The organism is Vicinamibacterales bacterium, assembly GCA_035699745.1.
Taxonomy (GTDB): Bacteria; Acidobacteriota; Vicinamibacteria; order Vicinamibacterales; family 2-12-FULL-66-21; genus JAICSD01.
Map to the genome: position 1 here is coordinate 173015 of DASSPH010000069.1, position 57671 is coordinate 230685.

General features: G+C 69.2%; 41 protein-coding genes (2 of these 41 running past the window's edge). 19 read left to right on the plus strand and 22 right to left on the minus strand.

Features of this window, described 5'->3' with window-relative positions; all coding sequences use genetic code 11:
* Window positions 1-9689 carry the 5' portion of a PKD domain-containing protein gene (locus tag VFK57_16125; GenBank protein HET7697241.1) on the minus strand. The gene continues 6124 nt to the left of window position 1, outside the view, so the window shows 9689 of its 15813 coding nt (coding positions 1-9689); it begins with the start codon at window positions 9687-9689; the stop codon falls past the left edge of the window.
* A 21-nt stretch (window positions 9690-9710) separates the two neighbouring features.
* The gene (locus VFK57_16130) at window positions 9711-9854 is read right to left on the minus strand and encodes a hypothetical protein (GenBank protein ID HET7697242.1); all 144 of its coding nucleotides are present in this window, start codon (window positions 9852-9854) and stop codon (window positions 9711-9713) included.
* Between the two features lie 427 nt (window positions 9855-10281).
* Between VFK57_16130 and VFK57_16135 the strand changes: the two genes are divergently transcribed.
* From VFK57_16135 to VFK57_16150, 4 genes are all read left to right on the plus strand, one after another.
* On the plus strand, window positions 10282-11772 hold the full coding sequence (locus tag VFK57_16135; GenBank protein HET7697243.1) for a hypothetical protein: 1491 nt from the start codon (window positions 10282-10284) through the stop codon (window positions 11770-11772).
* Between the two features lie 79 nt (window positions 11773-11851).
* The gene (locus VFK57_16140) at window positions 11852-12745 is read left to right on the plus strand and encodes a hypothetical protein (GenBank protein HET7697244.1); all 894 of its coding nucleotides are present in this window, start codon (window positions 11852-11854) and stop codon (window positions 12743-12745) included.
* Window positions 12738-13298 (plus strand): RNA polymerase sigma factor, encoded by a 561-nt coding sequence (locus VFK57_16145; GenBank protein HET7697245.1) that lies wholly within the window; start codon window positions 12738-12740, stop codon window positions 13296-13298. Before VFK57_16140 ends, VFK57_16145 begins: the two co-directional genes overlap by 8 nt.
* Window positions 13295-13708, plus strand: coding sequence for a hypothetical protein (locus VFK57_16150; protein HET7697246.1), 414 nt, complete (start codon window positions 13295-13297; stop codon window positions 13706-13708). The genes VFK57_16145 and VFK57_16150 overlap by 4 nt, the downstream gene beginning before the upstream one ends.
* Before the next feature lie 306 nt (window positions 13709-14014).
* Here VFK57_16150 and VFK57_16155 read toward each other — a convergent pair whose 3' ends face one another.
* Together VFK57_16155 and VFK57_16160 are read right to left on the minus strand one after the other, a co-directional pair.
* Entirely contained in the window at window positions 14015-15619 is a 1605-nt protein-coding gene (locus tag VFK57_16155) for a D-aminoacylase (protein HET7697247.1), read from the minus strand.
* A gap of 33 nt (window positions 15620-15652) precedes the next feature.
* Complete coding sequence (locus VFK57_16160) at window positions 15653-16087, minus strand: carboxypeptidase-like regulatory domain-containing protein (protein HET7697248.1); 435 nt, start codon at window positions 16085-16087, stop codon at window positions 15653-15655.
* A 137-nt stretch (window positions 16088-16224) separates the two neighbouring features.
* Between VFK57_16160 and VFK57_16165 the strand changes: the two genes are divergently transcribed.
* Genes VFK57_16165 through VFK57_16185 form a run of 5 tightly spaced genes read left to right on the plus strand, consistent with a single transcriptional unit; the run spans window position 16225 to window position 21133 of the window.
* Window positions 16225-17268 carry a glycosyltransferase family 2 protein gene (locus VFK57_16165; GenBank protein HET7697249.1) on the plus strand — a complete coding sequence of 348 codons (1044 nt, stop codon included), beginning with the start codon at window positions 16225-16227 and terminating at the stop codon, window positions 17266-17268.
* Between the two features lie 23 nt (window positions 17269-17291).
* The gene (locus VFK57_16170; GenBank protein ID HET7697250.1) at window positions 17292-18119 is read left to right on the plus strand and encodes an ABC transporter permease; all 828 of its coding nucleotides are present in this window, start codon (window positions 17292-17294) and stop codon (window positions 18117-18119) included.
* A 2-nt stretch (window positions 18120-18121) separates the two neighbouring features.
* Window positions 18122-19306: an ABC transporter ATP-binding protein gene (locus tag VFK57_16175; GenBank protein HET7697251.1), complete on the plus strand. Its 1185-nt coding sequence runs from the start codon at window positions 18122-18124 to the stop codon at window positions 19304-19306.
* Window positions 19266-20189: a glycosyltransferase gene (locus VFK57_16180; protein ID HET7697252.1), complete on the plus strand. Its 924-nt coding sequence runs from the start codon at window positions 19266-19268 to the stop codon at window positions 20187-20189. Before VFK57_16175 ends, VFK57_16180 begins: the two co-directional genes overlap by 41 nt.
* Window positions 20168-21133 (plus strand): glycosyltransferase, encoded by a 966-nt coding sequence (locus VFK57_16185; protein HET7697253.1) that lies wholly within the window; start codon window positions 20168-20170, stop codon window positions 21131-21133. Before VFK57_16180 ends, VFK57_16185 begins: the two co-directional genes overlap by 22 nt.
* Here the strand turns inward: VFK57_16185 and VFK57_16190 are convergent.
* The 7 genes from VFK57_16190 to VFK57_16220 are packed head-to-tail and all read right to left on the minus strand — an operon-like array spanning window position 21070 to window position 28826.
* Window positions 21070-21882 carry a class I SAM-dependent methyltransferase gene (locus VFK57_16190; protein ID HET7697254.1) on the minus strand — a complete coding sequence of 271 codons (813 nt, stop codon included), beginning with the start codon at window positions 21880-21882 and terminating at the stop codon, window positions 21070-21072. The two genes, VFK57_16185 and VFK57_16190, sit on opposite strands and share 64 nt — an antisense overlap.
* A complete protein-coding gene (locus VFK57_16195; protein ID HET7697255.1) occupies window positions 21836-23080 on the minus strand; it encodes a glycosyltransferase in 1245 nt (414 codons plus the stop codon). The genes VFK57_16190 and VFK57_16195 overlap by 47 nt, the downstream gene beginning before the upstream one ends.
* Window positions 23081-23121: 41 nt before the next feature.
* Window positions 23122-24375, minus strand: coding sequence for a glycosyltransferase (locus VFK57_16200; GenBank protein ID HET7697256.1), 1254 nt, complete (start codon window positions 24373-24375; stop codon window positions 23122-23124).
* Window positions 24376-24401: 26 nt separating this feature from the next.
* Window positions 24402-24575, minus strand: a complete 174-nt coding sequence (locus VFK57_16205) for a hypothetical protein (GenBank protein HET7697257.1) — start codon at window positions 24573-24575, stop codon at window positions 24402-24404.
* A gap of 47 nt (window positions 24576-24622) precedes the next feature.
* The gene (locus tag VFK57_16210; GenBank protein ID HET7697258.1) at window positions 24623-26236 is read right to left on the minus strand and encodes a hypothetical protein; all 1614 of its coding nucleotides are present in this window, start codon (window positions 26234-26236) and stop codon (window positions 24623-24625) included.
* Window positions 26236-28053 (minus strand): hypothetical protein, encoded by a 1818-nt coding sequence (locus VFK57_16215; GenBank protein HET7697259.1) that lies wholly within the window; start codon window positions 28051-28053, stop codon window positions 26236-26238. The genes VFK57_16210 and VFK57_16215 overlap by 1 nt, the downstream gene beginning before the upstream one ends.
* Entirely contained in the window at window positions 28050-28826 is a 777-nt protein-coding gene (locus VFK57_16220; GenBank protein HET7697260.1) for a methyltransferase domain-containing protein, read from the minus strand. The genes VFK57_16215 and VFK57_16220 overlap by 4 nt, the downstream gene beginning before the upstream one ends.
* 101 nt (window positions 28827-28927) lie before the next feature.
* On the opposite strand from VFK57_16220, the gene VFK57_16225 reads away from it, so the two are divergent.
* The 4 genes from VFK57_16225 (at window position 28928) to VFK57_16240 (ending at window position 34996) form a co-directional block, all read left to right on the plus strand.
* Window positions 28928-30343, plus strand: a complete 1416-nt coding sequence (locus tag VFK57_16225; GenBank protein HET7697261.1) for a creatininase family protein — start codon at window positions 28928-28930, stop codon at window positions 30341-30343.
* A gap of 3 nt (window positions 30344-30346) precedes the next feature.
* Window positions 30347-32647, plus strand: coding sequence for a cbb3-type cytochrome c oxidase subunit I (locus VFK57_16230; GenBank protein HET7697262.1), 2301 nt, complete (start codon window positions 30347-30349; stop codon window positions 32645-32647).
* Window positions 32648-32812: 165 nt separating this feature from the next.
* Entirely contained in the window at window positions 32813-33532 is a 720-nt protein-coding gene (locus VFK57_16235) for a hypothetical protein (GenBank protein ID HET7697263.1), read from the plus strand.
* A 9-nt stretch (window positions 33533-33541) separates the two neighbouring features.
* Window positions 33542-34996, plus strand: coding sequence for an FAD-binding oxidoreductase (locus tag VFK57_16240; protein HET7697264.1), 1455 nt, complete (start codon window positions 33542-33544; stop codon window positions 34994-34996).
* A gap of 40 nt (window positions 34997-35036) precedes the next feature.
* Here the strand turns inward: VFK57_16240 and VFK57_16245 are convergent, their stop codons facing one another.
* The 5 genes from VFK57_16245 to VFK57_16265 all read right to left on the minus strand — a co-directional run bounded on the left by VFK57_16245 (window position 35037) and on the right by VFK57_16265 (window position 42306).
* A complete protein-coding gene (locus tag VFK57_16245) occupies window positions 35037-35744 on the minus strand; it encodes a transposase (GenBank protein HET7697265.1) in 708 nt (235 codons plus the stop codon).
* 140 nt (window positions 35745-35884) lie between these two features.
* Complete coding sequence (locus VFK57_16250; protein HET7697266.1) at window positions 35885-37564, minus strand: formate--tetrahydrofolate ligase; 1680 nt, start codon at window positions 37562-37564, stop codon at window positions 35885-35887.
* 15 nt (window positions 37565-37579) lie between these two features.
* Entirely contained in the window at window positions 37580-38482 is a 903-nt protein-coding gene (locus tag VFK57_16255; GenBank protein HET7697267.1) for a 2Fe-2S iron-sulfur cluster-binding protein, read from the minus strand.
* Window positions 38479-40362 (minus strand): NAD(P)H-dependent oxidoreductase subunit E, encoded by a 1884-nt coding sequence (locus VFK57_16260; GenBank protein HET7697268.1) that lies wholly within the window; start codon window positions 40360-40362, stop codon window positions 38479-38481. Before VFK57_16260 ends, VFK57_16255 begins: the two co-directional genes overlap by 4 nt.
* Window positions 40363-42306: a molybdopterin-dependent oxidoreductase gene (locus tag VFK57_16265; protein HET7697269.1), complete on the minus strand. Its 1944-nt coding sequence runs from the start codon at window positions 42304-42306 to the stop codon at window positions 40363-40365.
* 35 nt (window positions 42307-42341) lie between these two features.
* Between VFK57_16265 and VFK57_16270 the strand changes: the two genes are divergently transcribed.
* A complete protein-coding gene (locus VFK57_16270; protein ID HET7697270.1) occupies window positions 42342-43583 on the plus strand; it encodes a metallophosphoesterase in 1242 nt (413 codons plus the stop codon).
* On the opposite strand, the gene VFK57_16275 is transcribed toward VFK57_16270, so the two are convergent.
* From VFK57_16275 to VFK57_16300, 6 genes are all read right to left on the minus strand, one after another.
* On the minus strand, window positions 43567-45006 hold the full coding sequence (locus tag VFK57_16275; GenBank protein HET7697271.1) for a PLP-dependent aminotransferase family protein: 1440 nt from the start codon (window positions 45004-45006) through the stop codon (window positions 43567-43569). The genes VFK57_16270 and VFK57_16275 overlap by 17 nt on opposite strands.
* Before the next feature lie 90 nt (window positions 45007-45096).
* On the minus strand, window positions 45097-45990 hold the full coding sequence (locus VFK57_16280) for an NAD(P)/FAD-dependent oxidoreductase (protein ID HET7697272.1): 894 nt from the start codon (window positions 45988-45990) through the stop codon (window positions 45097-45099).
* Window positions 45991-46055: 65 nt separating this feature from the next.
* Window positions 46056-47909: a PDZ domain-containing protein gene (locus VFK57_16285; GenBank protein HET7697273.1), complete on the minus strand. Its 1854-nt coding sequence runs from the start codon at window positions 47907-47909 to the stop codon at window positions 46056-46058.
* Window positions 47910-47954: 45 nt separating this feature from the next.
* Window positions 47955-48905, minus strand: a complete 951-nt coding sequence (gene speB / locus VFK57_16290; GenBank protein HET7697274.1) for an agmatinase — start codon at window positions 48903-48905, stop codon at window positions 47955-47957.
* Window positions 48905-50200 (minus strand): ABC transporter permease, encoded by a 1296-nt coding sequence (locus VFK57_16295; protein ID HET7697275.1) that lies wholly within the window; start codon window positions 50198-50200, stop codon window positions 48905-48907. Before VFK57_16295 ends, speB begins: the two co-directional genes overlap by 1 nt.
* Complete coding sequence (locus VFK57_16300; protein ID HET7697276.1) at window positions 50197-51156, minus strand: ATP-binding cassette domain-containing protein; 960 nt, start codon at window positions 51154-51156, stop codon at window positions 50197-50199. Before VFK57_16300 ends, VFK57_16295 begins: the two co-directional genes overlap by 4 nt.
* Before the next feature lie 156 nt (window positions 51157-51312).
* Between VFK57_16300 and VFK57_16305 the strand changes: the two genes are divergently transcribed.
* The 5 genes from VFK57_16305 to VFK57_16325 all read left to right on the plus strand — a co-directional run.
* On the plus strand, window positions 51313-51972 hold the full coding sequence (locus VFK57_16305) for a cytochrome c3 family protein (protein HET7697277.1): 660 nt from the start codon (window positions 51313-51315) through the stop codon (window positions 51970-51972).
* Between the two features lie 85 nt (window positions 51973-52057).
* On the plus strand, window positions 52058-55204 hold the full coding sequence (locus tag VFK57_16310) for a TAT-variant-translocated molybdopterin oxidoreductase (GenBank protein HET7697278.1): 3147 nt from the start codon (window positions 52058-52060) through the stop codon (window positions 55202-55204).
* Between the two features lie 32 nt (window positions 55205-55236).
* Entirely contained in the window at window positions 55237-56619 is a 1383-nt protein-coding gene (gene nrfD, locus VFK57_16315) for an NrfD/PsrC family molybdoenzyme membrane anchor subunit (GenBank protein ID HET7697279.1), read from the plus strand.
* The gene (locus VFK57_16320) at window positions 56619-57170 is read left to right on the plus strand and encodes a DUF3341 domain-containing protein (GenBank protein HET7697280.1); all 552 of its coding nucleotides are present in this window, start codon (window positions 56619-56621) and stop codon (window positions 57168-57170) included. Before nrfD ends, VFK57_16320 begins: the two co-directional genes overlap by 1 nt.
* Window positions 57154-57671, plus strand: partial view of a cytochrome c gene (locus tag VFK57_16325; protein ID HET7697281.1) — the 5' portion only. It continues 130 nt past the right edge of the window; only the first 518 of its 648 coding nucleotides appear in the window; its start codon is at window positions 57154-57156; its stop codon lies off the right edge, out of view. The genes VFK57_16320 and VFK57_16325 overlap by 17 nt, the downstream gene beginning before the upstream one ends.

The following is a 57671-nucleotide window of genomic DNA, read 5'->3' on the forward strand; positions in this document are numbered from 1 at the left end:
TGAGCGGACAACGACAGTGCCGCGTTGGTCACCGTCGCCTGCATGGTGCGGTTACCGTTCGACGCAGAGAACCCGGGCGGGGTCACGACTTCAATCAATGTCGTCCCGGCGGCTGCAGGATCGAACTCGATCCCGACCACTCCCGCACTGAACGCAGTGCCTCCCGTCACCGTGACGGGCGTCGGGACGATGGTGCCGACACCCGTGGGTGTGGTGCTGACCGTCACGTCGACGGTCAGTCCGCCGCGGACGTTCTGCGCCTCGATGGGATTGCCGGTGGCGGGATCCAGGCGCATCGACGCGAGGTAGAACCCGGTGTTCGACGCTCCCGCGGTCGTCTGGATCTCCTGGCTGCCGCACCACAGGCACCAGTAGATGTGAGCGATCACGAACCCGCTCGGCGTCAGCGTCATCGCCGCCGTTCCCGAACCGTATCCCGGCGCCGACGCCGTGATGTCGAACGCGCCCGTGTAGGCGAGCGCCTGCACGTAGAACGACGCCGACGACGTCTGTCCCGCCGGCACCGTCACCGTAATGCTGGGGGATCCCGCGCCTCCGCTCGCCGACAGCAGCACCTTCGATGGATCGGCGCTGCTGATCGTCACGTCGAGATTCCCGGCCGGGGCCGGAGCGCCCAGGTTGACGCTGACCGGGACCTGCAGGTTCTGTCCGATGGTTCGCGGCGAGATCGTCAGCGGCGGCGGCGTCACCGTGGCCACGAGACTCGCCTGGCTGCTCGGCTGAGAGAAGCCGGCGGGCGCGACGACCGTCAGCGTGGTAGCGCCGGCGCTCGCCGGATCGAAGACGGCGCTCAGGCCGCTCGCGACCGTGTGATCGAAGGTGAGAGGACTGTTCGTGATCGTCCCGACCGCGGTGTTGGAGCTGGTCACCGCGACGCTGGCCGTGATTCCCGGCCGGACCTGCTGACAGATGTTGTAGCAGAGGGAGAACGCCCACGGCGGCAGGTTCAGCGTGCCGGGCTCGAGACGGACCGGCTGAATCGCCAGCAGCGTGTCTGCCGACGAGGAGGTCGTCGTGAAGTCCTGGGTATCGTTGCCTGTGACCCCGATCGTCATGAACGCGAAGCCGGACGGCGCCAGCGTGAGCGTGAACGGATTCCCGACGTAGCCGGGCGCCGTCGCCGTCAGCGCGACGGTCCCGGCGGCGTCCAGTCCCTGCGCGTAGATCGTCGGCACCGTCGAGGAGCCGGCGGGAACGCTCACGATCACGCTGCCGGCTCCCGGCAGATTTGGAGAGGCCGACAGCAGGACCTTCGATGGATCCGCGCTGGCGATGGTGATCTCGAGGTTGCCTGCCGGCGCCGGCTGGCCGAGCGAGCCGGTCACCGGCGTCTGCAGGTTCTTGCCGAGCAACGCAGTGGGCGCGCCGGTGACGCCGGCAAACGCCACGTAGGAGTTGGTCACCGTTGCCTGGATTGACTGGAGGTTGCTCGGTGTCTCGAACCCTGCCACGGCCGACAGCGAGATCGCCACGGTTCCCGCGGCCACACCGTCGAAGCCGGTCGATTTGACGCCGTCGTTGCCCGTGAAACTCAGCGGACTCACCGTAATCGTCCCGACGCCGTCGTCCGCGCTGGCGACCGGCACGTCCGCCGTGAACCCGGCGCGGAGGTTCTGACACGACGAGCAGCTCTGATCCCACGAGAAGTTGTGGAAGGTGGGATCGATTCGCACCGGCCGAACCTGGATCTCGGTTGGCACGGCGGTCGGCGAGGTCGTGAAGTCCGAGGTCAGGATCACGAAGCCGGACGGCCACAGCGTCACGAGCGAGTTGCCGGTCATGAAGCCGGCCGCGCTGGCGGTCAGTTGCACCGTGCCGGTGTCACTCAGCGCCTGCGCGTAGAACGCCGGCAGCGTCGACGACCCGGCAGGAACGGTGACGATGATGCTGCTGGCGCCCACCGTCGTGGGTGATGCCGCCAAGAGCACCTTGTCCGGATCGGCGCTGGTGATGGTGACCTCGAGGTTGCCGGCGGGCGCCGGCGCGCCGAGCGAGCCGCTCAGCGATGTCTGCAGGTTCTTGCCGAGAGTCACCGCCTGGACCGTGATCGACGGCGGCGGCACGGCCACCGTGACTTCGATCGACTGGAGGTTGCTCGGCGTCGAGAACGGCGCCGGCGGCGGCGTAGCGAGCGCCACTGTCGTGGTTCCGACGGTGTGGGGATCGAACTGGACGGCCTGCGAACCGACGCCGGCGGTGAACTGCGCGGTGCCGACGATGGAACCGACGGCCGGGTTCGAGCTGGTCACGTCCACGGTGACGTCGATGCCCGGCCGCACCGCCTGGCAGGCGCTGCACGACGGGTCGGTGATGTAGTTGAAGAAATCCGGATCGAGCCGTACCGATCGGATCAGCAGAGACGCGTTGGGCGCATCCGGCGCGATCGTGAAGTCGGCCGCCTCGAGCGCGAATCCGGACGGCGCGAACGTCATCACGGCCTGGCCGTCGCTGTGCCCGGGCGCGCTCGCGAGCACCTGCGCGGACCCGGTGCCGGTCAACGCCTGCACGAAATAGCCGAAGGAGCCGGATCCGGCCGGAATGGACACGACGATCGACGGCTGCCCGGCCGCGGTGGGACTCGTCGCGAGGAGCAGCTTCGACGGGTCGCTCGACTGCAGGGTGACGAGCAGATTCCCCACGGGAGCCGGAACGGTGACGAACCCGCCGGCAGCGGCCTGGAGATCCCGGCCGACGATCGCGGAGCCGAGGTTCAACGCCGGCTGCACGGTGGCAACGATCGACGAGTAGTTGCCGGAGGCGCTGAAGCCGTCCGGCGCCACGATGCTCAACGACGTCGTGCCGTTCGCCTGCGGATCGAACACGGCGGTCGCCGTCGCGTCACCGCCGGAGAAGATCGCGCCGGTCACCGTGCCGACCGACGGATCGGAACTGGTGATCGTCACCGGCAGCGCCGCGATCCCGCCGCGCACCGCCTGACACGCGCTGCACTGGGGATCGGGCGTCCAGGTCAGCGACAGCGCATCGAGCCACACCGAGCGCACTGTGACGGCCGTGTTCGGCGAGAGCGCGCCCGTCACGAAGTCGCTCGACACGAAGACGATCCCTGAGGGCCGGAACGACACCGTCGCGGAGGCCGGCGAGAAGCCGCTGGCGGTCGCGCCAATCTGCGCCGCACCGCTGGCGGTGAGCGCGTGCACGTAGAAGGCGGGAGACTGCGTCGCACCGGCGGCTGCGTTCAGGACGATGCTCGACGATCCGGCCGCGGTCGGAGTGGTCGACAGCAGCACGTTCGGATCGAGCGTCGAGACGGTGATCGCGGCGCCGCCCGCCTCGGCGGGCGCGCCGAGGTTCACGACGGAAACCGCCTGCAGATCCTTACCCACCGTCATGTCCGCGATCGAGAGCGGCGGATTGCCGACAGAGGCCGTAATCTCGCGGAACGTGGACGGAGTGAAGAATCCGGACGGCGTGCCGAGCGACAGCGTCGCCGTGCCGCCGCTGAGGGGGTGGAACGCCGTCGTACCCGTGCCGGTGGCCGGAGCGATGGTCACCGGACTGGTCGTTATCGTTCCGACCGTCGTCGGTAAACTCGTGACGCTGACCTCCGCCGTCACGCCGGTCGCCAGCGCCTGGCAGCGCGTGCAGAACGGATCCGCCGGGTACTCGAGTGTTCCCTCGTCGAGCCAGACCGCGCGGATCTCCAGCGGCGTATCGGGCGAGAGCGTGCTGGTCGAGAAGCTTCCGGTGCGGAAGATGAAGCCGGACGGCTTCAGCGTCACGTCGAACGAGCCGCTCACATAGCCCGGCGCGGTGAGATTCACCGTGACGGTGCCGGTCTCGGCGAGGCCGTGGACGTAGAAGGGCGGCGCGCTGGACTGCCCCGCCGGCGCGGTGACGGTGATCGTGTCCATCGCCGGCGACGTCGGCGTGGTGGAGAGCAGCACCTTGGATGGATCGCTGCTCTGGATCGTGACGAGCAGGTTGCCGGCCGGCGCCGGCTCGCCAAGGCTGACCGCGTTCGACGATTGCAGGTTCTTGCCGATCAGCAATGCGCTCGCGGCGAGCGTCGCCGTCGCCGGCGTGATGCTCGCCTGGATCGCCGCGCCGTTGGCGGGCGTGGAGAAGCCCGCGGGCGCCACCGGGGTCACGACCGACAGCGTCACGCTCCCGGTGGCATGCGGATCGAATTCCGTCGTCGCGGTCGCGCTGCCCGCGTTGAACGTTGCGGGATTCGGCACCGACCCGATCGGATTGTCCGAGCTCACCACCGTCACCTGGAAGGAGGCGAGACCGCCGCGCACGGCCTGACAGCGATCGCAGCCGAACGCGCCCGGCACGTACTCGAGCGTTCCGGGTTCCAGGTACGCCGTACCGAGGGTCAGCGTCGTGTTCGGCGACGCTGGATGGGTCGTGAAGCTCTGCGTCACGAACACCACGCCGGACGGCGCGAGCGTGACGGCCAGCGATCCGGGTTCGAAGTTGGCGGCCGCCGCGTTCACCGCGACGGTGCCGCTCTCATCGAGCGCCTGCACGAAGAACTGCGGCGTGTTCGTCGAGCCGGCGGGGACGATGAGGCTGATCGAGGCGGAGCCTGCACCCGCGGCCGTCTTCGACAGCAGCACCTTCGAGGGGTCGGCGCTGGTGATCGTGACCGGGAGGTTGCCTGCCGGCGCCGGCGACCCGAGATTCACCGAAGCAGGAGCCTGCAGGTTGCGGCCGACGGTCAGCGTCGGAGCCGAGAACGTCATGGGCGCGGCGACGGTGATGGTGATCTGGGTACCCGTGGCCGGGGCGGGATCCTGGGGAAGGCTCAGCTGCGTCGTCCCTGCGGCGAGCGCATCGAAGGACACACTCCAGAACCTCTGGGCAAAATCGAATGACGGCGTACCGAGCACGCCCACGGCCGGGTTCGAATTCTGAATCGCAAGGCCAGCGACCTTTATCCCGCCCGCCAGAAGCTGGCGTTCGATCGGTATCAAGCTCACCGGGTCGAGCCGAGCGTGATGAACCGTGACGACGGTGTTCGGCGAAAACAGACCGGTGACGAAATTCCCGGTTCCAAACACCAGGCCAGAAGGCGCCAGCGTCACCGTGCTGGTCCCATCGGGCAGCCCCGGTGACGACGCGGTCAACACGACGGAACCGGACTCGTCGTCGCCGCGCACCAGAAAGCTCGGAATCTGCGTTGTGCCAGCGGGCACGAAGAGTTGAATACTTGCCGCGTTGGCGGAACCGTCGGCCGTCGCGAGCCAGACCAGATTCGTGTTGCCACTCGTGATGGTGACGGTACGACCGCCTGCCGGCGCCGGTGCGCCCAGGGACCCCGAGACCCAGGTTTGCAGCTGGAATCCAACGGCAACGCTCTGCAGATTGATCGGCTGCGCCGGGGTGACGTTCACCGCTGCGGACGCACTGCTCGTATCCGACGCGTCGGCCGGCGTCACGGTGACCACCGTAGAGCCGAGCGTCTGGCCCGTGACCGCGATCGGCGCGGTCAGCTGATTCTCCGGAATCGTGACAACGCTCGGCAAAGCAAGCACGCCGCCGGTATCGACGTTGACATTGAAGCCAAGCCCCCCCGCCGGCGCCGGCGCCGAAGCCTGCAGCAGCAGGTTGCCGGTGCCGCCCACCACGACGTTCGACGTGGAGGGAGACAGATAGATCGAGCGCGCGACGGCGACGACTTCCGCGTCACCGGCGAAATCCGTCGCGGACGCGGTGATCTCCGTCATCCCGTACGCGAGACCAACGACCTGCGGATTGGTCATCGGCACGTCGGCCCCTTCGGGCACGAAGATGCTGGGCGTTACCGTCGCGACGGCCGGATTGCTGCTCGTCAACGTGATGAGCACGCCGCCTGGGGGCGCGGGTTCCGACAATGTCAGCGACAGATCGCGGATCTGCTGCGGCGCCACCACGAGCCCGGCGCCGAGCGTGATCGTGATGCCGCTGACACTCACGTTCACGTGCGCGAGGTCGCCCGCAAAGCCCGGCGCGGTCGCCGTGATCGTGACGGTGCCGTCCGATGCGCCGGAGGTCACGTTGAAGGCCGCGGACGTCTGACCCGCGAGCACCGTTACGCTCGTCGGGACTACGACCGGAATCTCGCCGTTCGCGACCAGCGACACCTCGAGACCCGACGGTCCGGCCGGCTGATTCAGCGTCACCGTCATCGACGCCGACTCGTTCAGCGCCAGGCTCACCACCGACGGCGACAGCGTCAGCGCCGGCGCCGCCGTGACGGCGACCGTCTCGCAGTCCGCCGCCGACGCCACCGCGCCATTGCTGACGACGAGGCACACGACGTAGGTGCCGGCGAGATCGGCCGTGAACGCGGTGATCGGGGCGAGCGGATTCTCGATCGACGCGACGCTGCCTGCCGGCCGCGAGCCGAAGCTCCACAGATAGGTCAGCGGCAGCAGTTGCGGATCGCTCGAGGCGCTGCCGTCGAGCGGCACGGACGTGCCTGTGTATGCGGCGGCGGGTGCAACCGCCACGGCGACGGGGGGCGCGACGGTCGTGACCACGGCCGTGTCCGGCGCGCTGCGCAGCGTGCCGTCCGACGTGATGAGCTGCACGACATAAGTCCCGGGCAGATCGGCAACGAAGCCCGGTTCGGCATCGGCCGGGTTGGACAACGTCGCCGTGCTGCCTGACGGCCGATACAGGATCGACCACGCATACGCGAGCGGCGCGCCGTTGGCGTCGCTGGAGTTCGTGCCGTCGAGGGACACCAGTCCGCCCGCGGCCACGTTCCGATCGCCGCCCGCATTCGCCACCGGGGCGGCGTTGCCGGTCGTGACGAGCATCGTGTCGACGTCGCCGTAGCGATCCGCGTCGGCCACGCGCAGTTGCGCAACGTAGTCGCCGGCGACGTCGACGGAGAACGAGGGAAGAGCGGTGGCCGCGCCGCTGAGCACGGCCGCGCTGCCGGCCGGCTTCCGCGTCAACAGCCAGCGGAAGGTCAGCGGATCGAAGTTCGCATCGGTGGACGCGTTGGCGTCGAGCGACACCGCCGACGGATTCGGCACTGCCTGGTCCGCTCCGGCGCGGCCGATCGGCGCCACGTTCGCCGTCGTGATCAGCACCGTCGCGGGATCGAGGAAGCCGCCGTCGCTCACGAGAACCTGCGCGACGTACACGCCCGGCACGTCGGCGATGAAGCTCGCGCGCGGCAGCGAGTCGCCGCTGATGGCGGCGGCGCTGCCGGCAGGCGTCGTCACGAACGTCCAGCGATACGACAGCGGATCCCCGTTGACGTCGGACGAGCGTGTGGCATCGAGCGTCACGGTGCTGCCCGCGGCCACCGTTTGCGCCGGACCGGCGTCCGCAACCGGCCGGCTGTTGCCGGTGGTGATGCGGATCTCCCGCGGCGCGCTCGACAGCGCGCCGGAGGTGACGACCAGGCGGACGACGTAATCGCCGGCGGCGTCGGCGACGAACGTCGGACGCGTCGACGTCGGCGCGGCGAGCGCCGCGGCGCTGCCCGCCGGGCGCGACACCAGCGTCCACTGGTAAGTGAGCGCGGCGTCGAGCTGGAAGTTCGGGTCGAACGACGCCGTGCCGTCCAGGTGCACCGTCTGGCCGACCCCGGCAGTGATCACCGGACGATCGTCCGCGAGCGCACCGCTGGTGGGCGTGCCGCCGGGCACCCCGCGCGCCGGACCGGGATCCGCAACCGGCGGAAGATCGCCGGTGGAGATCGTCATCGTGTCGGGCTCGCTCGGATCGATGCCGTCGTGGACGATCAGGCGGACCACGTAATTGCCGGGCAGGTCCAGCGAGAGCGACGGGCGCACCGCGGTCGTGCTCGTCAGCGCGGCGTTGCTTCCCGCGGGGAGCGACACGAGCGTCCACTGATACGTGAGCCGCTGGCCGTCTTCGTCCGTCGATCCGGCGCCGGAGAGTTGCGCGGTCGAGCCGACGGTGCGTTCCTGGTCTTCGCCGGCGCGCGCAACCGGCTGATGGTTGGTCGCCACGACCACTCGATCCGCCGCGCTCAACGTCGCGCCGTCGAACACCACCAGCTCGAACTCGTAACGCCCCTCGAGATCGAGGTAGAAGCTCGGGGTGGCGGAGGTCGGATTCGACAGCTCCGCCGTCGTTCCCGCCGGCGCGGAGCGCCTGATCCAGCGGTAGGTCAGCGGCGCCGGCAGCCCGTCAGGATCGAACGAGCCCGTGCCCGACAACGTGACCGGCTGCTGCGCGGTCAGGAACTGGTCCGGACCGGCCTGCGCGATCGGGGCGGCGTTCACGTAGGTGGCCGTGGAAAGTACGTAGACGCGGTCCGCGGGACTGCTGAGCGATCCGTCGCTGACGACGAGATCGAACGCGTAGATCGCCTCGGGCACGGCGGCCACGAACGTCGGCCGCGCGCTGTTGGTGTTGGACAGCGTCGCCGGGGTGAACGGCGCGGTCGCGACGTTGGTCCACGTATAGGTCAGCGGCGCCCCTTCCAGATCGGCCGACGCGGTGCCGTCGAGTTGCACGGTCGCGCCGGGTGTGACGACCTGAACCTGGCCCGCTTCCGCGAGCGGCGTCGCGTTCGCGGCCGCGCAGTCGACGCACTGGAACAGTGGAATGAGCGTCGCGCTGGAAGCGGACGTCGCGTTGCCGCGATACGCCGCCGTCAGGAGCGCCATGCCCTTCGGCAGGTTCGACACGGTGAGCGTCGCCTGCGCGCCGCCGGCGCTCGCCGCGAGCGCCTGGCTGCCGAGCAGCGCGCCGTGGGCGTAGAAATCCACCGTCCCGGTGGCTGTGCCTCCCGCGGCACGCGCGACCGTGGCGGTCAACGTCACCGGCGCGCCGACGAGCGAAGACGTCGGACTGGCCGCCAGCGTCGTCGTGGTGGCCGACGGCGCCGCGCCGTTGTAGACCGTGTGAATCGCCGGCGGCGACACACTCCCCGCGAACGTCGCGTCACCGTTGTAATGCGCCGTCAGCGTGCGCGGGCCGGCCGTGCCCGGCGTGATGCTGGTGAAGGCGACCTGGAGGCCGCTGAACGTCGCGAGCGCGCTCGTGCCGATCGGCGTCCCGCCGTCGCGAAACTCCACGAGCCCGGTGGGCGCGCCCGCGCCCAGCGGGATGACGATCGCCACGACCGTCACCGGCGCACCGGCGGCAGACGACGACGGCGAGGTCAGGATCGCGGTGATCGTCGATGCCGCTGCAGTGTTGGTCACGTGCGGAACCGGATCGGACGTGCTCGGCGCGAACGAAGTGTCGCCGGCGTAGCTGGCACTCAGGCTGGTGGCGCCGGGCGTCACCAGACCGGTGCTGAACACCGCCAGTCCGCTCGGCGCCAGCGGCGCCGATCCGATGACCACCCCGTTCGATCGGAAGCGCACCAGGCCGGTGGGCGTGCCGCTCGCCGGAGGCACAACCGACACCGCCGCCGTCAGCGTGACCGGGGCCGCGACGCCAGCCGGGTTCGGCGTCACGCTCAGCGCCGTGGCCGTCGCGCCGCGTCCGACCGGCGCCTGCATCGGCGCCGCCGGCGCGGCCATCGCCATCGCCCTCGCCGCCGGCGGACGCGGCACCACCATGCGCGGCATGGAGGGCGCCTGCGACCGGATGCGGGCAGCCTCCGCGCGCCGGGCCGCCGCCGCGCTGTCAGGCGTGCGCGGGTTGGGCACGAACGCCGCGTCGGGACGGGACCCGAGCACGATCAGCGCGAAGAGGAACCCGACGATGGCGGTCCGGCGCATGGAAGCTCCTGCTGACTGACGCTACGGATTGACGGGGGCGGTGATCGGCTGCTGCGCGGACGGCAGGGTGAACGCGGCCGGAATGCCGGCGGCCGCCACGGCGCCGGGCCGGGACGAGAGCGGCAGCGCAGCGACGAAGAGACAGACGTACCCGGACCGGCGCATATCAGTTTCCCTCCGACTGATGAGCGGCTCGAGCGAGACAGATGGCCGCAGGCCACCGGCAGCACGGCGGCATGCAGCGTATGAGACTGACGCGGATTTAAATTTCGCGGGAGTATATGGAACTGCCGTGATCGCCGTCGTCACCCGAACGGGTTAAAACGCGCGGCTGTTTTCCGGCGATCGAGACGCTTGTCTGCCTCGCAGCGGACATCGATCGCGGACCGCGTCCGGCGTGCCGAGCGGCGCGCTCTGACTTTTGTCCGACGCGGGGCAGACTATTCGACGGCCGTCCCGCACACCTGTGCGCCGCCCGGCGCTGCCAAGTTCAACTCTGACAGCGAGGTGCGGCCAAATGTCCGCGCGCCGAGGCCGTGGGGCTGGGGCTTGCACAACGGCGGCGATTCGTCGGCAATCTTGAAGGAGTCGTATGTACGGTAAGGCCGTCTGGTCGAGATCTCTCGTCGTCGTCGTCGCTCTCATCGCATGGTCAGCCGCGCCCGCCCAGGCGCAGCCGAAGTTCCACTCGAGCACCCAGAAGTACCGCGAGCGGAACGCCACAGGGGCGAAGGGTCGAGCAGGCGGAGCGTCGTTGACGGCCCGCATGCTGTACGCGAAGAACGGAACCACCGAGCTCGAGGCGACCACGGGCGAGTTCGGATCGGCGACACCGCCGCCCGGAACGATCTGGAAGCTGCAGCTCTCGGCGCTCGACGCGCTCGGGGCGGTGATGTCGACCGTCCAGTACAAGGACCTGGACGGCGGCGGATACTTCAAGCAGTCCTACACCAACCTGTGGCCGGGACAGCCCTTCCAGGTGCAGGCGCACATCCGGACCAGCACCAAGCGCAACGACACCGTGACGGTGACGACGAGCGTGCAGAAGCGGCCGGACGTCGCCGTCAGCGGACTGATCTCGCCGCCCCGCGCGCCGGTGAACATGCCGGTGAAGATGATCGCGGTGGTCAGCGAGCTGAACGGCAACATCGGCGCCCGCACCGACTGCGTGCTCTACGTCAACGACGTCGAAGCCGACCGCGCCGCCGCGATCTGGGTCGACAGCGGCGACTCCGTGTCGTGCGCGTTCTCGCCGACGCTGACCACGCTGGGCAACAACCGTCTGAAGGTGCGCGCCGAGGGCGTCGACCCGGGTGACTGGGATGACGCGAACAACGTGTTCGAGAAGGACGTCCTGGTTTCGACCCTGACGCCCGACTTCGACGCGGCGCACGCGGAAGCGCTCATCTACGACGTGCACAACACGTCGTTCGTGCAGCAGGGCCGGTACATCAACAGCACGTTCACCGGCGGCTTCGACTGGCTGTACGAGGAGAAGGCCGACACCGACGGCGACATCTGGACCTACACCGGCGCATCGGTCATCGCGCCGCTCGCGCCGCCCGCCAGCGTGAGCGCGTCGTTGACCGACGGCATCGTGTCGTGGTCGGCCGAGCGCGATCTGTCCGGCTGCGAAGACTTCGCCATCGGCCAGGTGAACGGGCGCGCCTTCTGGACGGCGGTCACCGGCTGCGGCGGGCTGTTCGTGCAGGCGGGCGGGTACTCGGGGACGGTGACCTACACCAGCCGCTGGCTGCAGCGGTCGTTCACGATCAGGAACGGCGTCGGCGCCTACGACGGGCCGGCACAATACCTGTTCAACAACGTCGAGACCGAGAACGTCAACGGCGACAAGATCTTCAACGGCAACAACTGGACGATCGACGTCAAGGTCGTGGTGCCGGCGGCGTCGGGCGGGATCTTCACGTTCAGCAAGCCGCTGTCGTTCACGCTCGGCCAGACGCTCACCGACGGCGTCACCAACCCCCCCCAGTGCACGAGCGGGGCGGGCGTGAACTACTGCGAAACCACGTCCTGGAAGAAGGTCGCGCGCTACGGCGAGACGACCTTCATCCAGCAGTAACACCCAGCCGGAGCCGGGGGCCGCGGGCAGACCTGCGGTCCCCGGTTAACCTCCCCGTCCCCGGTGCGTAATAGGGGACATGAGCCGATCCACCGCCGTCCTTCTCATCACGTTCCTCGCCGTCACTACCCCCGGGTTCGCCCAGCAGGCGCCCACCACGAGGCGGCAGCCGGCTCCGGCCGAGCTCGGTGCCGTCCCGAGGGACCCCACAGCGCTGACGACCGTGGGCACGTCGGCGGAGGAAACGAGGCGGGACCTCGAGGAAGTGCTGAAGCAGTATCCGCCGTCCTTGCCGCGCATCCTGCGGCTGGATCCCAGCCTGCTCTCGAGCCCCGATTACCTGCGCCCCTACCCCGCCCTGGCGGCGTTCCTCGCGCAGCGCCCCGAGGTGCCCCATAATCCCGGCTACTTCCTGGCGGCATACGACGGCTCGTCGGGGGTGCGCGAGACCGTGCAGGAACGCGCCGTCACGATGTGGCGTAATGCTATCGAGGGGTTCATGATCGGCCTCCTGATGCTCGGCATCGCGGGGGCGGTGATGTGGCTGATCAGGACGTTCATCGAACACCGCCGCTGGTCGCGGCTGTCGAAGATCCAGACGGAAGTGCACAACAAGCTGCTCGATCGGTTCACCGCGAACGACGACCTGCTCGCCTACATCCAGACGCCGGCGGGCCGCCGGTTCCTGGAATCGGCGCCGATCCCGATCGACACGCCGCGCGCCATCGGCGCGCCGCTCGGCCGGATCCTCTGGTCGGCGCAGGCCGGGGCCGTCTTCACGGTACTGGGCATCGGCCTGTATCTGGTCTCGCAGAACACGTTCGAGGAAGTGGGCGCGCCGCTCGGCGCCTTCGGCGTGGTCGTGATCGCACTGGGACTCGGCTTCATCGCCTCCGCATTCCTGGCATACGTCCTCACGCGCCGCTTCGGGCTGATGGCGGATCCGAATGCGTCCCAGGAGAACCGTGGCTGACGCCGCCTTCGTCGACATTGCCCGGCTGCAGGCTGACGCCGACACTGCCGACGTCGCGCTCGCGATGGACGAAGAGGCTTTCCGCGCCTTCTACGACCGCACCTCCGGCGCGCTGTGGGGCTACCTCTCGCGCATCAGCGGCGATCGTCAGATCGCCGACGACCTGCTGCAGGAGTCGTACTACCGCCTGTTGAAGAGCGCCACCGTCTTCGAGAGCGAGAATCACCGGCGCAATTACCTGTATCGCATCGCCACGAACCTGGTCCGCGACAGCAGGCGCAGCGCCCGGCCGATCTTCGAGGAAGGGATCGAGGTCGCGAACGTCGCCGCCCCCGCGTCCGCCGCAGACGCCGAGTCGCGCGCGGACGTCCGGCGCGCTCTCGGCAGGCTGAAACCGCGCGAGCGGGCGATGCTCTGGCTCGCCTACGCCAACGGCTCGTCGCACGCGGAGATCGCGGACGTCCTCGGGCTGAAGACCGCCAGCATCAAGCTGCTGCTCTTCCGCGCCCGCCGCAAGCTCGCGGTCACGCTGCGGCGTCAGGAGGCCCGGTGAACCCCGTGCATCGCCACACCACCCGCGATCTCACCGACGAGCAGATCGAGATCATCGTCAGCGAGGCCATCGCGGCGGAAGCGGCGAGCGCCCGCCGCGAAGCCGCGCCGCCCTCGTCCGCCATCGTGTGGTGGCGGGCGCAGATGCGCGCCCGGCAGGAGGCGGCCCGGGCGGTGGAGCGTCCGCTGACGATCGTGCACGCGGTGGCAATCGCGTGCGGCGTCGGCCTGCTCGTGAGCATCGCCGGATTCGCCGCGGCGCTCGTCAAGGGAACGATGGCCACGGTGTCGCTCGTGTCGCTCGGCACCATCGACCTCACGAGCCGCTGGATTACGCTCCCGGCGACCGCGATGCTGGTCTCGGCGGTGGCCGCGTCGATCGCCGCGCTCTTCATCCTCGCCGACGAATAGTCGTATCCGAACGACAGTTTTGAAATAACCGCGGGTGTGCGCACACACCTGTCGCACCCCCTCCCGTCACGCCAAATACAAGACAGCCAAGCAGATCACGGTTTCGGCTGTGACGAGGCATCCGGCTTGCGAGATCGCACCCCCCAAAGGAGGCCACTCAGATGCTCTGGATTCTCGCCATTCTCATGGGCGGGCTCGGATTCGGCTACGTGACGATCCGCCGCAAGCGCAAGGCCGAGCAGAAGGGCTCGTAGAGGCGGTGTCTGCCCGCCCGAGCTCGCGCGGCGAGCGACGGCGGGACCCGTCTTACTGCTTCTCGATCAGGCTGTTCGCCAGCACCTGGCCCGGGCGGGCCGGGGTCTGCGAACCGTTCTTCACGACGATCTCTCCGTTGACGACGACGTAGGGGATGCCGGCGGCGTAGCCGTGCGGTGACTCGAACGTCGCGGTGTCGGCGATCTGCGCCGGGTCGAAGACCACGAGGTCGGCGGCATAGCCGGCGCGGATGGCGCCGCGGTTCGCGAACCGGAAGTGCCCCGCCGGAAGCGAGGTCATTTTGCGGATGGCCTCTTCCAGTGAGATGAGGCGCCGGCCGCGCACGTACGCGCCGAGCACGCGCGCGGTGTTGCCGTAGCCGCGCGGGTGCGGGACTCCTTCGCCGAACTCGATCACCCCGGCATCCGACGCAAACCCCACCTGCGGATGCCGCATGATGCGATCCACGTCGCCGTCGCTCATGAAGTGATAGACCATCGACGCCCCGCCGGCGAGCATGATGGCGCGCGCCGCTTCGAACTGCGCATCCGCGGAGTCGCTGCCCAGCCGCCGCGCCGCGATCTGCTTCATCGACAGCCCGTTCACGGCGGGATCGGCCCGATGCGCCGCCACCACCGCGAAGGACAGATCGCGAAGCCCGCGCTCCGCCAGCAGCGCCGCCATCTCGGTCTTGATTCTCGTCCACGCGGCCGGATCGTTCAGCCGTTCGGCGATCCTCGCCGGCCCGCCTTCGAGCGCCCAGGACGGAAACCGGATGCTGAGCGACGAGCTCGCCGCGGTATACGCGTACTGATCGGCGCGGACGTCGATCCCCTTGCGCCGCGCGGCGTCGATCAGCGCGAGCGCCTGCTCGCTCGCGCCCCAGCGGTTCGGGCTATCCACTTTGAGATGCGAGATCTGGACGCGGGCGCCGCTCAGTTCGCCGACACGGATGGTCTCGGCGACGGCATCCTCGAGCGCCGTCCCCTCGTTGCGCATGTGCGACGCGTAGATCCCGCCGGCGCTCGCCGCGGCGCGCGCCAGCTCCACGATCTCCACCGCCTGCGCGTAGGCGCCCGGCACGTACTGCAGGCCGGTGGAGAAGCCGACGGCGCCGTCCGCCATCCCCTTCCAGACGAGTGATTTCATCCGCGCCAGTTCCGCCGCGCCGGGCGCCCGGTTCTCGGAACCCATCACCGCGCTGCGAACGGTGTTGTGCCCGATCAACGTCGCAAAGTTCACCGCCGCGGGACGATCGCGCAACGCCGACAGCGCGGCGGCGACGTCGAGCGCGGAACTGCCGCAGTTCCCCGCCACGATCGTCGTCACCCCCATGCGCACGAAGTTCGCGGCGTCAGGACGGCTCACCAGATTGTCGGCGTGGGTGTGAACGTCGATGAACCCGGGGGCGACGACCAGCCCCTTCGCGTCGATCACTTCCGATGCGGCGGCCGCAGCGACGCGACCGAGCGCGGCGATCCGGCCGTCCTTGACCGCGATGTCCTGACGCACACCCGGGCGGCCGGTGCCGTCGACGACGATGCCGTTGACGATCGCCAGGTCGTAGCGGCGGGTTTGAGCGGATGGGGCCGGGACGCCGGCAGTGAGAATGGTGAGCGCGGCGGCGAATCCGGCTGCGCGCCAGTGGCGGCCCATGCCGCGCAGTATAGCGGGGCCGCTGCGGGCGTATCAGGTAATCGGCGATCCCAGACCGTTGTCCAGGCGGTACGCCGGCCCCCGCGGCCGCGACACGCGGACGTTGGCCAGCACGAACTCGATGCGGGAATCGACGTCGCTCTTGTTCAAGTCGATGAGGCCGGGCCGCTTCACGAGCGTTTCGCCGTCGCGCAGCGGCAGCTCGAGCCGGTACTTGCCGGCGGGCACCTGGATGGTGAACCCCCCGGTCTCGCTCGTCCTGGTCGTGTAGCGCGCACCGGTATCCGTGTTGATCACGTGGACGTCGCGGCCGGCGATCGGCGAGGTCCCTTCGGGACCACGGACCACGCCGGACAACGTGCCGCGCGCTTCCGGCGGCTTCGGCCCGAGGTCGACGACCGGGACGCCACGGCGGCAGCCGCCCGCCAGGAGCAAGGCGAGGAGCCCCAGCGAGAGCCACACGCCCATGACCCAGGGCGGACAATAGTGGCAGCCGTTTGCACGTCCCATATGCACGATCCCTGGTTGTGCAAGGGAAACGCCATGTCAGCCCGACGGTATCGGGGTTGCACACGCGGCCGCACGCCATGGCCCAACGGTCGCGGATGGACGTTCTGGTCCCGACACACAACCGGGCCGCCCTGCTGGAACGGTGCGTCCGGTCGCTGATCGACGCCGATCCGTCCCCGTACCTCGACGTCCACATCACCGTCGTCTGCAACGCCTGCACCGACGGATCGGCGGACATCGTCCGCGACCTTCAGGCGCAGTTTCCCGGACGCATTTCGCTGGTTGTCGAGCGCCGGCAGGGGAAATCGAAGGCCCTGAACGCCGGGATTGCGTCCACCTCCGGCGACCTCGTTGGGATGGTCGACGACGACGAGCAGGTCGATCGGCGATGGCTGCAGGTTGCCGGCGAGGCGTTTCGCGATCCGGCCGTCGAATTCATCGGCGGTCCGTACATCCCGGTCTGGGGCGCCCCGCCGCCCGAGTGGATTCCCGCGGAGTACATGGCGGCGCTCGGCGCGGTGGACAACGGACCGCACCGGCGCAGGTTCGATCGCGACTTCCCGGGTCAATTGATGGGAGGGAACGCGATCATCCGGCGATCGACGCTCGAACAGGTCGGACCCTATGCCGAACACCTCGGCCCGGGGGCCCATGCCCGGCTGTTCTCCTGCGAAGACGAAGACATGTACCTGCGGCTGATCGAGCGCGGCGCGCGCGGTGAATATTTGCCGGGACTCGTCATCTATCACTACATCCCCGCCGTCCGGTTGAGCCGCGAGTACTACCGGCGCTGGTGCTTCTGGCGCGGCGTCTCGCTCGGACTGATGGACCGCCGGCATCCGCTGCGGGTCACGTACCTGGCCGGCGTGCCGCGGTTTCTCTGGGGCCGTGCCGCGCGCGCCGCGCTGCGGCTGATGGCCGCGCGTGGACGGCCGGCGCGCGAAGCCTTCGGCGACGAGCTGCAAATCTGGGACGTTGCCGGGTATTTTTACGGCCGGCAGGTGTACCCGCTGGCCCGCTTCTCGCCGGTGAAGAGCCGGCGGCGGAACAAGGGATCCGCGGCACGCGCGTCGAACACCCGAGCTGGCGGCGCGGGAACTGAAGAGCTTGCCGGCTGCTCGACCGGCTCGCGGCAGTAGGCTTGCTACCGGAAAGCGGTACCATGAGCGTCACCGTCATCAGGCCGGCTGCCTCTGCCTGGCTGCACGTCGGCGAGCATCTCGCGCGCCTGCGTGAATACGGCGACCTCCTCTATACCCTCAGCCTTCACCGCATCGCGGTCCGCTACAAGCAGACCTCGCTGGGCCTCGCCTGGGCGCTGCTGCAGCCGGTGATGATGATGATCATCTTCACGGCAGTGTTCTCGATGCTGGCGAAGATGCCCAGCGACGGCGCGCCGTACGCCCTGTTTGCGTTCACCGCGCTGCTGCCCTGGTCGTTCTTCAACACCGCCGTGAGCGGCGGCACGAACTCGCTCGTCGCCCACACGTCGCTCATCACCAAGGTCTACTTCCCGCGCGAGATCCTGCCCATCACCTACGCCGCGGCGGCGCTCTTCGATTTCGCGATCGGGTGCCTCGTGCTCCTCGGGCTGATGTACTGGTACGCGGTGCCGCTCACGGCGCACGCGCTGATCCTCGTGCCGATCGTCGTGGTCCTGGCGCTGTGGATCCTCACCGTCACACTCGTGCTCGCGGCGGTGCAGGTGCGCTTCCGCGACATCGGCGTCGCCCTGCCGGTGCTGATGCAGATCCTGATGTTCGCGTCGCCGATCATCTATCCGCTCAGCGTCGTGCCGGCGTCGTGGCGGCCGTGGTACCTGCTCAATCCGCTGGCCGGCATCGTCTCGTCCTTCCGTGACGTGCTGCTGCGGCAGGCGGCGCCGGATCCCTACCCGCTCGGCGTCGCCTGCCTCGTGACGGCGATCCTGCTGCCCGCGGCCTACATGTTCTTCAAGCACGCCGAGGCCACCATGGCCGACCTGATCTAGCCATGGTCGCCGTCCGCTTCGACACCGTCTCCAAGAAGTACCGGCTGCGCCAGGCGGCCGCGGCGCGGCACGAGGACTTCTGGGCGCTCCGCGACGTCAGCTTCGACGTCGCGCGCGGCGAGACGCTCGGCGTCATCGGCCACAACGGCGCGGGCAAGAGCACCATCCTCAAGCTGCTGTCGCGCATCACCGCGCCGACGGCAGGGACGATCACGCTCGACGGCCGGGTCGCGGCGCTGATCGAGGTCGGATCCGGCTTCCATCCCGAACTCTCCGGCCGCGAAAACGTCTTCCTCAGCGGATCGGTGCTCGGCATGCGGCGCCGCGAGATCGCCGCCAAGCTCGATCGCATCATCGACTTCGCCGGCGTCGGCCCGTTCATCGACATGCCGGTGAAGTGGTACTCGTCCGGCATGTACGTCCGCCTCGGGTTCGCGGTCGCGGCCCACCTCGAAGCCGACATCCTCTTGATCGACGAGGTGCTCGGCGTCGGCGACGCCGCCTTCCAGGTGCGCTCGTACGAGCGGATCGATCAGCTGCGCCGCGACGGCGCCACTCTGATCTTCATCTCGCACGACCTGACGGCGATCGCCCGGCAGAGCGATCGCGTCATGCTGATGCATCGCGGCCGCGTCGCCGCGTCCGGCGCGCCGCTCGAGATGATCGCGCAGTACCAGACGATGGTCAGCGATTCGTACGCGGCGGCCACCGCCGACGCCGCGTCGCTCGCCGGCGGCGGCGCGCGCGTCGTCGACGTGACGTTCCGCGATCCTGCCGGCCGCGAGGTTCCCGCCGCCGCCACCGGCGGCCCGCTCGTCGCCGCCGTGGATCTCGAGGTCACGTCGCAGGTCGACGACGCGGTGGTCGAGCTGTTCTATTACTCGCGCGACGGCCGGACGCTGCACTGCCAGCAGAGCACCGCGGTGTCGGACGCCTCGGTCACGCTGCGGCCGGGCCCGCGGCGAATCGAATTCCTGTGCGGGTCGGTCGGCCTGCAGCCGGGCGTCTACGCCATCGGCGCGTCGATCCGCCAGCGGCGGGGCGCCGCGGCGATCGACTGGTGGTACGGCACGCGGCTGTTGTTCGTCGAGCCGGGCAAGTCGATGCGCGGATACTTCTTCGCGCCGCATGAATGGAGGTGGGCCGATGCCCCAGCTGAAGCTGAGCGTCATCCTGCCGACGTTTGACCGCGCGCCTTCGCTCGAACGGGCGATCGCGGCGCTGCTGCGGCAGAGCGCACCGCCGGAGACCTACGAAGTGATCGTGGTCGACAACAACTCCACGGACCGCACGGCCGAGGTCGTGACGGCGTTCGCCGATCGCAGGGTCCGGTTGATCCGCGAGCCGCGCCAGGGATTGTCCTTCGCCCGCAACGCCGGGCTGGCGGCTTCCGGCGCGCCGGTCGTCGCGTTCACGGACGACGACGTCGAAGTCGCGCCCGACTGGGTGGAGACGATCGTCAGCACGCTGGCGCGGCATCCCGGCGTAGACGGGATCGGCGGACGGGTGCTTCCGGCGTGGGAGAACGGCCGGCCGCGCTGGCTGACGCGGGAGCACTGGGCGCCGCTCGCCCTGCAGGATCACGGCGACTCGCGGCGCGTGTTCGATCGCGCGACGCCGATCGGCTTGATCGGCGCCAATGTCGCCTTCCGCCGTACGGTCTTCGACCGTGTCGGCACGTTCTCGCCGTCCGTTCAGCGCGTCAAGGACGGAATCGGCTCCACCGAAGATCACGAGCTGCTCGCACGTGTGTACGACTCGGGCGGACGCATGCTGTATCAGCCGAAGCTGCTGGTCATGACGCGCGTCCCCGGCGATCGCTGCAATCGCCGCTACCACCGCCGCTGGCACGAAGGCCACGGGCGGTTCTATGCGCTGATGCGTCTCCCGGAGATGGAGCGCGCGCGCGTCACGCCGTTCGGTGTTCCCGGCCATCTCCTCCGCGACGCGGCGCAGACCCTGGCGGCCTGGACGCGTTCGGCTCTCGTCGCCGACTGGGATCGGGCCTTCCTCGCCGAGCTCCGCCTGCGATTCCTCAAGGGGTTCGTGTGGACACGACTCGCACGGTGATCTCGGTCGTCATTCCCTGCTACAACCAGGGGCACTATCTCGCACAGGCGGTGTCGAGCGCCGCGTCGACGGCGCATCGCGTCGAAACCATCGTCGTCGACGACGGGTCGACCGACGACACGCCGGATGTCGCCTCGCGGTATCCGGACGTCAAGTACGTGCGCCAGCAGAATCGCGGGCTCGCCGCGGCGCGCAATCGGGGACTCGAGGAGGCGGCCGGCGACCTGGTCGTCTTTCTCGACGCCGACGATCGGCTGCTGCCCGACGGCATCGACATCGGCGCCCGCGCGCTCGCCGCCAATCCGGGCTGCGCGATGGCCTACGGCCGCTGCGTGATGATCGGCCCGGACGGGACCGAATGGCCGACGCCGCTGCAGCGCCGCGTGATCGCCGGTCACCATGCCGTGCTGCTGCGCACCAATCCCGTGTGGACGCCGGCGATGGCGATCTTCCGGCGCACCGTCCTCACCGACGTCGGCGGCTTCGCGCCGGGCTTCGACGCCTCCGCCGACTACGATCTCTATCTGCGCATCGCGCGCGCCTATCCCATTCACGACCACGGCCACCTCGTCGCCGCCTACCGCCGCCACGAGGCGTCGATGAGCGGCAGCGCCAGCCGCATGCTTCGCGACACGCTGGCAGTGATGGAACGGCACCGCCCCGATCCGGGGAACGCCGCGCAGCTCGACATCTGGCGCGAAGGATGCCTGGGCTGGCGTGATTTCTACGGCACGCAGCTGACGGAGGAGATCCGCGACCATGTCAGCCGGCGGGAGCTCGTGCACGCGTTCGAGAAGGCGTGGACGCTGGCGCGCTACGCGCCGGAGATCCTGCGGCGCGAGGCCGGGCGCAAGCTGCGGGCGACGCTGTCGCGGCTGCCTTACGCGGGGCGCGCGATCCCCGCAGCGGAGATGTCCGCGCCGAGACGCCGCGCGGACGTCTGATCCGGCAGCTGGTGGGCCAGCGGCGGCGCCACCGCCGCGCACACGACCGTCTGCGCGAACGCTTCCGTCGCGCGGAAGTCGACGCGGAAGCCGGCCGTCTTCAGCAGCGACTCGAGGCAGCTCGGCGTCAGCCCCCAGAACCAGTTGCCATAACCCTCCGCAGGCTGGAACGGTTTGCTGATGCCGGCCTGGTGCAGCACGCCGAGCCGTTTCAGGTTCCACAGTTCGCGTCCGTCTTCGTCGAGCATTGGAAAATACACGGCGGCATTCGGCAGCCCGCGCACTTCAGGAATCGTGGAAGTGCGGAGGATCAGCGTCTCACGGCAGATGCGGCGGAGCGCCGCCAGCAGCTCGAACGGACTGGGGTGGTGATAGAGGACGCCGGCGCAGAACACGACGTCGGCCGGGCCGACCGCGTCCAGCGTCTGGACGCGCGTGATGTCGCCGAGGATGAACTCGACGCGCGAGTCGAGCGCCGTGCGCTTCTGCTCGAACTCCGGCGTCGGCCCGAAGACGTCCACCGCCTTCACCGCGGCCGCGCCCGCCTGCTCCGCGATGAACGCGAACTCGCCGTTGACGCCCCACATGCAGCCGACGTCGACGAACGATCGGCCGGGCGCGTGCCGGCGGATCAACTCGGGCAGCTGGCCGTAGCTGCCGGTGGCCTCTCCCCGTCTGGCGCGCCAGCGGCGCCACCACAGGTTAAGCCGCGGGTGTTTGAGTAATCGGACTTTCCAGCGATACAGCATGGCGCCCTTTGAGACGCGCGCCGGGACCGAGCCGCCGCGCCCGGCGCCGCGCCCGCCATAGCGCGAACGGCCCGGCGAGCGTGCCCGCGATCTCGACCAGGACCAGCGACAGCGGGTATTCGCTCCAGCCGCGCAGTCGCACGTAGCTGCGGACCGCGTACACCTTCGGCAGCGAGTAGCCGAGGCGGATGAGCGCGCGCCAGTCGCGATCGCGCAGCAGCGTGGTCAGGTGATAGGCCACGTGCCCTTTGCTGTAGGCGTAGATCTGCTGACGGAGCGACGCCGCATCCCGGCGATGGCGGTGCCACACCCACGCGGCGGGCTCGTAGACGATCGTGTGGCCGGCCTTGAGGATGCGATAGAAGAGATACGTGTCCTCGCTGCAGCCGGTCGGGGTGCCCGCGCCGAGCGCCTCGTCCATCACACCGATCGCGGGATCGGCGAGAACCGACGCCCGGAACGCCGCGTTCGCCGTCGCGCCCAGCTTCCACGTCGGCACCGGTCCGCGCAGCCCGCGGAACCATTCGCCGTTCCGCTCGAAACGCTCGAACCCCTTGCCCAGCCCGCCGTACGCCTCGAACAGCGCCTGCGCTTCGGTGTCCAGTTCGACCGGCAGCACGTTGCCGGTGACGACCGCAACCTCGGGGCGGTGGAACGGCGCGACGAGGCGCTCCAGCCATCCCGCCGGCACCGTTACGTCATCGTCAATCGCAACCAGGATCCCGCCGGTCGCCGCGGCGAAGCCCGCGTTCCGCGCATAGGAGAGTCCGGGGCGGGGTTCTTCGACGAAGACGATCCCCTCGAACCCGCCGATGACTGCGCGTGTCGGACTCGAGGAGCCGGGACGGTTGTCGACGACGACGATCTCCACGTCCCGCGAACGCCGTTCCGTGTGCAGCGCGGCGAGACAGCGGCGCAGGTCCTCGGGACGATTGCAGGTCGGAATGACGACCGACACGCGGACGTCGGCGGACAGCGGCGCCGGGTTCGCGGCCGCGCCGGTGCATCGCGCAACGGAGCGCTGCATCAGGGTGTACGTGAGCCTCCTGGCGATCTCGTCGCGAAGCCGTGTGACCGACAGCGGCCCGTACGCGTTCCGGACATCGACCGCGCCGATCAATTCGCCGCCGTCGAACACGAACAGTCGCGTGCGGCAGTAGCCGGCCACGTCCAGCATCGGCTGCAGGGGCTCCTGCACGTCCAGTCGCCTGATCGCGACCGCTGCCGGCGGCATCCGAGTCACGACATGTTCCCCGCGGCCCGCAGCACGTCTGCCGCATGCCGGCGCGCGACGGCGTAGCGCCGCAATCCGGTGAACGATCCCTTCAACTCGGCGACGACGAGATCCAGCGGAAACGCTCGCGGACGCACGACCGACCGAACGAGCCGGCGCAGATTCCACCACCAGAGCCACCACACCCCGAGCCGCAGCATCGCCAGGCGCTCCCCGGGATACGCCTGCGCGGTGCGGACGAGATACGAGTAGAACCCCGTCCCGTTGTTCGCCAGTTGCGTCTTCAACGCCGCGTAGTCACGCCGGTGACGATGGCGGACCGTCGCGGCCGGCTCGTAGACCAGCGCGTGGCCCGTCTTCAGCACGCGGAAGAACATCTCCAGATCGCCGCCGCCGTGGGTCGGCGTCCCGACGTCCAGCGCGGGATCGAACAGACCTTCCCGCTCGAAGAACGACCGCCGGAACGCCATGTTGGCACCGGTGCCGAACCGGCCGGCACCGCCGTACTCGAGGCCGGCGCTCTCCCCTGGTGCGACGCGGTATACGGCGCGGTCGAAACCGCGTCCGAAGCCGCCGTAGGTCTCGAACAGCGCCTGGGCCGGCGTGTCGATCTCGTCGGGGACGACGAGTCCGGTCACGCACATCGCGTGCGGCTCGTCTTCGAACGCCGCCGCGACCGCCGCAATCCATCCGGCGTCGACGCTGACGTCGTCGTCGGTGAAGGCGACGATCTCGCCGCGCGCCTCGCGCACGGCACGGTTGCGCGCCCAATTCAGCCCGGGGCGCGGCTCCATGACGTAACGCAGGCGCGGATACCCGGCGGCGAGATCGCGCGTGGACGAATCGGACGGCGCGTTGTCGACGATCAGCAGGTCGAGACGGTCATGCGGGTACTCGAGGGCCGTCAACGCGTCGAGGCACTGACCGAGCTGCGCGGCGCGGTCGCGCGTGCACACCGCCACCGTCACGACGCTCGAAGGACTGCGCCCGCGGCGCGGACACGACGCCGGGATCGCCGCGCGCGCGTCGGGGATGGGGCCGGTGCCGCCGATCGAATCGGACGCCAGGTGCGCCGCGACTTCGGATCCCAGCTGCGTCAGCGCCAGCGCGCGCAGCTCCGCGGGAGAACATCCCGCCGGCGGCGGGACCACGTAGCCGAGCGGCGCGCCGTGCAGGCGGACGAGCACCCACTGCGCGCCGACCGCCAGGGGTGGAACGGCCGGCAGCGCGCCATCGAGGTCCGCGCAGATGAGCTTCACGGCGGAAGGCCCGTGACGTTGCGGGATTAAATGATGCCTTCGGCGCCCGACGCCACGGGCGTGTTGTCGAAGATAACCGTGCCGCGCTCGGGCGCGGTGGTCTGCAGACCCGCCCGGCGGGACCGCCGCTGAGTCAGCCACCACGCTCCGACGGCAGAGCCGAATACCGTCGCCAGAATTCCCAGGGTTCGTGTCGTCATGCGAGCCTCCCGATCAACTGGCTCAACCGGAGCAACACCGGTGCCAGCTAGCGCATCCGGTAGAGGAAGGCGGGACCGTCCGGCGCCTCGAAGGATCCGACCTCGAGCAACTGACCGCCGTTCTGGAGGCGTGCACGGATTTCGTTCAGGTCCGTTGGCTTGTACTGCGCGGCGTGAACGATCACATATTGGACGGTGTCGAGCTTGAGCTGGCGCAGCGCCCGTTCCGACGGGAAATCCGCGAGCCGTTCGATCCGCTCGAGATAGCTCGGCGGGTAGTAGCCGCTGTATCCATTGACGATGGGGAACCAGTGGAAAGTGGACAGGTAGGCGTACTCCGCGTCCGCTCCCGGCAAGCTTCGAAGGCCCGGCACCGGGAACTCCGCGACGACGCCCCGAGGCTGGCGCGACAGAATCCGGTAAATCGGCGGCGCCTCGTTGGGAAACTCCGCGAGCACCAGGCTGGTTCGATACTCGGCAAGCACCGCGGCCGTCAGCAGTGCGAACAGCGCAATCCTCTGTGCGCGCGAGCGGTTTGCCGCGAGCGCGGCATAGCCGTACCCGGCGAGCACGCCGAGGAACAGGAGGACGAACAGCGCCAGCCGGGCCGACGCGCGCAGCCCTCGGAACGGCGGGCCGTACTCGTAGAGGAACGAGTAGAGGTAACCGCGGAGGCCGAAGGACATTTCGAACGCCGCCACCAGCAGCAGGAGATAGACGATGGCGCGGCGTCCCGGCGGCTGCAGGAGCAGGCCGATCATCGCGAGAAAGAGCGGCGTGAGGCCCGGAAAGAGATGCCGCTCCGGACCGCCGCGGTACGCGGTCGAGCCGTAGAGCCAGTTCCCCGACGTCGCCGACGTATAGCTCGCGGCGGTGGCGCGGAACATGGAGACTTCGGCGATCGGCCGATCGCCGACCTTCTCGTGGTTGCGCACGTACGGCCGCGCGTACAGGCCGCTCGCGATCGCGGCCACAATGGCGCCGGCGATCATCACGCGGGTCACCGCCCGCGCGGGGGCGCGGCGATCGCGCGGGAACAGCAGCACCGCGGCGATTCCGAGGAGCACCGCCAGGAACATGCCGTAGTAGATGCTCGACAGCATCTGGAGCGCCACGCACGCCCCCGCCGCCAGCCCATGACGCCACCGGCCGGTGTCGTACGCGCGATGCAGGGCCAGGAACGCGAGCGGCGCCCACATCGCCCACTGCAGCTCCATGTGCATGTAGTGTTCGAAGCGGTACGGCGCGAAGCAGAAGACGAGACCGGCGATCACGCCGGCGCCGCGGCTGCCGGTCAGATACCTGACCAGCGCGAAGATCGCCGCGCCCGACAGCGTGATCGCGCCGAGCAGCGCGAGGTTGTGCACGAGCACCGGGTTCAGCCCGAGCCAGGTCAGCGGCGCCATCAGCAGCCCTTCGACGAACATCGCGTCCGACAGCGCCAGGGTGCGCCGCTCGGGGAAGAAGATGTTGGCGTCGAACAACCGCGCCTCGGTCGCCAGCGCGTGCGCGAACCAGCGCAGGCGCCACATGTTGAAGTAGACGTCCTGGTGCGGCGTGGCGCGCGAGGCGAGGTGCAGCACCTGCGGCCACGTCATGACCGCGGTCAGCGCGGCGAACACGCCGGCCACGCGCACGAATCGCCACAACCCGCGCGCCATTACCGCGGCGTGATGCCGATCAGCTGCATCAGCCGGAGCGCATTGGTCGACGTCGCGAGCCCCGGCCGGAGACGGTAGTCGAACGTCATCGTTCCATCCGCATGCACCTGCTCGGTGAAGTGCGCGAGCGTCGCCGCGGAGGCCAGCGGCTGCTCCCCGGCGAGCGCGAGATCGTGCGTGGTGATGGCGCCGATCGCGCCGGCGTCGAGCAGGTGCCGCACCACCGCGCGTACGGCGAGGCCGCGTTCCACGCTGTTGGTGCCCTGCAGCACCTCGTCGAGCAGGTACAGCAGCACGCGGGAGCTCGACGGCCGCTCGGCTGCGTCGACGATCTGCTTCAGCCGCGCCAGCGCAGCCATGAAGTACGACAGCCCGAGCTCGAGCGAGTCCTGCACGCGGATGCTCGTATGAACGTCGGCCGGCGGCATGACGAACGATTGGGCACACACCGGCGCGCCCGCCTGCGCGAGCACGGTATTCAGGCCAATCGCCCGAAGCAGCGTACTCTTCCCCGACATGTTGGACCCGGTGATGAGCAGGATCGTGCCTGGCGGTCCGGCCTGCACATCGTTTGCCACCCGGCGCTCGGCGGCGATGAGCGGATGCCCCAGGGAGGCCGACGTCAGCGCCGGTGCGCCGGCGTCCACCCGCGGCAGGGTCCAGCCGGGCTCGTCGCCGCGCACGCGCGCGAGGGCGGCAAGCGCGTCGATCGATTCCAGCGCGTCGATCCAGCCGCGGACGTGATGCCCGGATCGGGCGCGCCAGCGCTCCATGGCGAAACAGACGTGGAAGTCCCACAACGTCAGCGCCTGCACGGGGAAGTGGAGCAGCGCCGCGCCGGTGCGCAGCTCCGACCATCCGCCCAGGCGCGCGAGCTTCGCGACCAGCCGCGGCGCCGCGCCGCCGATGCACATCTGCCCCTTCAGCCCGGCGAGCGGCGGCGACGTCCATCGCGCCTCGCACGCCAGCGACAGCATCCGCGCGTAACCTTCCAGTGCACGCTGGCCCACGGTTACACGATCGAACACCGCATAGACCCGGCGCGCGAAGGCGAACGACAGCACGATGCCGGCGGTCATCGGGATCAGCCACCAGGCGGCGTCCGTGGCGCCGGTGAAGAAGAGCGCGCCGAGCAGCACGATGGCGATCGGCAGCGCGATCGCGGCCGGCTTCATGATGCGAGGCACGGCGCGCTCGCGCCCTTCCGCCCACTCCAGGAACCGGCCCAGTTCGTCGGGCGTCACCGACGTGCGAACCCCTTCCACGTCGAGCTGCTCGCGCCATTCGCGCGCGCCGGCGAGCTCCTCGATCGCGGCGTGCCGATCGGCGATCGCGGCCGGCGCGGCCGGCGCGAGCAGCCAGCCCCACAGCCGGCCGGCCCCTCCGCTGGTAGCGGGGCGTCCGATCCATTTGGAGAGCGAGGCGTGGCCGAAGAGATCCAGATCGCGCGCGTACGGATGGCGGTCCTGGTCGAGATCCGCCGGCGGCGCGATTTCCGGCAGCCCATTCCAGTCGCGCGCGAGCCGCGCGACTCCCTGCGCGCTCAGCGCAATCGCCGCGTCCGCGCGCTCCGTGTCATCGATGATCCGCGCATGGCGAACGACGAGCATGGCGAACGCCGCCAGCGCCGCCGCGGCAGCCGCGAGCGCCGGTGTGCGCAGCGCGCCGCCGGACGAGACCGCCCACCACGCGAGCAGGACCGCGCCGAGAAACGAGACGAGGCGCAGGCGGGAGACGATGGTTCCGCGCCGGTTCGCCGCGTCACGCAGGGCGGTCCAGTGGGCGATCCGCGCGCGATACCACGCGTCCGGCGTCATGCCGGCCGCTTTCCGGCGAGATTGAGCCGCCAGTAGTCGAGCGTGAACGGCGGCGTGTCGGCGGCGGCGGCGACCGTGAGGTCGCGCAGGAACGCCTGCCACTCGGCCCGCGGCAGCCGCGCACCCTGGTGGCGCAGACAGACGTTGGCGATGAAGTCGCGGAATTGATCCGGCGCGTCGAAGGTCGTCGGCGCCGGTTCGAGCGAGACCTCGACGTCGACGAAGCCAGCCTCGCTCAGCCGGCGCCGCGTCGTCTCGACGTCCGCGAAGTAGGTCGGCTCGTCCCAGTCCTCGAAATAACGCGCGAACCGCGGCTCCTGCATCAACCGCTGCGCGCGGGCGTAGAGGAGCGCCAGGTTCGGACCGCCGCCGCACTGCGCCACCAGCCGCCCGCCCGGGCGCAGCGCGGTGACGATCGATCGGAACAACGCCGCGTGATCGTGGATCCAGTGGAAGGTCGCGCCGCTGAACGCGGCGTCGAACGCGCGGCGGAACGGCAGCGCCCCGGCGTCCGCCAGCACGACCGCCGCCTGCGGCGCCCGCTGGCGCAGCCACGCCGCCGCCTGCTGCACCATCGCGGACGAACGATCGACGCCGACGACGCGGCCGGCGGGCACGCGGCCGGCGATTTCCGCCGTCAAGTGCCCCGTTCCGCAGCCGATGTCGAGCACCACTTCGCTGCCTTCGAGCGGCAGACGCTCCAGCACGCGGCGGCCCCAGGTCTGTTGCGGCGTGGAGATTTCGTGGTATCTGGCGGCGTTCCAGTCGGTCATCGACCGTTAAGTGTACAGTCTGCCGGACACCAGGATGTCGCCGTTCGGGTCGCGCGAAGCCGTGGCCGAGCGACATGCGTCTGAACCCGAGGAGGTCGAAGATGCGGCAGGCGATTGCCAGGTTCGGCGTGGCATGCGTGGTCGCGATCGCGATGGCGGCGGCGCAGGGGCAGCAGCCGCAGCCGGCGAGGCAGCCGGCGCGGCCGCCCGGTGCAGCGCTCGCCGACGTGACATGGCCGGAGGCGGAGAAGCTCTTGACGCCTGCAGCCGTCGTGGTCCTGCCGGTGGGCGCCGGGGCGGTGCAGCAGGGACCGCATCTGCGGCTGAACAGCGAGGAGCGTCTGGTGCGCCATCTCGCCGGCAGAGTTCAAGCGGCAGCCTCGGTTGTGATCGCCCCGCCGCTCACGTATCATTTTTATCCCGCGTTCCTCGAGTACCCCGGGTCCACTTCCCTGTCGCAGAACACCTCGCGCGACATGACGGTCGAGATCGTGCGCACCCTGGCGAAGTACGGACCGAGACGGTTCTACGTGCTCAATACCGGTGCGTCGACGATGTTCCCCTTGAAGGACGCGGCGGACACGCTGGCGGCGGACGGCATCCTGCTGGGCTATACGGATATGCGCTACCACCTTGGCGCCGCGCGCGTGCTCCGCCGGCAGGCGCGGGCACGCGGCGGATTCCACGCCGACGAGGCGATGACGTCGATGATGCTCGCCGTCGACGCACCGTCCGTCGACATGGCAAGAGCCGTCCGCGAGTATGGCGCGGGAAGCGGAGCGCTCACCCGCCAGAAGGACGGAGCCGGGCTCTATTCCACCTCCGGCGTCGTCGGCGATCCGACGCTCGCCTCGAGCGAGCAGGGACAGCTGTATCTGGACGCGCTGGTCGCCGGCGCGATCGAAGACATCGAATCCATCCGCACCGCGCGGCTGCCGATCGCAAGACCGGCCGCGACCGCGGCGCCGCTCGCGGCGCGGCCGCAGCCGCAGCGCCCGGTCGAAGAGAGAATGCCGAACGGCTGCACGGCAGGCGAGGAACGGACGATTCGCGGCGTCGGCGAGCGATTCAGCTATCTCTGGCGGCAGCTCGACGCCGAAGCGATTTCGCGGCTCTTCACCGCGGACGGCGACATGCGGCATCCCGACGGCACCATCGAGCGCGGCCAGCAGGTGCTGTTCCAGAACCGGCTCGAGCTGTTCAGGAATCGCGACTACCGCGGCTCGAATCATCCGGTGCAGCTCACCGATGTCCGCTGCCTGCCGGGGGGCGCCGCGATCGCCGACGGCAAGTGGGAGCTGCGGTTCGATCAGACGCCGTCGGCGGCGTCGCAGCGGCGCGGACTCGGGCCCAACCGGCTTCACGCCGGCTGGTGCACGCTCGTGCTCGTGCGCGCCGACTCGACCTGGCAGATCCAGGCGTGGCGCTACACCATCAATCCCCCGGACGGGGAGCCGGCGCCGACCACTCTGACGCAGCCGGGGTTCCTGCCCCGCCGCGGAGGCGGAGGCCACTAGCGCGTGCGCTGGTTCTCACTCGATCACAAGATCATCGGCCTGCAGTATGCCGTCACGAGCATGGTGTTCCTGCTCGTGGGCTTCGCGCTGATGATGCTGCTCCGCTGGCAGCTCGCGTATCCGATGCAGCCGATACCGCTCATCGGCGGTCTGCTCGGCGCGCAGAACACGGCGAACGGCATCATGCTGCCCGAGTTCTACAACCAGCTCGGCGCGATGCACGGCACGATCATGATCTTCCTCGGCGTCGTGCCGCTCGCCGTCGGCGGGTTCGGCAACTACCTCGTGCCGCTGCAGGTCGGCGCGTCGGACATGGCGTTCCCGCGGCTGAACATGCTCAGCTACTGGACCTATCTCGCCGGCGGCATCGTCATGATGGCGAGCTTCTTCGTCCCCGGCGGCGCGCCGAACAGCGGCTGGACGTCGTATCCGCCGCTGGCAGACTTCGCCACGATGGGCCAGACCTGGTGGCTCGGCGGCATGCTGCTGCTGATCACCTCGTCGCTCTTCGGCTCGATCAACATCATCGTGACCATCGTCCAGATGCGCGCGCCCGGACTGACGTTCATGCGCCTGCCGTTCCTGGTCTGGGCGCAGCTGGTGACCGCCTTTCTGCTGCTGCTCGCCTTCCCGCCGCTGGAAGCGGCCGGACTGATGCAGCTGATGGATCGCGTCGGCGGATCGAGCTTCTTCCTGCCGAGCGGCCTGGTCGTCGGGCAGAAGCCGCTCGCCGCCGCGGGCGGCGGCAACCCGCTGCTGTGGCAGCACCTGTTCTGGTTCCTCGCGCATCCGGAGGTGTACGTCCTGATCCTGCCGGCGATGGGCATCGTCGCCGAAGTGATCGCCAACAACATCCGCAAGCCGCTGTGGGGCTACCGCCTGATGGTCTGGGCGGCGATCTTCCTCGGCTTCATGTCGATGCTGGTGTGGGCCCACCACATGTTCCTCACCGGGATGGGAACGGCGATGAGCGCGTTCTTCCAGACGACGACGATGATCGTGTCGATCCCGTCGGTGGTGATCCTGACCTCGCTGCTGATGTCGCTGTGGGGCGGGTCGATCCGGTTCAACACGCCGATGCTCTTCGCGCTCGCCTTCCTGCCGATGTTCGGCCTCGGCGGGCTGACCGGTCTGCCGCTGGGACTGGCCGCGAGCGACGTCCACCTGCACGACACCTACTACGTCGTCGGCCACTTCCACTACATCGTCGCGCCGGGGACGATCTTCGCGCTGTTCGCCGGCGTGTATTACTGGTTTCCGAAAGTGACCGGGAAGATGCTCGACGAGCGTCTCGGCCGGCTTCATTTCGCCGGATCGTTCATCTGCATGAACGCGATCTTCATGCCGATGTTCATCCAGGGACTCGCCGGCGTGAACCGCCGCTTGTACGACGGGGGCATCGGCTACGCGCACGCCGCGGGACTGCAGAAGTGGAACGTGATGCAGGGCTGGGCGGCGTGGGCGCTGGGCCTGGTGCAGCTGCTGTTCCTGTTCAATCTCGCGTGGACGCTCTGGCGCGGACGGCGCGCCGCCGAGAATCCGTGGCAGGCGACGACGCTCGAGTGGTCCGCGGCGACGCCGCCGCCGCACGGCAACTTCGCCGCCGTCCCGATCGTCCGCCGCGGCGCCTACGAGTACAGCGTGCCGGGCGCAGCGGCCGACTTCGTCCTGCAGCACGAGGCGAGTGAAGACCCGCCGCGCCGCCTGCCTCATGCCGCCCCTCCGGACTACACGGTCGCGCGCCGCGAGGACACCGGTTCGAACAACGTTCAGCTCGGGGTATGGCTGTTCCTGGCGTCGGAGGCGATGCTCTTCGGCGGCCTGTTCTCTGCGTATTTCATGCTGCGCGCGGGGTCGCTCCAGCCGTGGCTCCCGCTGGCGGGCCACTCCCGGGCAGCGGCGGTCATCACGCTGCTGCTCTTCGGCGGGACCGCCGCGTTCGCGGCGGCGCTGCGGATGGCGCGAGAGCGGCGGATCGCGGCGTTCCGCCGCTGGATGGTTGCGGCGGTGCTGCTGCCGCTGCTGTTCGTGCCGTACACGCTGCTCGAGTATCTGGATCTCGGCGAGTTCGGCTTCCGTCCCTCGAGCAGCACGCAGGCGGCGACATTCTTTCTGCTGACCGGCGTGCATGCGCTCCACGTGGCGGCGGGCGTGCTGGCCAACGTGCGCCTCCTCGTCACCGCGACCGACACGTGGGTCGGCGATGCCGCGCGCGTCGTCAACCGCGTCGAAGCGACGCGCCTGTATTGGTACTTCGTGGACGCCGTCTGGGTGATCCTGCTGGTGCTGTTCTATGTGGCCTGATCCGGTTCTCGCGTGTGCCGTGTGCTTCGGCGCTGCCGACGCTCCGATGCTGGACGCCGCGCGTATCGGCGTGATCGTGATGGCCGGCGTCACCTGCGGGATGCTCGCCGCGTTCGGCGCGTTCTTCGTCCGTCTGTCGCGGCGCGCCCGAAAGGGGGCACGCTAATGTTCGGGCTGCCGGTTCAGGCGTCGGCGCAGGCGGCGCAGCTCGATCGCATCACCACGCTGGTGCACATCCTCATGGCGGTGGTGTTCGTCGGATGGAGCATCTATTTCGTCTACGTGCTGGTTCGGTTCCGGCGCTCGCGGCAGCCCAGCGCCGTGCACGGCGGCGCGCGCGGGCGCTGGTCCACCTGGAGCGAGGCAGGCGTGGCGGCCGCAGAAGTGCTGTTGCTCGCCGCGTTCTCGATTCCCGCCTGGGCGGCGCTGGTGAACCCACCGGCCGGGAATGCCGTGGTCGTGCGGGTCGTCGCGCAGCAGTTCTCGTGGCTCATCCACTATCCCGGCGCGGACGGCGAGTTCGGCCGCATCGAGCCGTCGCTGATCGGCGCCGAGAATCCGTCCGGGCTGGATCGCGCGTCGATGCACGCCGCGGACGACGTCGTGACGATCAACGAGATGCACCTGCCGCTCGGGCGCAGCGTCGTCGTGCAGCTGTCCGCGCGCGACGTGATCCACAGCTTCGGTGTGCCGGCCATGCGGGTGAAGCAGGACGCGATACCGGGCATGATGGTCCCGGTCTGGTTCACGCCGACGCTCGAGGGGAAGTTCGACATCGCGTGCTCGCAGTTGTGCGGCCTCGGGCATTACCGGATGCGCGGAGCGATTGTCGTCGAAGCGCCGGAGGCATTCGACCGATGGCTGGCGTCGGGCGCCGGCGGGTGAGCGCGCGGCATGGACGCGAAGTACCTGTCGGATGCCGCGCATTTTCCCGGCGGTCATGCCGCCGCGATCGCGATTCCGCGCTCGCCCGTCGAGGTCCCTGCGATCGTGCGCGGCGCGCGGACGCTGCTCGCGGTCGGGGCGCAGTCATCGCTCACCGGCGGCGCGACGCCGATGGGCGAGGTCCTGCTCTCCACTGAAAAGCTGAACCGCATCCTGGAGATCGGTCCGGGCCGCATTCGCGTCGAGGCGGGCGTGTCCGTCGCCGCGATGCAGGAAGCGCTGGCCCGCGAAGGAGCGTGGTTCCCCCCGGCGCCGACGTTCACCGGCGCGTTTGCCGGCGGAATCGTCGCGACCAATGCGGCGGGCGCCGCAACGTTCCGCCATGGGCCGGTGCGGCCGTGGGTGCAGGCGCTCACGGTCGTTCTGGCAGACGGCACGCAGCTCGACGTTCGCCGCGGCGGCGCGCGCGCCGCGGCGCTGGTGCCGCTGCCCACGTACCGGATGCCGGACGTGGTGAAGGTGTCGGCGGGCTACTTTTCTGCGCCCGACATGGATCTGATCGATCTCTTCATCGGCTCGGAAGGAACGCTCGGCGTCATCACCACGGTGACGTTTCGCACGCTGTCGCCGATGCCCACGTCCGCGCTCGCGTTCGTGCCGTGCCCTTCGGAGCGGGAGGCGCTGGCGCTCGTCGCGGATCTCCGCCGTGAGCCGGCGGTCGCCGCGATCGAGCACGTCGATCGACGCTGCCTGGAGATCCTGCACGAGGACGGCGCGGATCGCCGCTGTGACGTCCGCGTGCCGTCCGGGACGGATCTGGCGCTGCTGGTCCAGCTCGAGCTGCCGCCGGGCACCACGGCAGCGGAGGCGTTCTCGCAGATCGAAGATTCGCTCGGCGGCGGCGACACGGCGCTCGGCCGCGTCTGCCGGCTGCTCCACGCGCACGGAGTGTTCGACGCGACCGAGATGGCGCTGCCGGGCCAGGTCCGGCGCGCCGAACAGCTGATCGCGCTCCGCGAGGCGGTGCCCGCCGGGGTCAATCAGCGCGTCGGCCGCGCGCAGCAGACGATCGACCCGCGGATCGCCAAGACCGCGGCCGACATGATCGTGCCGTTCGAGCGGTTCGGCGAGATGATGCGGATCTACCGCGACGGGTTCGGATCGCGCGGACTCGACTTCGCCGTGTGGGGGCACATCTCCGACGGCAACGTCCATCCCAACGTCCTGCCGCGGTCGTATGAAGACGTCGAGCGGGGCAAGGACGCCATCCTGTTCTTCGGGCGCGAAGCGGCGCGGCTTGGCGGCTGTCCGCTCGCCGAGCACGGCGTCGGGCGCAATCCGGTCAAGCAGGCGCTGTTGCGCGGCCTGTATGGGGAGGACGGCATCGACCAGATGCGCGCCATCAAGCGCGCGCTGGATCCCGACTGGAAGCTCGCGCCCGGCGTGATCTTCCCCCGCGCCTGAGAAACGGGGACAGTCCCCTTTTTTTGTGAACGCCAGTTGACTATTGGACGACGGGGTCGGTGGCGGAGACGATCGGCTCTGGCGCGCAACCGGTTGGCCTGCCAGGTTTTCGCAGGGTATGGGTCAGGTCGAATCGATCGGCAATTCGCGTTACCCACTTCGGCGCGCCGTAGGGTGCGCCCCGGCTTGCCGACTCCCGAATCGCGCTCGTTTCCTTGGCCGTTTGCCGCGCGTTCACGTAGGTCAACCAGTCGGCCGGCTTGGGTACCGGTCCATCTGACAACTCCGGGCGACCAGGATCGCGGGCATGCGGTGATGCGCTGGACCACATGTAGTCCTCGGCTCGACGCACCAGGCCCGCGGATCGTGCGTTGGCCTCGACGTACCGCAGCACGCGCAAGAGATGATGGTCGGCCTGGACGATCGCATTCGTATACCGCCCCTGGTAGATGTGGCCCGGGCTGGCGGGCCTGTAATGCCGCAGGTAATGGTTAATGTGCAGATTCATCAGCAGTTGCATGAAAACGGGGAGGTCCTCGCCCGCGTGCGGCCAGACGACCAGGTGAAAGTGGTTGCGCATGATGCAATACCCGAGGATGCGCATGCCGACTCTCCGCTGCGCGTCGGCGACGAGCCTGAGAAACGCCCGAAAGTCTCCGGACTTGAAGAAGAGCGTCTCGCGATGATCCCCGCGATTCAGGACGTGTTGAGCGTACCCGTCCGGCGAAACGCGAGGATGCCGAGGCATGCCGCGCCCGATCTCAACAACTGTGCCGACTCGGCGAGGCGGCTGAAACGCCGCGCACGAAAGGGGACTGTCCCCTTTTCCCGCGGGCGGCTGAAACGGCGCGAAAAACGGCGGCGGAAGAATGGGGACTGTCCCCTTTTTCAGGACAGGCCGACGATGTGGCCTTCGGGGGTCACCGACATGCCCTCGGCGGCGGGGACCTTCGGCAGGCCGGGCATCGTCATGATGTCGCCGGTCTTCGCCACCACGAAGCCGGCTCCCGCGGAGCCGTAGACTTCACTCACCGTGATGCGGAAGCCGCGGGGGCGGCCGAGGCGGGACGGATCGTCGGTCAGCGAATACTGCGTCTTGGCCATACACACCGGCGTGTCGTGCAGACCGATGCTCTCGAGATGGTCGATCGCGCGCTCGGCGCCGGGCGTGTAGTCCACGCCGTCGCCGCCGTAGACCCGGCGGACGATGGTGTCGATCTTCTCCCTCACCGGCTGCGTCACGTCGTAGATGGGCGCGTACTTCGCGGTGCGCCCGTCGAGCAGCGCGAGCACCTCCCGCGCCAGCGCCTCGCCGCCGGCGCCCCCCTTCTCCCACACCTCGCAGAGCACGACCGTCGCGCCGAGCCGCGCCGCGTGATCGTGCACCATCTGCAGCTCCGCCTCGGTGTCGGCGATGAACCGGTTGATCGCCACCACCACCGGGACGCCGAACTGCCGGACGTTGGCGATGTGATGATCGAGATGCGGCAGCCCGCGCTCGAGCGCCACGAGATCGCCGACGGTCAACGCGCGCTTGTCCGCGCCGCCCTGCATCTTCAGCGACCGCACGGTCGCAACCAGCACCGCCGCCTCCGGATTGAGGCCGCCGACACGGCACTTGATGTCGAAGAACTTCTCCGCACCGAGATCGGACCCGAACCCGGCTTCGGTGATGACGACGTCGCCGAGCGCCAGACCGGCGCGGGTGGCGAGGATGCTGTTGCACCCGTGCGCGATGTTGCCGAACGGGCCGGCGTGGAGAATCGCCGGACCGCCTTCGAGCGTCTGCACCAGATTGGGCGCCAGCGCGTCCTTCAACAGCATCGCCATCGCCCCGGATGCCTTGAGATCCTGCGCGCGCACGGGCGAGCGCAGCGGTCCCTGGCTCGCACCCACGATGATCCGGCCGAGACGGTGTTCGAGATCCTCGCGGCTCGTCGCCAGCGCGAGGATCGCCATCACCTCGCTCGCCGGAATGATCACCCACCGCTCTTCGCGGACGACGCCGTTGGCGGCGCCGCCGAGGCCGATGATCGCGTGCCGCAAAGCACGGTCGTTCATGTCGATGGTGCGCGGCCAGCTGATGCGGCGGGTGTCGATGCCGAGCGGGTTCCCCTGCTGCAGATGGTTGTCGAGCATCGCCGACAACAGCCCGTGCGCACTCGCGATGGCGTGGAAATCACCGGTGAAGTGCAGGTTGATGTCCGCCATGGGAATCACCTGCGAGTAGCCGCCGCCGGCGGCGCCCCCCTTGACGCCGAATACCGGCCCGAGACTCGGCTCGCGCATGCAGAGGACGGCGTTGACGCCGAGGCGCCGCAGGGCCTGCGACAGCCCGACCGACACCGTGCTCTTGCCCTCGCCCGCCGGCGTGGGACTGATCGCCGTGACCAGCACCAGCCGGCCTCTCGCCGGCTGCGCGGCGACGTCGAGCGGCAGCTTGGCCTTGTGCCTGCCGTACTGCTCGATGTCGTCCGGGCCGAGCCCGAGATCGCGCGCCACGTCCACGATCGGACGGGGCGTGACGTTGTTGGCGATTTCAATGTCGGAGGGAACGCTCAGCGGCATGTGTCTCCGGATGTCTCACTCGGCGCCGGTCGATCGCGCGGGGGGCGAGACGAAGCTCCAGCCAAACCGCCCCTTGATGCAGAGATTACCGGCGGTAATCGAGTTGTCGAGCGGCGACGTGGCCTTGACGATCTCCCCGTCCTGCACGTGCAGCGTCAGCGTGCAGCCGACGCCGCAGTATGGACAGATGGTATCGGTCGTCGTCTGGCGCGACGGCTCCCACTCGCCGCTGCGGCGCAGATCGAACTCGCGGCTGGCCATCAACGCGCCGGTGGGACACACGGCGATGCAGTTGCCGCAGTAGACACAGGCCGAGTCGGGCAGCGGGGCGTCGAACTCGGTCGCAATCCCGGCGCCGAATCCACGGCCCGCGACGGCGATCGCGAAGGTGTTCTGGTGATCCGGCCCGCACGCCTCGACGCACTTGTAGCAGAGCACGCACTTGCTGTAGTCGCGGACGTAGAGATCGTTGTCGATCTTCACCGGCTGCGCGACGGTCGCCGCCGCCGCGCCGAAGCGCTCCGGACGGCACTCGTACTCCGACAGCAGCTCGGCGAGCCCAGGTGCGGTCGACAGATCGACAGAGGACGCGAGCAGTTCGAGCACGACACGCCGCGCCAGGACGACGCGCGGGGAGCGCGTCTTCACCACCATGCCGGCCTCGACGGCGCGGGAGCAGCTGGGTGCGAGCACGCGCGCCCCCTCCACTTCCACGACGCACAGGCGGCAGACGTTCACCGGCTTCAGCGTTTCGAGAAAACAGAGCGTCGGAATGGCGATGCCGCTGGCCTGACAGGCGGCCAGGATGGTGGACCCGGCCGGCACCGTCACGTGACGGCCGTCGATCGTGAGCGTCACGGCCGGCGGCTGCGGACGCGGCGGCGGACCGATGGGCCGGAGCGTGATCGGTTCGCTCATCGCGGCGCTCCCGATCCATCGAAGAGATGGAGACGCTTGATCGCCGACTCGATCGCCGAGTACGCGGTCTGTCCCAGCCCGCAGATCGACGCATCGCGCATGGCGGCGCCGACGTCGTCGAGCAGCACCAACTCCTCCGCCGGGAGGCGGCCTCCAGGCGCCGCGCTCAGCCGGTGCAGCGCCTCTTCCTGCCGGATCGTGCCGACACGGCACGGCACGCACTGGCCGCACGATTCATCGCGGAAGAACGACGCGATGCGGAGCACGAGGGCGCGCAGATCGACGCTGTCGTCCAGCACCATCACCACTCCCGATCCGAGCGTGGTCCCCGCCGCGCGCGTGTCTTCGTGCGTCAGGCGGAGATCGACGTCCTCGGGCCGCACGAAGGAGCCCGCCGCGCCGCCGAGCAGCACCGCGCGCAGCGTTCGTCCGGGCGCAAGTCCGCCGGCCAGATCGATCAGCGCGCGCAGCGTGACGCCGTACGGCGCTTCGTACACGCCGGGATGCTCGACGTTCCCGGAGAGACAGAACAGACGCGTGCCCGCCGAGGCAGCGGTGCCGACCGCGGCAAAGGCGGCGGCGCCGCCGAGCAGGATGTGCGGCACGTTGGCCAGCGTCTCGACGTTGTTGACGACGGTCGGCTTGCCGAACAGGCCGGCCTGCACCGGAAACGGCGGCTTGTTGCGCGGCTCGCCGCGCCGGCCTTCGATCGACTCGAAGATCGCGGTCTCTTCGCCGCAGATGTAAGCGCCGGCGCCGCGGCGGATCTCGATGTCGAGCGTGCCGAGCAGCCCGGCGACACGCGCCGCGTCGATGGCGTGCTGCAGACGCGCGGCGGCGAGCGGGTACTCGCCGCGGACGTAGACGTAGCCGCGCTCGCAGCCCGTCGCGAACGCGGCGATGGCCATCGCTTCGACGATCGCGAACGGATCTTCCTCCATGAGGACGCGATCCTTGAACGTGCCCGGCTCCGATTCGTCGGCATTGCAGATCAGATAGTGAGGCGTCGCCGGCTCGCTGCGGACCGCTTCCCATTTGCGTCCGGTCGGAAACGCCGCGCCGCCGCGGCCGAGCAGGCCCGCCGCAGTGACTTCGGCGATCACGGCGGCGGCGCCGATGCCACGCGCCTTCTCGAGCGCCGCAAATCCGCCATCGGCGCGGTACGCGTCGATGCTCGCCGGGTCGACGCGCCCGACGCGGCGCAGCAGACGCAACTGCTCGACCGGTTGTCTCACCACGGTTCCCTGGGGGAAGCCGGCGTCCGCGCCGTTCAGCAACGCCTGCACACGATCCGCGGTGGCGTCCCCGATCAGCGCTTCGTAGGGACGCTCGCCGGCCGCGGCGACGAACGCCGCCGGCGCGCGGTCGCACCTGCCGAGGCACGGCGACCGCATCCAGCCGGACGCTCGGGGAGCGAGGGCCGCCGCATCATGCGGCGCGGTGCGTGCGGAATGCGAGGCATGTCCAAGCGGAGGCCCGACCGCACGTTCGAGCGCTGAGGTCACCGCGTCGGCGCCGCGGGCCTTGCACGCGATGTCGTCGCAGACGTGGACGATGCGCCGCGGGGTGGGCGCGGTGAACAGCAGCGCGTAAAACGTCGCCACGCCCCACGCGTCGGCGGGCGGGACGTTGAGCCGATCGCAGACGTACCCGAGGCCGCCCTCGCTGATCCAGCCGACGCGCGATTGCAACGCGCGGAGCGCCGGCAGCAGCAGGTGCCGGCGCGCGCGCGTATCGCGGCCGCCCACGGCCGCCACGTGCGCGTCGCGCGGGTTGCCGCGAGGGCCGCCGTCCCAGGCCGACTGCGGCGGGCCGAGCAGCGCGTTCACCGCCGCGCGCTCGTCCGTCGTGGCCGTCGCGTCGACAGGACGGATATCCATCTAGATCACACCTCGGGCCGCCAGATCGTGCGCCGGCGCCGGCTCGACGCGCACGGCGCAGGCCTTGAACTCCGCGGTGCCCGACTTCGGATCCGACACGTCGATGGTCAGCCGATTCGTCGCCACGTCGTCGGGGAAGTGCAGCGTCATGAACACCATCCCCGCGCGCAGGCCGCCGTCGATCCGGGCCGGCGCGGTGACGCGGCCGCGGCGGGAGATCACCGCCACCGGCATGCCGTCGCCAATGCCGAGCCGCGCCGCGTCCTCGGGTGAGATGTCGAGCGTCTCGCCGAAGTGCAGCGGCGAATCGTATCCGCTCGTCTGCACGCCGGTGTTGTACGACTCGAGGCGGCGGCCGGTCGTGAGCAGCAGCGGGAACTCGGCATCCGGCTGCTCCACCGGCGGGTCGTGATGGACGACGCTGAACGGCGCGGGCCGTCCGGCGCACGGCACCTGCCACAGGCGGCCGTGCAGGAACGTCTCCCCCGGATGCGATTCGTCGGGACAGGGCCACTGGATTCCGTGCAGCGCCTCCAGGCGCGCGTAGCTCATGCCGCCGGCGAAATGGGGCGCCACCACCCTGAACTCGTTCCACACCTGTTCGGCCGTCGGCTCTCCCCAGTCGTGGCCGAGGCGCCGCGCAAGCTGCGAGATGATCCACAACTCGTCTCGTGCGCCGGGCGGCGGATCGGTGGCCTTGCGCACCCGCTGCACGCGGCGCTCGCTGTTGGTGACCGTGCCTTCCCCTTCACACCACGTCGCGGCGGCAGGCAGCACGACGTGGGCGAATTCCGCCGTCCGGGTCAGGAAGATCTCCTGCACCACGAGATGGTCGAGGCCGGCGAGCGACTGCTCGACGTGGTGGGCGTCGGCGTCCGACTGCGCCGGGTTCTCGCCGATCACGTAGAGCGCCGTCAGCTCACGGCGCGACATCGCCTGCAGCATCTGGGTGAGATTCATGCCGTATGTGGGCTGAATCGTCGTCTTCCACATCGCCCCGATGCGCGCGCGCGCCGCGGCGTCCAGCTCGATGTCCTGAAAGCCCGGCAGCTTGTTGGGGATGGCGCCCATGTCGCCGCCGCCCTGGACGTTGTTCTGCCCACGCAGCGGATTGCATCCCGAGCCCCAGCGGCCCACGTGGCCGGTGAGCAGCGCCAGGTTGATCAGCGCGAGCACGTTGTCGACGGCGTTGTGATGCTCGGTAATCCCCAGCGTCCAGCAGATCATCGCCTTGTCGGCGCGCGCGTAGGCGTGGGCGGCTTCGCGTATGACGTCGGCGGGCACGCCGGTCGCCCGCTCGCCGAACTCGAGCGTGTAGGACTCGACCGCTTCGCGATAGGCGTCGAACCCCGAGGTGCCGTTGGCGATGAAGCCGTCATGCGCGAGGCCGGCATGAATGATCTCGCGCGCCATGGTGTTGGCGAGCGCGATGTCGCTGCCGACGTTCAGCCCCATCCACACGTCGGCCCACTGCGCCGAGGCGGTGCGCCGCGGATCGATCACGTACAGCCGCGCGCCGTTCCGGATCCCCTTCAGCAGGTGGTGAAACCAGATGGGATGCGCCGCGCGGGCGTTCGATCCCCACAGGAGCACCACCTCCGTCTCCTCGACCTCGCGGTAGGAGCTCGTCCCCCCGCCCGCGCCGAACACCGTCGCCAGACCGACGACGCTAGGGGCGTGTCATGTCCGGTTGCAGCTGTCGATGTTGTTGGTGCCGAACGCGACGCGGGCCAGCTTCTGCGCCAGGAAGTTCACCTCGTTGGTGGACTTCGAGCAGCTGAAGATGCCGAGCGCGTTCGCACCGCGCGCATCGAGGTTGCGGCGAAAACCCTCGGCCGCGCGATCCAGCGCCGCGTCCCAGGAGGCGGGCACGAGCGCGCCGTTCACGCGAATCAGGGGTTCGGTCAGGCGGGAATACGACCTGGACGGACGGCCCTTTTTCATGTCCGTAGTTTACCGCCGGGTGCTAGCATCCGCCCATGATCGAGCACAGGCGTACGGCGGGCGGGCTCGTCCATGCGGGCGTGGTCGTGGCGGCATGCGCGATTGCGGCGGCGCAGCAACCGGCAGCGCCGGTGATTCCCGCCTGGGTCGACGTGAAGCCGATTGCGCCGCCGCGGACGCCGCTGCCCCCCGAGGCGGCGACGGCGCAGGTCACGCGGTTCTCGTTCGTCGCCTACGGCGATACGCGCTCGGGCGGCCCGACCGCGACGGCGCCCGACGACGGGCAGGCGCCCAACGCGGCGCATGCCGTCGTCATGGACGCGATGCTGGCGAAGGTGAAGGAACTGTCGTCGACGCCGGCGCCGGTCCGCTTCGTCCTGCAGTCAGGGGACGCGGTGTTGCGCGGCGTCGAAGGATCGCGCTTCAACATCGGCTTCACGCCGATCATCGAGCGCCTGACCGCAGGGGCGAACGTGCCGTATTTCTTCTCGGTCGGCAACCACGACACCACGTCGGCGTCCGCGCCCGGCGATCCGCTGCGCGCCGTCGGGCTGCACAACACGCTCACGGCGATGTCGAAGCTGATTCCCGCCGAGGGATCGCCGCGCCGTCTGAACGGCTACCCGACCTACGCGTTCGGCTACGGGAACATGTTCGTTCTTGCGATCGATTCGAACATCCCGGCCGATCCGGTGCAGCTGTCGTGGGTCACCAGCCAGCTCGAACACCTCGATCGCGGCCGCTTCCCGCACATCGCCGTGTTCTTTCACCATCCGCCGTTTTCATCCGGACCGCACAGCGGCGCCTCGGCCGACCCGGTGCCGGGCACGGGACGCAAGGCGGCGGATCGTCCGGAGGCGCAGACCCTCGCGATTCGAAATCTGTACATGCCGCTGTTCCGCAGGCATCACGTGCGGCTGCTCATCACCGGGCACGAGCATCAGTACGATCATTTCGTCGAGCGCTACGACGACCAGGGCGTCACCCACCGCATGGACGTCATCGTCACCGGAGGCGGCGGGGCGCCGATTACGACGTATTACGGCGAGCAGGATCTGCGCGCCTACCTGGCCGCGGGGGCGGCGGCGAACGTGAAGGTCGAGCACCTGATGAAGCCGGGCATGACGCCGGCCGAGAATCCGCACCACTTCGTCGTCATTCAGGTGGACGGCGACAAGCTGCTCCTCGAAGTGGTCGGCACCGGACCGGCGCCCTACGCGCCGTATCCCGGCGGCGTCTCGAAGCTGTCGTTGAGCGACGTCAGGCGGTCATCCTGACGTCGCCGATGCAGCGCGCCAGCCGTCGGATCCCTTCCTCCGCGGTCGCGGGCAGCACGCTGGTGAAGCAGAGCCGGAGATCGGAGCCGCCGGCCGGATCCGGGTAGAAGGCCGGCCCCGGCACGAACGTGACGCCGGCGGACAAGGCGCGGTCGTGCAGCGCCGTGGCGTTGAGGCCCGCGGCCAGACGGCACCACAGATACAGGCCGCCGTTGGGGCGCGCAAAGCGGATCGCGCCGGCCGGGATGTGGCGCTGGATCGCGGCGATCATCTGCGTGCAGCGCCTCGCGTGCTCCGTCCGCAGGCTGCGCAGGTGCGCGTCGAACGCGCCGCGCTGCATCAGCCGCGCGACGGCGAGCTGCACCAGATTGGGCGTGTGCGGATCGAGGCGCTGCTTGATGATGGCGATCTGCTCCACGATGGACGGCGCCGCGGCGATCCAGCCGAGACGGAGCCCGGGCGCCATCACCTTCGAGAAGCTGTTCAGATAAATCACCAGGTTGTGATCGTCCAGCTCGCGCAGCGACGGCGGCGGCGCCTCGTTGAAATAGAGATCGCGATACGTCGCGTCCTCGACGATCGGCACCCGGTAGCGCTGCGCCAGCGAGAGCAGCTCGCGGCGCAGCCGGATCGTCATCGTCGCGCCGGTGGGATTGTGGAACGTCGGGTTGGTGTAAATCAGCTTCGGGCGATAGCGGACGAGCAGATCCTCGAGCTCGTCGCTGTCGCCGCGGACGATGTCCCAGCCAATCAGTTTCGCGCCGGCGGCGCGGAACGACTGGATCGCGCCGAGATACCCCGGACGATCGAGGATCACGGCGTCGCCGGGATCGATCAGGCAGCGCGCGAGCAGGTCGAGCCCCTGCTGCGCGCCCGACAGGATCAGCACGCTCTCGCGCGGGACGCGGTAGCGGTCGGCGATCGCGGTGCGCAGCGGCAGTTGTCCTTCGGTCGCGCCGTGCCCCCAGACGCCGTCGGCGTCCGTCGAGAGCGCGTGATTGACCGCCTCGAGGAACGCCTCGTTCGGAAAATGATCGATCGCGGGCTCGCCGGCGGCGAGCGACAGGAGCCGCGCGTCGGCGGAGTGGCGGACGACGTCACGCAGCGTCGAATCGCTCGAGCGCAGCGCCGCGGCGGCGATCTTCCCGCGCCAGGCGAACGGCGTGCCCTCGGGCTCGGGCGCGGCGCACACGAAGGTGCCGCGGCCGACGTAGCCGCGCAGCAGGCCGCGCGATTCGAGCTCGCGGTAGGCGCTGACCACCGTCGTGCGGCTGATCTTCAGCCGCTGCGCGAGCGCGCGCTCGGGCGGCACGCGCGCCCCGGAGGGCAGCTCGCCGCGGGCGATGGCGGACTCGAGCAGCGAGACGAGATGGCCGTACAGCGGCCGTTCGGTGCGGACGAACTCGCGTTCTATGGACAGCATCGGGAAGACCTCTTGGACCGCCACTATCCTCCGAAAGCGGGCCAATTGGGAAGTCCAATCCGCCCTTGGCGCCGGGGGCGGGCAGTCCAATCAGGAAAGGTCCTCTTTCAGGAGGTCGGTGTTGATGGCAAAGGCCGCCTCCGCCCCTTCCGCGGCGGCGACGACGACCCACTGCACCGCCCGCGACGCGTCGCCGGCCACGTACAAACCGGTGAGATGCGTCGCTTCGTACTTGCCCGTGCGGACGGTGCCTTTTTCGTTGATCTCGCAACCGAGCGCGCGGGCCAGCTCCGACTGCTGCGTCTGTCCGGTCGTGAAGAACACCGCACGGCGCGGCAGCGCGTCGCCGCTCTCGAACACGATCCGCTCGACCGCGCCGGTCCCTTCGAGGCGCGCGATGCGCTCGTCGCGGACGGTGATGCCGTTGCGCGTCAGCCGCGCGATCGCGTCGGCATCGAGCTCCGCCGGACCATCGGTGCAGAGCACGATGTCGCGCGACCATCCCGTCAGCTCCAGCGACAGCCCGAGGCCGCGCGCGCCGCGGCCGTACACCGCCAGCGGCTGATCGCGCACTTCCCAGCCGTCACAGTAGGGACAATGAAAGACGCCGAGCCCGTACAGCTCTCGGAAGCCGGGGATCGCCGGCAGGTTGTCGACGACGCCGGTGGCGATCAGCAGCTTGCGCGCGGCGAGGCGCACGCCGTCCTGCAGCGTGACGTGGAAGAGACCCTCGTTGCACTCGGCGCGGGTGACTTCCGCGTCGCGCAGCTCGACGGTCTCGTAGCGGCGCATCTGCTCGCGCGCGATCGTCAGGAACTCGGCGGGGGGCATGCCGTCGCGCGTGAGGAAGCCGTGCATCGCGCGCGACGCGGCGTTGCGCGGGCGCCCGGTGTCGCACACCAGGACGCGGCGGCGGCTGCGTCCCAGAATGAGCGCGGCGCTGAGGCCGGCGGGGCCGGCGCCGACGATGATGACGTCGTACATGTCTCATGCTGACATGAGTCGGGCGCCGCCGCGGTCGGGCGCGGCGGCGGGTGCCGGGCGCAGCGTCAGCGGCGCTGGGATCCGAGCCAGCGGTCGCGGAAGGTCTTCTGGTCGGCGCTCGGGGTGCCGCCGGCGTCTTCGAGGAGCACGGCTTCGAGATCCGGATCCTCGCGGAGTGCGACGTTCGCGGTTCCGCTGGTGCTGCCGCGCTTGAAGCCGATGACGATCCGGTCGCCGGGCTTCTTCGCGGCAATCGCCTCGGTGAGCTGCTGGATCGACGCGACTGCCTGACCGTCCGCTTCGACGATGGTGTCGTTCTGCTCGAGCCCTGCTTCGTACGCGGGCGTGCCCGGCGCCTGCAGGTTGCCGAGACGATTCGGTGCGTCCCCCGCGCGCAGGTCGCCCGCCCAGCCGCGCCCGGCATTGCGCTTGCGCAGCACCACGCCGGCGCGCTGCATCAGGCGCGCGTAATCGACGACCTCGCGCCCGACCATGTAGCGGCGGTAGAAGTCTTCGGCGAACGCGCGGTCGCCGGACACCTCCGCGAGGCGGTCGCGGAGATCGGCGAGGGTGTAGGGCCTGGCGACGAGACCGGGCTGCGGACCCCCGGGCTTGCCGTGCGCCTTCCACATCGCCCGCATGAAGTCGTCGAGCGTGACCCTGCCGTTCGTCCTGTCGCGCAGCGAGAGATCGAGACCGAGCGCGACGGCGCCGCCGTAGGTGTAATACGAGATGAACGTGATGCCGAAGTTCGTCGGATCGACGGAACGCGCGGCGTCGGTGAACGGCGCCATGTGGCTCATCTCCACCGGCGAGCGGAACCGCCGCCCCGGGCCGTTGATGACGGCGCCGGCGAGGCTGCCCATGCCGGCGACGGTGCGCCTGACGTCCGCCAGCCCGGCCCGCCCCATGATGAGCGAGCCGTAGTACTGCGTGAATCCTTCGGCCACCCACAACAGGTCGGTGAGGTTCGCTTCCTCGTAGTTGAACGGCTCCAGCCCCTGCGGACGGATTCGCTCGACGTTCCAGGCGTGAAAGAACTCGTGCGACGCCGTGCCCAGCCCGCTGCGCACGCTGCCCCGCCCGCTCACGACGGTGCTGTTCCGGTGCTCCATGCCGTCGCCGCCGTTGCCCGGCAGGTAATCGGCCAGGAACGTGTACGACCCGGTGTCGAACTCCGGATACTCGCCGAACACGGTCACCGCCTCGCGCACGATCTTCTCGACGCCGGCGGCGTACTCGTCGATGTCCCGCTCGGCGCTCTCGGTATGGATGGCCGCGCGAATCGCGAACGTCTTGCCGTCGGGATTGGCGACCGTGAACTCGCGGACGGTGTGCGCGCTCAGCTCGGTCGGGCTGTCGAACAGGTACTGCAGGTTCGGCGCGGTGAAGGTCCACGGATCCGAGGTCGGAAACAGCTGCGTCGCCGGGCGCCAGTTCGAGCCGGGCGGCGGCGCGAAGGTGACGCGCGCCGGGCGTGCATCCATCTGCCGCGCCCACATCAGCGTCGCCGGCAGGTTCATGTGCGCGTGCGTCGTGTCGATGCCGAGGTAGGTGCCGTCGACGAGATTGCCGAAGATGCGGTAGGTGATCCGCACCGTGCCGTCGTGTCCGGCGACGTCCCACTGATACGGGTTCGGCCGGGCGAGGGTCAGCTCTTTCCCCTTGCCGTCGAACGCGCGCACGTCGAAGACGTTCTTGGCGAACTCGTGGACGGCGTAGCGCCCGGGCGACGATCGGCTCATACGCGCCTGGAGGGTCGCGCCGGGAACGTTCGGGAACGTGACTTCCACGGCGGCCACGTGATGCTCCGCTTCGGGGAACGAGACCCGGTAGACGACGGCGGCGGCGCCGGCCTGCTGCCGGGCAGACAGCGGCGTGCCGAGCAGGATGGCGAGGGCGAGGACGGTCGAACGCATCGGCTTCTCCGAAGATGCCCGAACGGGGCGGGGCTCAGTGACGGATCACGCGTGACCTCGGCCGAGCGCGATCACGCACAACAGCTCGAACATGATGTTGGCCGCGAGCAGCGACGTAATCTGGCCCGGCCCGTCGAACACCGGCGCCACTTCCACGACGTCGCAGGCGACGAGGTTGCTGCCGGCCAGCGCGCGCACCAGTTCCTGCGCCTCGTAACTGGAGACGCCGCCGACCTCCGGCGTGCCGGTGCCCGGCGCGTACGCCGGATCCACGCAATCGATGTCGAACGTGACGTACAGCGGCCGGCTGCCGACGATCTCCTTGACCCTCGCCATCGTCGCCGCGACGCCGCCGCTCTTCAGCATGCGGATGTCGATGGTCGTCACGCTGCTGCCCCGCTGGAACGCGAAATCCTCGTCGTCGCCGTACATCGGGCCGCGGATGCCGACCTGCACGTAGGTGGCGGGATCGATGATCCGCTCCTCGATCGCGCGGCGGAACGGCGAGCCATGGAAGTACTTGCCGCCGAAGTAATCCCCCCACGTGTCGATGTGCGCGTCGAACTGCACGAGCGCGAGGGGTCCGTGCCGCTTCGCCGCGGCGCGAAGGCACGGGAGCGAGATCGAGTGATCGCCGCCGACGACGAGCGGGATGGCTCCCGCCTCCAGCACGCGCGAGACGCCGGCCTCGATCGCCGTGTAGGCGGCTTCGATGCCGACCGGCGGCGCGTCCACGTCCCCGGCGTCGACGATGGTCAGCTCGGCGAAGGGCGAGACCCTCTGGAAATAGGAGTACGGCCGGATCAGCGACGACTGTGACCGGATCTCGCGGGGTCCCAGCCGGGCGCCGGACCGGTACGAGGTGCCGCTGTCGAAGGGCACGCCGAGGATCGCGACGTCGACCCCCGCGAGATCGGTCTGGTGCGGCAGCCGCATGAACGTCGCCGGCTGCGCGAAGCGCGGGCTCGTACCCGAATCGAGCTGCCTGGACTTCACTAGCTTTCCCGGACCCACTTCCACATTTCGCCGAACGTCGCCGCCTTGCCCTGCATCAACAGCCCGGTGCGGAAGATCTTGCCCGCCGCGTACACGGCGGCGACGGTCGTGACCGCGGAGATGGCGACGGCGAGGACGATCTGCCACACCGGCGGACCGGGCGGAATCATGATCCGCAGCAGCATCAGGAACGGCGCGGCGGTCGGGAACAGCGACAGGCCCATCGACATCGAGCTGTCGGGCGCGTTCAGGATCGCGAACCACGTCATCCACGGCAGCATCATGATGAGCATCGCCGGCGTCATCATCCCCTGCGCGTCCTTGAGGTCGGAGCACGCGGCGCCGATGGTGATGAAGATCGATCCGAACATGAACGACGCCATGACGAGGAAGAGCATCAGCCAGCCGACGTCGCTCACCCGCAGCGCGTCGCCGTATCCCATGTAGTTGGCGACGCCGGCGCCGCCGGCGATGTAGACGGTCGCGAGCAGGACCGAGACGGCGACGCTGCCGATCAGCTTGCCCATCATCAGCTCGAACGGCGTGACCGATCCGATCAGCACTTCGCTGATCCGGCTCATCTTCTCTTCGATGACGCTGTTGAGCAGCTGCGGCGCGCCCGACATCACCGAGAACAGCAGGATCATCATCATGCCGACGGGAATCGCCATGGTGCGGACCTTGTCGACCGCCACGGCGGCGCGAATCTGACCGCTGGCGTCGCGCTGCAGCAGCCCCAGCTCCTCGAGATCGGTGCGCCTCGTCAGCCGCGCCACCAGCGCGCGGTCGATCGCCGCCTGGCGGAAGCGCTGGTTCATGATCTCGCGGTTGACGACGTTGCCGATCCAGCTCGGGAGCGTGCGATACGAGGGATGGTTCGAGTGATAGCGGATGGTGCCGGTGGCTGCCGGATCGAGCGCATCGGCGGGGATCTCGACGAACGCGTAGATGTCGTCCTTCCGCACCCGATCGGACAGCGCGGCGCGCGCGTGCTCGTCCTGCTCGCCGAACATCTCGGGGGCCGGCAGGAAGCGCGGCGCGGTCTGGACGCCGGTGGCGGCGGCGCCGCGGTTCCACTCCTCCGCCGCGGCCGCCACCGCCGGATACAGCACGCCGGTGCGATCGATGATGACGAAGCGGCGATCCCGGATGTCGGTCGCGTTGCGGGTGAACTTCTGCACGCCGAGCGCAATCGCCATGAAGACGGGCATCAGCAGGATGCCGACCAGGAACGCCTTCGAGCGGGTCAGCGTCGTGAACTCGGAGAGCGCGACGATCAGCGTCTTGGCGCTCATACGGACGCGTCCTCCCCCGCGGCGGGACGCGCGATGCGGACGAAGATGTCGTGCAGCGAGGGGCGGGTGATCTCGAAGTGGTGCACCGGCGTGCGCTGCGCGAGCTGCTGCAGGAACCGCTGCGCGTCGCACGACAGCCGCACCTCCTGCAGCTGGCCGTAGTCGTTGACCGCGTCCACCCCGGGAATGCCGCTCAGCGCGACGGCGCCCGCGCTGGTCCGCAGCCGCACGGTGTCGAAGCCGTACTGCGCCTGGATGTCGTGGAGCGTGCCGTCGAGAACCTTCCTGCCGCGGAAGATCATGAAGATGCGATCGCACATCTTCTCCGCGGTCGCCATGTCGTGCGTGCTGAACACCACCGTCGCCCCGCGGCGGCGCATCTCGAGCACCGCGTCCTTCAGGGTTTCGGCGTTGACCGGATCGAGGCCGGAGAACGGCTCGTCGAGGATCAGCAGCTCCGGCTGCGAGACCACGGCGGCGACGAACTGCACCTTCTGCGACATGCCCTTCGAGAGCGACTCGATCTTCTTGTCGTCCCACCCCTGCATGCCCATGCGGGACATCCAGTCGGCGATCTGCGGATCCAGGTCGGCGACGCTGCGCCCTTTGAGCTGACCGTAATAGCGCAGCAGCCGCCGGACGGTCATCTTCTTATAGAGACCGCGCTCCTCCGGCAGGTAGCTGACGCGGTCGCGCGCGGCGACGGCCTTGGGCCGGCGCCCGGGGCGCCTGGCGTCCGGGGCGGGACCGCCGCCGGACGAGTCGAGCACGTCGATGTGCCCCTCGTCGGGCAGCAGGATGTTCATGATCATCCGCAGGGTCGTGGTCTTGCCGGATCCGTTCGGTCCGATGAAGCCGTAGATCGAGCCGCGCGGCACGGTGAGCGTCAGCCGGTCGACGGCGGTGAGGCCGTTGAACCGCTTGGTGACGTCGGTCAGGCGGATGGCGTCGGTCACGGTGCGCACATTCTAGGCCCAGGCGCGCCCGGTGTGGGGTTTGACAGCTTGTGAAAGATTTCACATTATTATCGCCGGCCGCACACCGTTCGCGTACGCAAAACGCGCGCACTTCGATATAGTTGTGGGCTTTGACGGTCGGCAGCAGTCCAGACGATGAGTCAGATTTTCCATCGCAGCACAAACCTCTGGTCCAAGTTCAGCATCGCGGCCGGCCTCATCTTCGTGGGGTTCATCGGCTGGGTGGTCGTGACGATGTCGTGGTCGGGATACACGACGGGCCAGGGGGTCATCAAGGACCAGCCGGTCCAGTTCAGTCATGCGCATCACGTCGGCTCGATGGGCATCGATTGCCGCTACTGCCATACGACCGTGGAGGAGTCGGCCTTCGCCAACATCCCTCCCACCAAGACCTGCATGAACTGCCACTCGCAGATCTGGACCAACGCCCCGATCCTCGAGCCCGTGCGGGCCAGTTTCCGTGAGAACCGCCCGCTGCAGTGGCAGCGCGTCCACGATCTTCCCGACTTCGTGTACTTCAACCACAGCATTCACGTCGCGAAAGGGGTCGGCTGCGCCACGTGCCACGGTCCCGTCGACCGTATGCCCCTGATGTACCAGGAGAACAGCCTCCAGATGAGCTGGTGCCTGGACTGCCACCGCAATCCCGCGAAGTTCGTCCGCCCGCGCGATCAGGTCTTCAACATGGCCTATCAGCGCCCCGCCGACGACCCCGGACTCGGCGAACGCCTGGTGAAGGAATACAAGATCGCGGACTCCCTGCAGCTCACGAGCTGCTCGACTTGCCACAGATGAGGCTGGCGACCGGCTGTTCGCCGTTCACGGTCGGCGGCTCGCCGTCCCCGCTTGCTGGCTGCAAGCTGCAGACTGCTAACTAGTTATGGATTTTTCCGCAATTCGATCGCGACTGGCCGGATCCGAGGGGCGACTCTATTGGCGCAGCCTCGGCGAGCTCGCCGATACGCTGCAGTTCCGCGAGTATCTCCACCGCGAATTCCCGGAGCAGGCCTCCCAGTGGAACGATCCTCAGGGACGCCGCCAGTTCCTGAAACTGATGAGCGCGTCGCTGGCGCTCGCCGGCGTCAGCGCCTGCACGCGCCAGCCGGCGGAAAACATCATTCCGTTCGTCCGTCAGCCGGAAAACATGGTTCCGGGGCGTCCGCTGTTCTTCGCGACGGCGATCCCGTTCGCCGGCGTGGCCGCGCCGGTGCTCGTCGAGAGCCACGAGGGTCATCCGACCAAGATCGAGGGCAACCCGCAGCATCCCGCCAGCCTCGGCGGCACCGACACGTTTACGCAGGCCTCCATTCTCGACCTCTACGATCCGGATCGCATCAAGACCGTCCTCTTCCGAGGCGAGGTTCGCGGGTGGGGCGACTTCCTGACCGCGATGCAGACCGTGCTCGGCGACCAGCGATCGAAGCAGGGGGCGGGCATCCGCTTCCTGACCGAGACGATTACGTCGCCGACCGTCGCCGAGCAGATCACCCTGATCCGGCAAGCCTACCCGCAGGCGCGATGGCATCAGTGGGACGGCGTTCCTGTCGGCACGAACGGCGCCGCGCCGGCCGGCGAGCCCACGTATCACTTCGACAAGGCCGACGTCGTCGTCACGCTCGACGCCGATTTCCTGACCTGCGGTCCGGCCAGCATCAGGTACTCGCGCGACTTTGCGAATCGCCGGAAGGCCGGCATCGACGCGGGACACGAGGCGGCTCCGGCGGAAGGGGCGGCGAATGCGGCGGCGCAGGCGGCTCCGGCCTCGCCGATGAACCGGGTGTACGCGATCGAGAGCACGCCGACGCTGACCGGCGCCAAGGCGGATCATCGTCTCGCGCTGCGCGCATCGGAGATCGAAGCGGCCGCTCGCGCGCTCTCGTCCGGCGGATCGGGCGGATCGTTCTCCAACGGCAACGCCGCGAAGTTCCTCGCCGCCGCTGCCAAGGATCTCCAGGCCCATCGCGGCCGATCGGTCGTCGTCGCCGGCGAGTATCAGCCGCCCGCGGTGCACGAGCTCGCGCGCGCGCTGAACCAGTCGCTCGGCAACGTGGGCTCGACGGTGACCTACGCGCCCCCCGTGGCGGTGAACGCCGGCGATCAAATCGCCTCGATCCGCGACCTGGCGCAGGCCATGGACGCGGGACAGGTCGCGCTGCTGGTCATCATCGGCGTCAACCCCGTCTTCACCGCGCCCGCGGATCTGAAGTTCCAGGAGAAGCTCGGCAAGGTGCAGCTCTCGATCGCGCACACGATGTTCGTGGACGAGACCGCGACGCTCTGCCACTGGAACCTGCCGATGGCGCACCCGCTCGAAAGCTGGGGGGACGCGCGCGCCTACGACGGCACCGTCACGATCATGCAGCCGCTGATCGCGCCGCTCTACGAAGGCCGGACCGTTCCCGAAGTCCTCGCGACGTTCGTGACCGCACAGGCCGGCAAGAGCGCGCACGATCTCGTGCGCGACTACTGGTCGCGCGCGCAGGGCGGACAGGTGGGCGGCTGGACCATCACCGATCCCACCGGCGAGCCGTTCAAGAGCCCTGACAGCTTCTGGAAGCACGCGCTGCACGATGGGTGGATCGCGGGAACCGCGGGGGCGGGCGCGGCGGCAGGGGCCGCCGCCATCAACGATCCCGCGCCGCCGGCAGCCGGACAAGCGGCGGCCCCCGCCGCCGGACAAACGCCTGCAGCAGCCCCGTCCCAACCGCCGGCGCCGGCCGCGGCAGGGGGCGGGCTCGAAATCATCTTCCGCCCGGACCCGACGATCTGGGACGGCCGCTTCGCGAACAACGGCTGGCTGCAGGAGCTGCCCAAGCCGATCACCAAGATCACCTGGGACCCCACGGCGTGGATCAGCCCGCGCCTCGCCGAATCGCAGCACCTGCGCGACGGCGACATCATCGAGCTGCGCTATCGCGGCAACACCGGCCGGCTGCCGGTCACGATCGTGCCGGGCCATCCCGACAACTCGGTCACCGCGTTCTTCGGCTACGGCCGGCAGATCGTCGGCCGCGTCGGCAAGGCGCACGACGACGACGCGCAGCAGTTCGACGTGTTCCGGCTGCGGACGTCGGACGCGCCGTGGTTCGGCACCGGCCTCGAGATCGCCAGGACCGGCGATCGCTACACGATCGCGCGCACCCAGGAACACCACCTGATGGAAGATCGCGATCCGGTCCGCGCCGCGACGCTGCAGGAGTTCCAGAAGACGCCCGACGTCATCTCGCACATGGGGCACACGCCGCCGCGCACGATGACGCTCATCCCCGAGTGGGAATACAACGGCTACAAGTGGGGCATGGCGATCGATCTGACTTCGTGCACCGGCTGCGGCACCTGCACGATCGCGTGTCAGGCCGAGAACAACATTCCGGTCGTCGGCAAGGATCAGGTGAACCGCGGCCGCGAGATGCACTGGATCCGCGTCGACCATTACTTCGCCGGCGATCTCGAGGATCCCAAGACCTACCACCAGCCGGTTCCGTGCATGCAGTGCGAGGCGGCGCCCTGCGAGCTGGTCTGCCCGGTGGGCGCCACGACGCACAGCTCGGAAGGGCTGAACGACATGGTCTACAACCGCTGCGTCGGCACGCGCTATTGCTCCAACAACTGCCCGTACAAGGTGCGCCGGTTCAACTTCCTGCTGTATCAGGACTGGGAGACGTCGAGCCTGGAGCCGCTGCGCAATCCGGACGTCACCGTCCGCAGCCGCGGCGTCATGGAGAAGTGCACCTACTGCGTGCAGCGCATCAACTACGCGCGCATCGACGCCAAGCGCGAGGATCGGCGGATCAAGGACGGCGAAGTGGTCCCGGCCTGCGCCGCCGCGTGTCCGGCGGATGCCATCGTCTTCGGCGATCTGAACGACGCGGAGAGCCGGGTCGCGAAACTCAAGAAGCTCGAGCGCAATTACGGGCTGCTCGAGGATCTCAACACGCGCCCGCGGACGACCTATCTCGCCGCGATCCGCAACCCGAACCCCGAACTGGAGCCGGCCGGCGGCGCCGCACGAACGACACATGATTGAGACGAACCAGCCAATGAGCGTGCAGGGGACTCATGCTTAATCCCAAACCCGCGACGTACGCGCCCGCGCCGCTCATCGAGCCCGGACACACGTTCGGCTCGATCACCGACAAGATCAGCGGCGTCGTCCTTGGCACCCGGACGCCGCTCAGCTGGTTCATCGTCGTGTCGATCGGCCTGATGCTGATGGGCGGCCTCGGGCTGGCGGTGGTCTACCTGCTGATCAAGGGCACCGGCATCTGGGGCGTCAACCAGCCGGTCGGGTGGGGCTTCGCGATCATCAACTTCGTCTGGTGGATCGGCATCGGCCACGCCGGGACGCTGATCTCCGCCATTCTGCTGCTGCTCCGCCAGGGCTGGCGGACGTCGATCAACCGCTTCGCCGAAGGCATGACCATCTTCGCGGTCATGTGCGCCGGCCTGTTCCCGCTGATCCACACCGGCCGTCCGTGGCTGGCGGCCTACTGGTTGTTCCCGTATCCCAACAGCATGGGGGTGTGGCCGCAGTTCCGCAGCCCGCTGATCTGGGACGTGTTCGCGGTCTCCACCTACTTCACGGTGTCGCTGCTGTTCTGGTACGTCGGTCTGATTCCCGACCTGGCGACGCTGCGCGACAAGGCGAAGACGAGGCCGGTGAAGATCATCTACGGCGTGCTCTCGCTCGGCTGGCGGGGATCGGCGCGCCACTGGCAGCGTTACGAGCACATCTACCTGCTGCTGGCCGGGCTGTCGACGCCGCTGGTGCTCTCGGTCCACACAGTGGTGAGCTTCGACTTCGCGATCGGCATCATCCCGGGGTGGCACGCGACCATCTTCCCGCCGTACTTCGTCGCCGGCGCGATCTACGCCGGCTTCGCGATGGTGCTCACGCTCGCCATCCCGCTGCGCAAGATCTACGGCCTCGAAGACTTCATCACCATGCGCCACCTCGAGAACATGGGCAAGGTGACGCTGGTGACCGCGCTGATCGTCGGCTACGGCTACGTGTCGGAAGCCTTCTTCGGCTTCTACAGCGCGAACAAGTACGAAGGCTTCATGATCTGGAACCGCATGACGGGTCCTTACGCGCCGTACTACTGGACGCTGATCTTCTGCAACATCATCACGCCGCAGTTCCTCTGGCTGAAGCGCGTCCGCACCAGCACGCTGGGCCTGTTCCTCGTCGCGATGGTCGTCAACGTCGGCATGTGGCTGGAGCGGTTCGTCATCGTCATCACCAGCCTGCACCGTGACTTCCTGCCCTCGTCGTGGGGGATGTACTACCCGACGATCTGGGACTGGATGACGTTCGTCGGCACCATCGGCCTGTTCGTGACGCTGTTCTTCCTCTTCGTGCGGTTCCTGCCGATGATCTCGATCTTCGAAATGAGGACGATGGCGCCGGAGGCGAAGCTGAAAGAGTCGGAGGGCCACTGATGAGCGCCGCGCACACCGCGTCCGCCGCCCCGTTCGGCCTGATGGCGGAATTCGAGAACCCGAGCGCGCTCGTGGCGGCGGCGAAGCGGACCTACGAGGCCGGCTACCGCAACATCGATACGTTCTCCCCCTACCCGATCGAGGAAGCCTGGGAGGCGATCGGCCAGCAGGATCGCCGGCTGTCGAAGATCGTGCTCGCCGGCGGGCTGGCCGGGCTGCTCACCGGCTTCGCGCTGCAGGAGTGGGTGCACCAGCTGGCGTATCCGATCAACATCGCGGGCAAGCCGCTCAACAGCTGGCCGCAGTTCGTGCCGGTCATGTTCGAGCTGACGATCCTGTTCGCGTCGCTGTCGGCGGTGATCGGCATGATCGTGCTGAACGGGCTGCCGCAGCCGTATCACCCGGTCTTCAACGTGCCGCGCTTCGAGCACGCCTCGCGCGATCGGTTCTTCCTGCTGGTCGAGTCGACCGACCCGAAGTTCGATCGCACGAAGACGCTGGACTTCCTGAAGGGGCTCAATCCCAGTGAGATCAATGAAGTTGAGCCGTAGCCGCCGCCCGCGTCCCGCTGTCCGCCTGCCGCTGGCCGCGGCGCTGCTCATCGCCGGCGCGTCGGTCGCAGGCTGCCGGCAGGACATGCACAACACGCCGGTCGGCCAACCGCTGCGCGAGAGCCTGTTCGTCAAGAACGTCTCGACCTCGCGCGCGCCGGTCGAGGGGACCGTGGCCCGCGGCACGCTGCAGGACGATGCGGCGTTCTTCACCGGCAAGGAGGGGGGAGCGCCGGTGAACGCGCTGCCGTTCGCGCTGACCGCGGAGGTGCTCGATCGCGGCGAGCAGCGGTTCAACATCTACTGCTCGCCCTGCCACGGCGTCTCCGGGCGCGGCGACGGCATGATCGTGCGCCGCGGCTACCGCCAGCCGCCGTCGTTCCACATCGATCGGCTGCAGCAGGCGCCGCTCGGCCATTTCTTCGACACGATGACCAACGGGTTCGGCGCGATGCCGGATTACCGCGCGCAGATCATGCCGCGCGATCGCTGGGCGATCGC

What these genes read in the sequence shown, in the direction of transcription:
- VFK57_16130 (HET7697242.1), bottom strand. Translation starts at nt 9,854, where the DNA reads ATGCGCCGGTCCGGGTACGTCTGTCTCTTCGTCGCTGCGCTGCCGCTC.
- VFK57_16135 (HET7697243.1), top strand. Translation starts at nt 10,282, where the DNA reads ATGTACGGTAAGGCCGTCTGGTCGAGATCTCTCGTCGTCGTCGTCGCT.
- VFK57_16140 (HET7697244.1), top strand. Translation starts at nt 11,852, where the DNA reads ATGAGCCGATCCACCGCCGTCCTTCTCATCACGTTCCTCGCCGTCACT.
- VFK57_16155 (HET7697247.1), bottom strand. Translation starts at nt 15,619, where the DNA reads ATGGGCCGCCACTGGCGCGCAGCCGGATTCGCCGCCGCGCTCACCATT.
- VFK57_16160 (HET7697248.1), bottom strand. Translation starts at nt 16,087, where the DNA reads ATGGGCGTGTGGCTCTCGCTGGGGCTCCTCGCCTTGCTCCTGGCGGGC.
- VFK57_16165 (HET7697249.1), top strand. Translation starts at nt 16,225, where the DNA reads ATGGACGTTCTGGTCCCGACACACAACCGGGCCGCCCTGCTGGAACGG.
- VFK57_16170 (HET7697250.1), top strand. Translation starts at nt 17,292, where the DNA reads ATGAGCGTCACCGTCATCAGGCCGGCTGCCTCTGCCTGGCTGCACGTC.
- VFK57_16175 (HET7697251.1), top strand. Translation starts at nt 18,122, where the DNA reads ATGGTCGCCGTCCGCTTCGACACCGTCTCCAAGAAGTACCGGCTGCGC.
- VFK57_16180 (HET7697252.1), top strand. Translation starts at nt 19,266, where the DNA reads ATGCCCCAGCTGAAGCTGAGCGTCATCCTGCCGACGTTTGACCGCGCG.
- VFK57_16190 (HET7697254.1), bottom strand. Translation starts at nt 21,882, where the DNA reads ATGCTGTATCGCTGGAAAGTCCGATTACTCAAACACCCGCGGCTTAAC.
- VFK57_16205 (HET7697257.1), bottom strand. Translation starts at nt 24,575, where the DNA reads ATGACGACACGAACCCTGGGAATTCTGGCGACGGTATTCGGCTCTGCC.
- VFK57_16210 (HET7697258.1), bottom strand. Translation starts at nt 26,236, where the DNA reads ATGGCGCGCGGGTTGTGGCGATTCGTGCGCGTGGCCGGCGTGTTCGCC.
- VFK57_16215 (HET7697259.1), bottom strand. Translation starts at nt 28,053, where the DNA reads ATGACGCCGGACGCGTGGTATCGCGCGCGGATCGCCCACTGGACCGCC.
- VFK57_16220 (HET7697260.1), bottom strand. Translation starts at nt 28,826, where the DNA reads ATGACCGACTGGAACGCCGCCAGATACCACGAAATCTCCACGCCGCAA.
- VFK57_16225 (HET7697261.1), top strand. Translation starts at nt 28,928, where the DNA reads ATGCGGCAGGCGATTGCCAGGTTCGGCGTGGCATGCGTGGTCGCGATC.
- VFK57_16235 (HET7697263.1), top strand. Translation starts at nt 32,813, where the DNA reads ATGTTCGGGCTGCCGGTTCAGGCGTCGGCGCAGGCGGCGCAGCTCGAT.
- VFK57_16240 (HET7697264.1), top strand. Translation starts at nt 33,542, where the DNA reads ATGGACGCGAAGTACCTGTCGGATGCCGCGCATTTTCCCGGCGGTCAT.
- VFK57_16245 (HET7697265.1), bottom strand. Translation starts at nt 35,744, where the DNA reads ATGCCTCGGCATCCTCGCGTTTCGCCGGACGGGTACGCTCAACACGTC.
- VFK57_16250 (HET7697266.1), bottom strand. Translation starts at nt 37,564, where the DNA reads ATGCCGCTGAGCGTTCCCTCCGACATTGAAATCGCCAACAACGTCACG.
- VFK57_16255 (HET7697267.1), bottom strand. Translation starts at nt 38,482, where the DNA reads ATGAGCGAACCGATCACGCTCCGGCCCATCGGTCCGCCGCCGCGTCCG.
- VFK57_16260 (HET7697268.1), bottom strand. Translation starts at nt 40,362, where the DNA reads ATGGATATCCGTCCTGTCGACGCGACGGCCACGACGGACGAGCGCGCG.
- VFK57_16270 (HET7697270.1), top strand. Translation starts at nt 42,342, where the DNA reads ATGATCGAGCACAGGCGTACGGCGGGCGGGCTCGTCCATGCGGGCGTG.
- VFK57_16275 (HET7697271.1), bottom strand. Translation starts at nt 45,006, where the DNA reads ATGCTGTCCATAGAACGCGAGTTCGTCCGCACCGAACGGCCGCTGTAC.
- VFK57_16280 (HET7697272.1), bottom strand. Translation starts at nt 45,990, where the DNA reads ATGTACGACGTCATCATCGTCGGCGCCGGCCCCGCCGGCCTCAGCGCC.
- VFK57_16285 (HET7697273.1), bottom strand. Translation starts at nt 47,909, where the DNA reads ATGCGTTCGACCGTCCTCGCCCTCGCCATCCTGCTCGGCACGCCGCTG.
- VFK57_16295 (HET7697275.1), bottom strand. Translation starts at nt 50,200, where the DNA reads ATGAGCGCCAAGACGCTGATCGTCGCGCTCTCCGAGTTCACGACGCTG.
- VFK57_16305 (HET7697277.1), top strand. Translation starts at nt 51,313, where the DNA reads ATGAGTCAGATTTTCCATCGCAGCACAAACCTCTGGTCCAAGTTCAGC.
- VFK57_16310 (HET7697278.1), top strand. Translation starts at nt 52,058, where the DNA reads ATGGATTTTTCCGCAATTCGATCGCGACTGGCCGGATCCGAGGGGCGA.
- nrfD (HET7697279.1), top strand. Translation starts at nt 55,237, where the DNA reads ATGCTTAATCCCAAACCCGCGACGTACGCGCCCGCGCCGCTCATCGAG.
- VFK57_16320 (HET7697280.1), top strand. Translation starts at nt 56,619, where the DNA reads ATGAGCGCCGCGCACACCGCGTCCGCCGCCCCGTTCGGCCTGATGGCG.